The organism is Amycolatopsis sp. TRM77291 (assembly GCF_054166285.1).
The window spans coordinates 3,916,650-3,974,320 of sequence record NZ_JBSZHF010000001.1; the positions used below are offsets into that span (position 1 = coordinate 3,916,650).

General features: G+C 69.0%; 49 protein-coding genes and 1 riboswitch (2 of these 50 cut by a window edge). Of the genes, 18 read left to right on the plus strand and 31 right to left on the minus strand.

The genetic code is table 11. The features are described 5' to 3' along the window. Together ACXIZN_RS17960 and ACXIZN_RS17965 are read right to left on the minus strand one after the other, a co-directional pair. Positions 1-945: the 5' portion of an AAA family ATPase gene (locus tag ACXIZN_RS17960; protein WP_457955781.1), read on the minus strand. 1,749 nt of this gene lie to the left of the window's left edge; the window shows 945 of its 2,694 coding nt (coding positions 1-945); its start codon is at positions 943-945; the stop codon falls past the left edge of the window. A gap of 464 nt (positions 946-1,409) precedes the next feature. Further along, complete coding sequence (locus ACXIZN_RS17965) at positions 1,410-2,075, minus strand: LuxR C-terminal-related transcriptional regulator (RefSeq protein WP_457955782.1); 666 nt, start codon at positions 2,073-2,075, stop codon at positions 1,410-1,412. Between the two features lie 113 nt (positions 2,076-2,188). Here ACXIZN_RS17965 and ACXIZN_RS17970 point away from each other — a divergent pair, with 113 nt between their 5' ends. Further along, positions 2,189-2,326, plus strand: a complete 138-nt coding sequence (locus tag ACXIZN_RS17970) for a hypothetical protein (RefSeq protein WP_457955784.1) — start codon at positions 2,189-2,191, stop codon at positions 2,324-2,326. 250 nt (positions 2,327-2,576) lie between these two features. On the opposite strand, the gene ACXIZN_RS17975 is transcribed toward ACXIZN_RS17970, so the two are convergent. The 3 genes from ACXIZN_RS17975 to ACXIZN_RS17985 all read right to left on the minus strand — a co-directional run bounded on the left by ACXIZN_RS17975 (position 2,577) and on the right by ACXIZN_RS17985 (position 4,902). After that, positions 2,577-2,912, minus strand: coding sequence for a hypothetical protein (locus ACXIZN_RS17975; RefSeq protein ID WP_126731890.1), 336 nt, complete (start codon positions 2,910-2,912; stop codon positions 2,577-2,579). Between the two features lie 455 nt (positions 2,913-3,367). Continuing rightward, the gene (locus tag ACXIZN_RS17980; protein WP_457955785.1) at positions 3,368-4,153 is read right to left on the minus strand and encodes an SDR family oxidoreductase; all 786 of its coding nucleotides are present in this window, start codon (positions 4,151-4,153) and stop codon (positions 3,368-3,370) included. After that, on the minus strand, positions 4,150-4,902 hold the full coding sequence (locus ACXIZN_RS17985; RefSeq protein ID WP_126731887.1) for an SDR family oxidoreductase: 753 nt from the start codon (positions 4,900-4,902) through the stop codon (positions 4,150-4,152). Before ACXIZN_RS17985 ends, ACXIZN_RS17980 begins: the two co-directional genes overlap by 4 nt. Before the next feature lie 122 nt (positions 4,903-5,024). On the opposite strand from ACXIZN_RS17985, the gene ACXIZN_RS17990 reads away from it, so the two are divergent. Further along, positions 5,025-5,639 carry a TetR/AcrR family transcriptional regulator gene (locus ACXIZN_RS17990; protein ID WP_126731886.1) on the plus strand — a complete coding sequence of 205 codons (615 nt, stop codon included), beginning with the start codon at positions 5,025-5,027 and terminating at the stop codon, positions 5,637-5,639. A 158-nt stretch (positions 5,640-5,797) separates the two neighbouring features. Further along, a complete protein-coding gene (locus tag ACXIZN_RS17995; protein ID WP_457955787.1) occupies positions 5,798-7,171 on the plus strand; it encodes an MFS transporter in 1,374 nt (457 codons plus the stop codon). Here the strand turns inward: ACXIZN_RS17995 and ACXIZN_RS18000 are convergent. Then, positions 7,130-8,089: a helix-turn-helix transcriptional regulator gene (locus tag ACXIZN_RS18000; protein ID WP_457955788.1), complete on the minus strand. Its 960-nt coding sequence runs from the start codon at positions 8,087-8,089 to the stop codon at positions 7,130-7,132. The two genes, ACXIZN_RS17995 and ACXIZN_RS18000, sit on opposite strands and share 42 nt — an antisense overlap. Positions 8,090-8,298: 209 nt before the next feature. Between ACXIZN_RS18000 and ACXIZN_RS18005 the strand changes: the two genes are divergently transcribed. Further along, positions 8,299-8,754: a nucleoside deaminase gene (locus tag ACXIZN_RS18005; protein ID WP_457955790.1), complete on the plus strand. Its 456-nt coding sequence runs from the start codon at positions 8,299-8,301 to the stop codon at positions 8,752-8,754. Here the strand turns inward: ACXIZN_RS18005 and ACXIZN_RS18010 are convergent. Then, positions 8,751-10,010, minus strand: a complete 1,260-nt coding sequence (locus ACXIZN_RS18010; RefSeq protein WP_457955791.1) for a GGDEF domain-containing protein — start codon at positions 10,008-10,010, stop codon at positions 8,751-8,753. The two genes, ACXIZN_RS18005 and ACXIZN_RS18010, sit on opposite strands and share 4 nt — an antisense overlap. Before the next feature lie 223 nt (positions 10,011-10,233). Between ACXIZN_RS18010 and ACXIZN_RS18015 the strand changes: the two genes are divergently transcribed. After that, positions 10,234-11,184, plus strand: coding sequence for a chitinase (locus ACXIZN_RS18015; protein WP_457955792.1), 951 nt, complete (start codon positions 10,234-10,236; stop codon positions 11,182-11,184). Positions 11,185-11,587: 403 nt separating this feature from the next. Here the strand turns inward: ACXIZN_RS18015 and ACXIZN_RS18020 are convergent, their stop codons facing one another. The 15 genes from ACXIZN_RS18020 to ACXIZN_RS18090 all read right to left on the minus strand — a co-directional run bounded on the left by ACXIZN_RS18020 (position 11,588) and on the right by ACXIZN_RS18090 (position 29,809). Then, complete coding sequence (locus ACXIZN_RS18020) at positions 11,588-13,156, minus strand: amino acid ABC transporter substrate-binding protein (RefSeq protein WP_457955794.1); 1,569 nt, start codon at positions 13,154-13,156, stop codon at positions 11,588-11,590. 19 nt (positions 13,157-13,175) lie between these two features. Then, positions 13,176-15,200 carry a hypothetical protein gene (locus ACXIZN_RS18025; protein ID WP_257487667.1) on the minus strand — a complete coding sequence of 675 codons (2,025 nt, stop codon included), beginning with the start codon at positions 15,198-15,200 and terminating at the stop codon, positions 13,176-13,178. A 180-nt stretch (positions 15,201-15,380) separates the two neighbouring features. Next, a complete protein-coding gene (locus tag ACXIZN_RS18030; protein WP_457955795.1) occupies positions 15,381-15,905 on the minus strand; it encodes a hypothetical protein in 525 nt (174 codons plus the stop codon). 123 nt (positions 15,906-16,028) lie between these two features. Further along, the gene (locus tag ACXIZN_RS18035) at positions 16,029-16,298 is read right to left on the minus strand and encodes a hypothetical protein (protein ID WP_457955796.1); all 270 of its coding nucleotides are present in this window, start codon (positions 16,296-16,298) and stop codon (positions 16,029-16,031) included. 87 nt (positions 16,299-16,385) lie between these two features. Next, positions 16,386-17,018: a TetR/AcrR family transcriptional regulator gene (locus ACXIZN_RS18040; RefSeq protein ID WP_457955798.1), complete on the minus strand. Its 633-nt coding sequence runs from the start codon at positions 17,016-17,018 to the stop codon at positions 16,386-16,388. Further along, on the minus strand, positions 17,015-17,854 hold the full coding sequence (locus ACXIZN_RS18045) for an SDR family oxidoreductase (protein ID WP_457955799.1): 840 nt from the start codon (positions 17,852-17,854) through the stop codon (positions 17,015-17,017). The genes ACXIZN_RS18040 and ACXIZN_RS18045 overlap by 4 nt, the downstream gene beginning before the upstream one ends. A 209-nt stretch (positions 17,855-18,063) precedes the next feature. Then, on the minus strand, positions 18,064-19,230 hold the full coding sequence (locus tag ACXIZN_RS18050) for an acyl-CoA dehydrogenase family protein (protein ID WP_457955801.1): 1,167 nt from the start codon (positions 19,228-19,230) through the stop codon (positions 18,064-18,066). Beyond that, positions 19,227-21,179 carry an ATP-binding protein gene (locus ACXIZN_RS18055; protein ID WP_457955803.1) on the minus strand — a complete coding sequence of 651 codons (1,953 nt, stop codon included), beginning with the start codon at positions 21,177-21,179 and terminating at the stop codon, positions 19,227-19,229. The genes ACXIZN_RS18050 and ACXIZN_RS18055 overlap by 4 nt, the downstream gene beginning before the upstream one ends. A 5-nt stretch (positions 21,180-21,184) precedes the next feature. Further along, the gene (locus ACXIZN_RS18060; protein WP_457955804.1) at positions 21,185-22,783 is read right to left on the minus strand and encodes an acyl-CoA carboxylase subunit beta; all 1,599 of its coding nucleotides are present in this window, start codon (positions 22,781-22,783) and stop codon (positions 21,185-21,187) included. Next, positions 22,780-23,928, minus strand: a complete 1,149-nt coding sequence (locus tag ACXIZN_RS18065) for an acyl-CoA dehydrogenase family protein (protein WP_457955806.1) — start codon at positions 23,926-23,928, stop codon at positions 22,780-22,782. Before ACXIZN_RS18065 ends, ACXIZN_RS18060 begins: the two co-directional genes overlap by 4 nt. Next, the gene (locus ACXIZN_RS18070; protein WP_457955808.1) at positions 23,925-25,622 is read right to left on the minus strand and encodes an acyclic terpene utilization AtuA family protein; all 1,698 of its coding nucleotides are present in this window, start codon (positions 25,620-25,622) and stop codon (positions 23,925-23,927) included. Before ACXIZN_RS18070 ends, ACXIZN_RS18065 begins: the two co-directional genes overlap by 4 nt. Beyond that, a complete protein-coding gene (locus ACXIZN_RS18075; RefSeq protein ID WP_457955810.1) occupies positions 25,619-26,413 on the minus strand; it encodes a TIGR03084 family metal-binding protein in 795 nt (264 codons plus the stop codon). The genes ACXIZN_RS18070 and ACXIZN_RS18075 overlap by 4 nt, the downstream gene beginning before the upstream one ends. A gap of 81 nt (positions 26,414-26,494) precedes the next feature. Next, the gene (locus ACXIZN_RS18080) at positions 26,495-27,190 is read right to left on the minus strand and encodes a TetR/AcrR family transcriptional regulator (RefSeq protein WP_457955811.1); all 696 of its coding nucleotides are present in this window, start codon (positions 27,188-27,190) and stop codon (positions 26,495-26,497) included. Then, positions 27,174-28,421: an FAD-dependent monooxygenase gene (locus ACXIZN_RS18085; protein ID WP_457955812.1), complete on the minus strand. Its 1,248-nt coding sequence runs from the start codon at positions 28,419-28,421 to the stop codon at positions 27,174-27,176. The genes ACXIZN_RS18080 and ACXIZN_RS18085 overlap by 17 nt, the downstream gene beginning before the upstream one ends. A gap of 527 nt (positions 28,422-28,948) precedes the next feature. After that, the gene (locus tag ACXIZN_RS18090; RefSeq protein ID WP_457955814.1) at positions 28,949-29,809 is read right to left on the minus strand and encodes an NAD(P)-dependent oxidoreductase; all 861 of its coding nucleotides are present in this window, start codon (positions 29,807-29,809) and stop codon (positions 28,949-28,951) included. A gap of 50 nt (positions 29,810-29,859) precedes the next feature. On the opposite strand from ACXIZN_RS18090, the gene ACXIZN_RS18095 reads away from it, so the two are divergent. The 10 genes from ACXIZN_RS18095 to ACXIZN_RS18140 all read left to right on the plus strand — a co-directional run bounded on the left by ACXIZN_RS18095 (position 29,860) and on the right by ACXIZN_RS18140 (position 43,656). Continuing rightward, positions 29,860-30,252, plus strand: a complete 393-nt coding sequence (locus tag ACXIZN_RS18095) for a MerR family transcriptional regulator (RefSeq protein WP_457955815.1) — start codon at positions 29,860-29,862, stop codon at positions 30,250-30,252. Beyond that, entirely contained in the window at positions 30,249-30,719 is a 471-nt protein-coding gene (locus ACXIZN_RS18100) for a tetratricopeptide repeat protein (protein WP_457955816.1), read from the plus strand. The genes ACXIZN_RS18095 and ACXIZN_RS18100 overlap by 4 nt, the downstream gene beginning before the upstream one ends. Before the next feature lie 41 nt (positions 30,720-30,760). Further along, complete coding sequence (locus ACXIZN_RS18105) at positions 30,761-31,600, plus strand: enoyl-CoA hydratase-related protein (RefSeq protein ID WP_126731858.1); 840 nt, start codon at positions 30,761-30,763, stop codon at positions 31,598-31,600. After that, positions 31,597-32,205, plus strand: a complete 609-nt coding sequence (locus tag ACXIZN_RS18110) for an acetoacetate decarboxylase family protein (protein WP_457960545.1) — start codon at positions 31,597-31,599, stop codon at positions 32,203-32,205. The genes ACXIZN_RS18105 and ACXIZN_RS18110 overlap by 4 nt, the downstream gene beginning before the upstream one ends. A 223-nt stretch (positions 32,206-32,428) precedes the next feature. Then, positions 32,429-35,422 carry a ribonucleoside-diphosphate reductase subunit alpha gene (locus ACXIZN_RS18115; RefSeq protein WP_457955817.1) on the plus strand — a complete coding sequence of 998 codons (2,994 nt, stop codon included), beginning with the start codon at positions 32,429-32,431 and terminating at the stop codon, positions 35,420-35,422. Between the two features lie 69 nt (positions 35,423-35,491). Continuing rightward, positions 35,492-36,568, plus strand: a complete 1,077-nt coding sequence (locus ACXIZN_RS18120) for a ribonucleotide-diphosphate reductase subunit beta (RefSeq protein WP_126731854.1) — start codon at positions 35,492-35,494, stop codon at positions 36,566-36,568. Between the two features lie 296 nt (positions 36,569-36,864). Further along, positions 36,865-37,086: riboswitch (cobalamin riboswitch) on the plus strand. Positions 37,087-37,187: 101 nt separating this feature from the next. Next, positions 37,188-39,461: a 5-methyltetrahydropteroyltriglutamate--homocysteine S-methyltransferase gene (gene metE, locus ACXIZN_RS18125; protein WP_457955818.1), complete on the plus strand. Its 2,274-nt coding sequence runs from the start codon at positions 37,188-37,190 to the stop codon at positions 39,459-39,461. Between the two features lie 139 nt (positions 39,462-39,600). Further along, a complete protein-coding gene (locus tag ACXIZN_RS18130; protein WP_457955819.1) occupies positions 39,601-41,046 on the plus strand; it encodes a cytochrome P450 in 1,446 nt (481 codons plus the stop codon). 209 nt (positions 41,047-41,255) lie between these two features. Then, positions 41,256-43,103, plus strand: coding sequence for a diguanylate cyclase domain-containing protein (locus ACXIZN_RS18135; protein WP_457955820.1), 1,848 nt, complete (start codon positions 41,256-41,258; stop codon positions 43,101-43,103). Between the two features lie 88 nt (positions 43,104-43,191). Beyond that, positions 43,192-43,656 (plus strand): peroxiredoxin, encoded by a 465-nt coding sequence (locus tag ACXIZN_RS18140; RefSeq protein WP_457955822.1) that lies wholly within the window; start codon positions 43,192-43,194, stop codon positions 43,654-43,656. Here ACXIZN_RS18140 and ACXIZN_RS18145 read toward each other — a convergent pair. The 4 genes from ACXIZN_RS18145 to ACXIZN_RS18160 form a co-directional block, all read right to left on the minus strand. After that, the gene (locus ACXIZN_RS18145) at positions 43,643-44,173 is read right to left on the minus strand and encodes a GNAT family N-acetyltransferase (RefSeq protein WP_457955824.1); all 531 of its coding nucleotides are present in this window, start codon (positions 44,171-44,173) and stop codon (positions 43,643-43,645) included. The genes ACXIZN_RS18140 and ACXIZN_RS18145 overlap by 14 nt on opposite strands. 61 nt (positions 44,174-44,234) lie before the next feature. Continuing rightward, positions 44,235-45,446, minus strand: coding sequence for an LCP family protein (locus tag ACXIZN_RS18150; protein WP_192745184.1), 1,212 nt, complete (start codon positions 45,444-45,446; stop codon positions 44,235-44,237). Between the two features lie 94 nt (positions 45,447-45,540). After that, a complete protein-coding gene (locus ACXIZN_RS18155; protein ID WP_457955826.1) occupies positions 45,541-46,794 on the minus strand; it encodes a class I SAM-dependent methyltransferase in 1,254 nt (417 codons plus the stop codon). A 21-nt stretch (positions 46,795-46,815) separates the two neighbouring features. Beyond that, a complete protein-coding gene (locus ACXIZN_RS18160) occupies positions 46,816-47,511 on the minus strand; it encodes an alpha/beta hydrolase (protein ID WP_457955827.1) in 696 nt (231 codons plus the stop codon). Between the two features lie 131 nt (positions 47,512-47,642). Between ACXIZN_RS18160 and ACXIZN_RS18165 the strand changes: the two genes are divergently transcribed. Continuing rightward, entirely contained in the window at positions 47,643-48,371 is a 729-nt protein-coding gene (locus ACXIZN_RS18165) for a sugar isomerase domain-containing protein (protein WP_457955828.1), read from the plus strand. A 182-nt stretch (positions 48,372-48,553) separates the two neighbouring features. Continuing rightward, complete coding sequence (locus tag ACXIZN_RS18170) at positions 48,554-49,699, plus strand: serine hydrolase domain-containing protein (protein ID WP_457955829.1); 1,146 nt, start codon at positions 48,554-48,556, stop codon at positions 49,697-49,699. Between the two features lie 234 nt (positions 49,700-49,933). On the opposite strand, the gene ACXIZN_RS18175 is transcribed toward ACXIZN_RS18170, so the two are convergent. Beyond that, complete coding sequence (locus ACXIZN_RS18175; protein WP_457955830.1) at positions 49,934-51,799, minus strand: ABC transporter ATP-binding protein; 1,866 nt, start codon at positions 51,797-51,799, stop codon at positions 49,934-49,936. A 146-nt stretch (positions 51,800-51,945) separates the two neighbouring features. Here ACXIZN_RS18175 and ACXIZN_RS18180 point away from each other — a divergent pair, with 146 nt between their 5' ends. After that, positions 51,946-53,247, plus strand: coding sequence for a glycosyltransferase family 87 protein (locus tag ACXIZN_RS18180; protein ID WP_457955832.1), 1,302 nt, complete (start codon positions 51,946-51,948; stop codon positions 53,245-53,247). Here the strand turns inward: ACXIZN_RS18180 and ACXIZN_RS18185 are convergent, their stop codons facing one another. From ACXIZN_RS18185 to ACXIZN_RS18200, 4 genes are all read right to left on the minus strand, one after another. Next, positions 53,248-53,457, minus strand: coding sequence for a helix-turn-helix domain-containing protein (locus tag ACXIZN_RS18185; RefSeq protein WP_003071237.1), 210 nt, complete (start codon positions 53,455-53,457; stop codon positions 53,248-53,250). 178 nt (positions 53,458-53,635) lie between these two features. Continuing rightward, a complete protein-coding gene (locus tag ACXIZN_RS18190) occupies positions 53,636-55,264 on the minus strand; it encodes an ABC-F family ATP-binding cassette domain-containing protein (RefSeq protein WP_034311834.1) in 1,629 nt (542 codons plus the stop codon). Between the two features lie 142 nt (positions 55,265-55,406). Beyond that, positions 55,407-56,075, minus strand: coding sequence for an acVLRF1 family peptidyl-tRNA hydrolase (locus ACXIZN_RS18195; RefSeq protein ID WP_457955836.1), 669 nt, complete (start codon positions 56,073-56,075; stop codon positions 55,407-55,409). Positions 56,076-56,562: 487 nt separating this feature from the next. Next, positions 56,563-57,671 carry the final stretch of a S8 family serine peptidase gene (locus ACXIZN_RS18200; RefSeq protein ID WP_457960546.1) on the minus strand. 1,768 nt of this gene lie beyond the right edge of the window, so only the last 1,109 of its 2,877 coding nucleotides appear in the window; its start codon lies off the right edge, out of view; it ends in the stop codon at positions 56,563-56,565.

Below are 57,671 nucleotides of genomic sequence, written 5' to 3' on the forward strand. Positions count from 1 at the left end.
TTCGAGCGCGTCGAGCAGCCCTTCCCGAACCGGGTCGTGCCGGAAGGAAAGCCCTTCCGCCGCAAGGATGTGCCGGCTCCGGAGAAGCTCGACGGCGGTTCCGGCGGTGCGGGCGGGCACCTTGGCCAGCCGGGCGACCAGCGACAGGTCCTGCCCGCCGAGTACCGCGATGGCGGTGGCGACGGCCCTGGCGTAGTCGGGGACGCCGGCGAACAGGGAGCGGATCAGCGCCGCCCCCGCCGCGGATCCGGCCACCGGGGCGATCCCGGACGCGACCTTGCCCAGTTCGTCGAGCATCTCCCGCAGCAGCAACGGATTCCCGCCGGACTGCTCGACACAGTGCCGCACGAACGGCTCGCCCGGCTCCGACCCGACGGCCTCGCGCGCGAGCGAGGCGACCGCCTCGGCAGGCAGCGGACCGAGGTCGAGCACTTCGGTGCCGTACCAGGATTCGAGATCCGCCAGGTGTTCCGCCGCGCCGTCCGGTCCGTCGGCGGCCGACCGGACCAGGATCATCCGCACCGGCAGCCGGGTGGAGTGCCGGGCGAGCAGGCTCAGCCAGCGCACGGCCGGTTCGTCGCACCAGTGCACGTCGTCGACGGCGAACACGATCCCGGGCCGTCCGGCCGCCCATCCGGCGAAAGCCTCGTACCAGGCGGCGAAGTCGTCCGGATCCGGGACGCGCGCGCCCGCACGGCGCAGATCCCCGAGCAGTTGCCGCGAGACGGCGGCCCCGTCACCCGGATCGCCGGTACCCCGGCAGACGACGGTGTCCGTGAGAGCCGCCAGCGCGGTGTCCAGCAGGCTGGACTTGCCGATGCCCGCTTGCCCGCGCACGACGATGACGGAGCCTTCACCGGGCGCACCTGGGCTCAGCCGGGCGGCGAGCCAACGAAGCTCGTCGTCACGTCCCGCCAGCGCGCGTCCGGGTCTGTTGGCGTCCATCATCTCCCGCCTCCCTGTCGTCCCATCGGAGCCATTGCCGTCACACAGAGCGAACAATCGCTTACCTGGTTCCATCTCATCGTGTGATCGTCTTACCGAATAGAGCGTGCAACCTCGATAAGGGTTATCCCTCACTACGGGGACAGCGCGCGCTCATATGAGCACAGAACGCATCGAGGGCGGGATTTCGGGCACGAAGCAGCGCGCAGGCCCAGGTTGCCTGGCCTGACAGAAGGCACGGCAGAAGAAAACAAGGCGTGAACCACCGACGCCTTCGGGGTGACCACGCGGCGGCCAAGCAGTTCACTCGGAGGCTCACCGGCTGCTCAAACGAGCGAAAACGCCGCGAAAGTCATTACGAATTCTGCCGAAATACGTGCAACCGAAGTGGCCGCTCACCGGGACCGCACCGTGATCGCACGAGCACGTCACGCGATGGCCACCCGCGCGTCAGGTCCCGGTGATCAGCTCGCGCGCCGGGACTCCGGCACCCGCGGCGGCCAGGCCGTCGAGTCGAGCAGGCCGGTGGCGAAAGCCCGCGAAACCAGTTCGACCCGGTTGCGCGCCTTGAACTTCCGCTGCAGGCGGGCGACGTGGTAATCGATGCCCTGACGGCTCAGGTAGTACTTGTCGGCCATCTCCAGACTGGACAGGCCGCTGGCGATCCCCTGGAGGATCTTCGCCTCGATGTCGGTGACCGAGCCCAGATGCTCGGCGCGGGCGGCGGCGGGCGCCGCCTCCGGGAGCATGGTCAGCAGAATCGCCGCACCCGGCGCCCGCATCCGGCCCGCCACGATGGTCAGCCGGTCGGAGCCACCCGAACCGAGCCCGGTGACGCTGCCGCGGAACCGCTGTTCCCATCCTTCGGCGACCCGGTTCAGCCGGTCGCGTAAGTGGTCCGGACCACTGGTGACGAGCTCGGGGAACGATTCGCCGAGCACATCGGCGGGACGGCGGCCGAGCAGGCGGAAGAAAGCGGCGTTGCCGCTGCCGAGCCGCAACCCGGCACTGAGCGCCGCGAGCGGCATGTCGGCGACTTCCACGAATTCGCTGATGGTTCCGGGTCGTACGGTGCGACCCGCGTCGAAAGCGCGCGTGCCGATCGGGGAAATCGTTCGGATGCCGGCCATGGAAAGCCCCCTTCTACCTGAGCTGAATGTGTCCACCAAAGCCGTCCCTGCCCAAGACTCGGCAAACACTACGAAGGGGTGATCGACGGGGTCAACGAATTCCGGAGCAGTTCGTGGCCACCGAACCCACCGTGCGGACGGGCCGCACCGAAGGTTCGGTATCGGGGCCCCAGCAGGAGAACCCTCAGCTCAGCGGCCGGTTCGGTGACCGAACCCCGCGCCGCGAGGAAGGCGAAGCGAATTCCAAGTGAAGAAACTCTCGCGTTTTCGCTCCGCCACGATAGCACCGAATCCGCCGATCCTTAACATTGATTTAAGGTGGGCATCGATCGGATTCCCGAAGCGGATGGCCCGATGATCGGCACACGGCCGACTCCCCCTGTCGATCGACCGAATGGTCTTTAGCGATGGAAACGATCGATCGACCGGAACGAGCGTTGTCCATTGTAGACACAGAACCGCCCCGGGCGGCCAGGCACCCGGGGCGGCTCCGCCGGCGGATCAGACGGTTTCGCGCGTGGTCACCGCGTCCTTCTCCGCGGCCAGCGCGGTGCACGTGCGCACCCACAGCTCCCAGCCGCGCAGCGCCTGGTTGCAGTTCCAGCCGGTCCAGCGGCCAGCCTGCGCGCCCTCGTTGCCGGCGCGGTTGCAGGCGGTTTTGCTGCTCCAGCCCTCACTCACCTTGCGGTACGGCGTGCAGGAAGCCGCCGCGACGTCACCCGACGCCCCGGCCGCGCACGGTTCCGCGGTGCTCGCCATCGCCGATCCCGCGGTCAGCACCGACCCGGCGAGGGTGGCGGCGAGCACGGCACCACGGAGCACGAAGCGTTTGTTCATCGAGTTTTCCTTACCGCGAGCAAGACCCCTGCCCACAGTGGCCGATCCGCCGACGAAGATCAACCGCCCCGCGCCGAGTTACGCCTCCGATCACGCGAGTCACGCCCCTGAGCACGCGAGTCACGTCTCCGATCACACGAGTAACGGCCCCGGTCACGGCGGTCCTGCCCCACCGGTCACGCGAAGCCCCGCGTGCCGCCATCCGAACCTGCGCGAACCCCGGCCACCGTGTCGCGAAAGCCACTTTCGGGACATCACACGTCGCGAAAGTGGCTTTCGCGACACGCCTCGATGATGAGCACGCGGCCCGGCGGACCATGGCGCTGTGAAGTTTCTCCGCTGAACGCCATGAACGGGCCGTTCCTGGCAAAGCTTCGCAANTTCGGGACATCACACGTCGCGAAAGTGGCTTTCGCGACACGCCACGACCAGGCACCAAGGCGAACCGGCGCCGGTCAGTCCCCGGCGACCTGCTCCACCTTGCGCTGCAGCTTGTTCATCCCGCCGAGCCAGCGGTCGGTCTGCGTGGCCCGCGCGGCGTAGTAGTCGGCGACCTCGGGGTGCGGCAGCACCAGGAACCGCTCCTCGGCGATGGCCTCGAACAGCGCGTCCGCGACCTGCTCCGGCTGGATCGCCGACGCGCCCATCAGCAGTTCGCCCGCCGGGCCGGTGTTCTCCAGCATCGCCGTCCGCACGCCCTGCGGGCAGATGGCCTGCACGGTGAGCCCGCGGTGCCGATAGGTCGCCGAAAGCCATTCGGCGAAGGCGAGCGCGCCGTGTTTGGTCACCGAGTAGGACGCCGAACCGAGGCTGGTCAGCAAGCCCGCCGCCGACACCGTGGAGATGAAATGCCCGCGGCCGCGCTCCAGCCACGGCGGCAGGAGCAGCCGCGCCGCGCGCACGTGCGCCATGACGTTGACGTCCCAGATCCGCGCCCAGTCCTCCTCTGGCGCGTCCACGCCGCCCATCGGCGCGATCCCGGCGTTGGCGCAGAAGACGTCGATCTCGCCGAGGGTTTCGCGCGCCGCCTCGATCAGGGACGCGACACCCGCTTCGCTCGCGGCGTCCCCGGCGACGGCGGTCCCGCCGATCTCCTCGGCGACCTCGGCCGCGGCGTCCCCGTTCAGGTCGCCGACGACGACCCGGGCGCCCTCCGCGGCGAACCGGCGGGCGAGGACGGCCCCGATCCCGCCGCCCCCACCGGTGACGACGACCCCGGAACCGGTGAACGACGCGGTCACAGGCCACCCGCCAGCGTGACGCCGCCGTCGAGGACCACCGTCTGCCCGGTGATCCAGCCCGCTTCTTCCGAGAGCAGGAACGCCACGGCGCCCGCGATGTCCGCCGGAACGCCGAGGCGCTTCATCGGGTACGACTCGGAGACCTCTTCTTCGCGGCCTTCGTACAGCGCGGTCGCGAACTTGGTCTTGACCACGGCCGGCGCGACGGCGTTCACGCGGATCTTCGGCCCCAGTTCGAAGCCGAGCTCCTTGGTGAGCCGGATCAGCGCGGCCTTGCTGACGCCGTACATGCCGATCCCGGGCGACGCGCCGAGCCCGGCGATGGAGGCGACGTTCACCACCGCGCCGCCGTGCTCACCCATCCACGCGTCCCGCGCCCGGCGCGTCCACGAAAGCGGCGCGAGCACGTTGACGGCGAAGATCTTCGCGGCGGCCCCGGGGTCGATGTCCAGGGTCGGCCCGAACACCGGGTTGATACCGGTGTTGTTGACCAGCATGTCGAGGCGGCCGAAGGTCTCGATGGTCTTGGCGACGGCCTCGTCCTGGTGCGCCTCGTCGTCGGCCTTGCCGGGGACGGCGATGGCGACGGCCTCGCCGCCCAGTTCGGCCACTGCCTCGGCGAGCGGCTCCGGCTTGCGCGCGGTGATGCACACCTTCGCGCCGCGCTCGACCAGGTCCTTGGCGATCCCGAGGCCGATACCCCGGCTGGCGCCGGTGACGATCGCGACGCGATCCTTGAACGAGTTCACTCTTCGATCTCCTCTGTGTTCACTGGCGACGCAATCACTAAGCGAGCGCTCACTTACAATGGAAAGGTCCGGAGACGGTGTCAAGCCCGCCATCCGGAACGAGCGTCTGGGAGGATCTGCGGATGACCATGTCGCTGTCGGCCGAACTGTGGCCCGACGTCCAGCCGGAGACGGCACGGCGGCTGATGCTGGCCGGGGTCGAATCCTTCGCGCGGCGTGGCTATCACGCGACCACCACCCGGGACATCGCCTCGGCGGCGGGTATGAGCCCCGCGGCGCTGTACGTGCACTTCCCGTCCAAGGCCGCGCTGCTGTTCGCGATCTCGAAGTACGGCCACGAGCAGACGCTCTCGCTGGTCGAGAGCGTCGTGGCGCGGGAGACCGATCCGGTCGAGCGGATCCGGCTACTGGTCGAGGATTTCGTGGCGTGGCACGCGCGGAGGCACACCGTGGCCCGCGTGGTGCAGTACGAATTGCACGCGCTGCCCGACGAGGAGTTCGAGATCGTCGCGAAACTGCGCCGCCGCATCGAGCAGGTCGTGCGCGAGGTCATCACCGAAGGCGTCGGAACGGGCGTGTTCACCGTCGGCGACCCGCACACCGCCGCCCGCGCCGTGCTCTCCCTCGGTGTCGACGTCTCGCGCTGGTACAGCGAGCGGACGCGCCAGACCCCCAAGAAGCTCGGCCAGGAGTACAGCGAGCTGGTGCTGCGCATGCTCGGCACGAAACTCTCCTGACCAGTACAGATCGGCCTGCGTCGGCGATACCGCCACCAGAGTGACATACCAACCGGTCGGTATCTAGAATTACCCGTTGAGACGTTGACCACATACTAAGCGGTTGTTAACTTGCCCGGACTGCATCGCCGCAGCAGCGCCGAGCGAAGGGCATCCAGATGGCCGACACCGCACCGAACGCCCCGGAAACCGCCGCCGAACCGACGATCACCGTCTCCCAGCGCAGGAGGGCCGCGACCGCGGCGGCACTCGCCTCCTCGGTCGAGTGGTACGACTACTTCGTCTTCGGGATCGCCGCCGCCCTGGTCTTCGGGAAGACCTTCTTCCCCACCAGCAACGCGGCGGCCGGCGTCCTCGCCTCGTTCGCGACCTTCGCGGTCGGCTTCCTCGCCCGGCCGCTCGGCGGGATCATCGCGGGCAGCCTCGGTGACAAACGCGGCCGGAAACCCGTGCTGGTGCTGGCGATCGCGCTGATGGGCGCGGCGACCACGCTGATCGGCCTGCTGCCGACCTACGACTCGATCGGCATCGCCGCGCCGATCCTCCTGGTGCTGCTCCGGCTCGTGCAGGGGGTCGCCGTCGGCGCCCAGTGGGGTGGCGCGATGCTGCTCGCCACCGAATACGCGCCGCCCGGCAAACGCGGTCTCTACGGCAGCCTCGTCCAGCTCGGCGTCCCGATCGGGGTGGTGCTGGCGAACACGGTGTTCCTGATCGCCGCCCAGCTCGCACCGCCGTCGGACTTCCTCGTGTGGGCGTGGCGGATCCCGTTCCTGGTGGGGGTCCTCGTGCTCGGGCTGGCCTGGTACATGCACGTCAAGATCGACGAGACGCCCGAATACCGCCGCGCGGAAGCGAAACTCGCCGCCGAGGAACGCGGCCGGGCCAAGTCTCCGCTGCGTGACGTCCTGCGTGACCACAAGGGCACGGTGCTGCTGGCGGGCGGCTCGTTCATGGTCAACACCGCCACCTTCTACATCCTGCTGAACGGCGTCCTCGACTACGCCACCCGCCATCTCGGGATGTCACGGACCACGGTGCTCGTCGCGACCCTGCTGATCAGCACGCTGCAGCTCGCGATCATCCCGCTGTCGGCGAAACTGTCCGACCGGATCGGCAGGCTCAAGATCTACACCTTCGGCGCGGCGGGCGTCGCGCTCTGGGCGATCCCGATGTTCCTGCTCATCGACACGGCCTCGCTGCCGCTGTTCGTGGTCGCCTCGTTCGTCGGGTCGCTGTTCCTCGGCATCATGTACGGCCCGCAGGCGGCGTTGTTCGCCGAGCTCTTCACCGCCGAGATGCGCTACACCGGCGCCTCGCTCGGCTACCAGATCAGCGCGGTGGTCGGCGGCGGGCTCGCGCCGTTCATCATGGTGCTGCTGCTGGAATCCACCGGGACGTCGATGTCGGTCTCGCTCTACATCATCGTGCTGGCCCTGATCTCGCTCGGCTCGATCGGCCTGCTGGCCAAACGCGCACGGTCCACTTCGGACTCAGACGACCGCGCGCGCGAAGCGGTCGGCGACCAGCCGTAGCCGCTCCTTGACCTCGTCCGGCGCCTCCTCCACGACGAAGTCGACGTCCCAATGGGCGAGGTAGTACGGCATCACGGAAAGGTCGTTGGAACCGACCCGGACCCGGCAGGTGTGCTCGTCGATGGCCTCGATCGTGCCGGCGGTCGGGGACACGTACTCGGCGAGCGCCTCCGCCGAGGCGCTGACCCGCAGCACCATCTGGTGCGGATACGGCGAAGACGTGATCCCGCGGGAGACGTACGCCGCGAGGTCCTCGGCGGGCGGTTCCCTCGGCGTGAACCGGAAACTCGTGTCCGGGACGCCGTCGATGCGGTCGACGCGGAAGGTCCGCCAGTCGTCACGGTCGAGGTCGAACGCGACCAGGTACCAGCGGCGTCCGGTGTGCACCAGGCGCAACGGCTCGATGTAGCGCTCGCTGACGTCACCGTTGTGGCTGCGGTAGCCGAACCGGAGCCGCTGATGGTCGCGGCACGCGGACGCGATGACCGTCAGCGCGGCGGCGTCGATGACCGGGACGACGCCGCCGAGCGGGATCATCGCGGTGTTCAGCGCGGTGATCCGGTGCCGCAGCCGCGCGGGCAGCACTTGCTCCAGTTTGGTGAGCGCGCGCACCGAGGTCTCCTCGATCCCCGACACCGTCCCGTTCGCGGCCGTGCGGAGCCCGACGGCGACCGCGACGGCCTCGTCGTCGTCCAGCAGCAGCGGCGGCAACGCGGCCCCCGCGCCGAGCCGGTAGCCGCCCGCGACTCCGGGGGTGGCGTGCACCGGGTAGCCCAGTTCGCGCAGCCGCTCGACGTCGCGCCGGACCGTGCGGACGTCCACCTGCAGCCGGTCGGCGAGGTCGGCGCCCGGCCAGTCGCGCCGCGCTTGCAGCAGGGAGAGGAGCCTCAGCAGCCGTGCCGACGTGCCCGTGGTCATCGGTTCGCTCGCTTCATGGGAGGAGTGTCGCAGATATTCAGGACAGGTCCGGTCCGCATTGACGCGCGCCGGCTGGGCGGTCCCGGGGCCGGATGCGGCGCGCATGTCGCGAAAGCCACTTTCAGGACGTCAGACGTCGCGAAAGTGGCTTTCGCGACGCGTCGCCTTCGCCTGATCGCTCACCACTCACGAGCCCTAAGCTGAACCTCGTGATCGATCTCGCGCAGCTGCTGTCCGTCGCCCGTGAAGAGGCCGAACTCGGCAAGGCCGAGGGCGGGGTCCCGATCGGCGCCGCCCTCTTCGACACCACCGGCGTCCTGCTCGGCCGCGGCCACAACCGGCGCGTCCAGGACGGCGACCCGTCGATGCACGCCGAGACCTCCGCCTTCCGGAACGCGGGCAGGCGTCCGCACTACCGGGACACGATCATGGTCACCACACTGTCCCCCTGCTGGTACTGCAGCGGGCTGGTGCGCCAGTTCGGCATCGGCCGGGTCGTCATCGGCGAGGCCACCACGTTCGAAGGCGGGCACGGCTGGCTCGAGGAGCATGGCGTCGAGATCACTCTGCTCGACGACCCGTCGTGCACCGCGCTGATGACCGGGTTCATCCGGGATCACCCGGACCTGTGGTTCGAGGACATCGGCGTCCCGGCCGAAGGCTAGGTTTCGTTCTCGAAGGCGACGGTCCGGTTGCGCCCGGCCCCCTTCGCCGCGCGCAACGCCTGATCCGCCGCGCCGACGAGCCGGTCGAGCGTCTCACCGCAGTCCGGATGCGACGACACTCCGATCGAGACGGTCGTCCCCGCGAACGTCCCACCCAGTGAGACGAACGTCGAGGAGATCCGCAGCCGGATGCGTTCGGCGATCGCGTGCGCGTCGAACCGGCTCGTGCCGGGCAGCAGGACCACGAACTCCTCACCGCCGAACCGGCCGACCAGGTCCGCGGCACGGACCTCGGCGCGCAAGGTGTCCGCCACGGCCCGCAGCACGTCGTCCCCGACGTGCCTGCCGTGCCGGTCGTTGAGCCGGGCGAAATGGTCGAGGTCGAGCATCAGCAGCGAAAGCTCGGCGCCACGGCCGCGCAGCAGCTCGAACTGGGTGCGGGCACCGTCCAACCAGGACGACGCGGTGAGCAGCCCCGTGCCGGAGTCCGTGCCCGCGTGACCACGCAGGGCACGCATCGTCCCGGCCCGGTGAAGTACCACGAGCGCGCCCGCGAGTACCACGGTGACGAACGGCCAGTCCGCCGCCGACCAGGCGAGCAACAGTCCGAACGCGACCATCGCCGCGTCGAAGGCGAATCCCGACGGCTCCGCCCCGAATTCGGCCGCCGGGGCGGCCAAGGCCGCGTCGACGGACAGGAAGACCAGCCCGGTCGCGAAAACCAGGGCGAAACTTTCGAAATCCCTTGGCGCGCCGAGGAACGGCGGCGCACCCAGCAGTACCGGGATGATCGAGGCGCCGAGCGCCGAAAGCATCGTCGCGGACGCCGCGAACACCTGCCGGTGCGGGATACCGCGCCGGATCCGGAACCAGCGGTATGCCGCCGAGACGACGACGAGCACCGCGGCCAGTGCGGGCGGCAGGAGGAGCGCACCCGCGAAAATCCACGCCGCGTCCAGTCCGGCGCCGAGCCGGGTGTCGGCGCGGGACCGCTCGACGGGGCGCGAAAGCTCCGAACTGAGGATCATTCCGGTCACCAGCGCGGAAAACGGAAGAAACGACGACGGCGCGGGCGGTCGCAGGACGAAAAGGTAGGCGGTGGCGGCGATGGCGGCGAAGTCGACGAGGAGCAGATACCCGATCAGGCCTCGCCTGGGTAGTTCCCACAGGCTCCAGGACCCCAGTATCCGCCGCGGCGCGGCGAGCCGGTCTCTCCGGTCGCGGCTTCCGGTCGCCATCAGGGAGTCCCCCACCATTTCGGCAAACTAGCCGGTAATCGTGGTGGTGTCGATCCGCTTTCCGGGTCATGACCCCCTACTAAGGTCGGTCGTTTCCGGTGGGTGTTCCGGTGAATTCTTGACAGTCCTCATTGGTCTAGTCCACCGTGGGATAGCGCACACTCCAGGTTGATACGCCGCGTCAAGACGGAGGTGCTCCACACCTGCGCGCCTCGCCGCGCGCGTACCAGTTGGAGGACCGATGAAATCCTTACGACGCTGGGCGACACTGGCCACCACCGTCGGCGCCGCTCTCGCCACGGCCGCCGGCCTCGCCCCCGTCGCCTCGGCGGCCCCGGACCCGGTGCTCGCCTCGCCCTATCTGTACCAGTGGTCGGGACAGACGGATCCGATCGCCGCGATGAACGCCACCGGCGTCAAGGCCTTCACCCTCGCGTTCATCCTCTCCGACGGGGGCTGCAACCCGAAATGGGACGGCAGCCGTTCCCTCACCGGCTCGGACGCCACGATGATCGACAACATCCGCGCCAAGGGCGGCGACGTCATCCCGTCGTTCGGCGGCTGGTCGGGCACGAAGCTCGGCCCGAAATGCTCCACTCCCGCGGCACTCGCCGGCGCGTACCAGAAGGTCATCGACGCCTACAAACTCAAGGCGATCGACCTCGACGTCGAGAACACCGACGAGTTCGAGAACTACACCGTCCAGGACCGGATCCTGAACGCCGTCAAGATCACGAAACAGAAGAATCCCGGCCTCCGCGTGGTCATCACCATCCCGACCGAGGTCGGCGGCCCCAACGCGCACGGCAAGCGGCTGATCAACCGGTCGAAGGAGCTCGGCGCGGGGGTCGACGCGTGGTCGGTCATGCCGTTCGACTTCTCCAGCGGCGGTGACATGGCGGGCAAGACCCGCAGCGCCGTGGACGGGCTGAAGAACGTCGTGAAGTCCGCTTTCGGCCTGAGCGACGACGCGGCCTACCGGCGCAGCGGGCTTTCGTCGATGAACGGGAAGACCGACGTGGCGGGCGAAACCGTCAGCGTCGCCGACTTCCGCGCGATCCGCGACTACGCGGCGAGCAAACATCTCGCGCGGCTGTCGTTCTGGGCGGTGAACCGCGATTGCAACAACTGCGCGGGGATCGCCCAAGGCAAGTACGACTACACCAAGATCGTGGCGGGTTACACCGGCTGACTTCCGTTCCCCACCGGTGTCAGTCCGTGAAGGCCTCCTTCCCTACCTTGAGCGTAGGGAAGGAGGCCTTCACGGCTTCGGCGCCTCGGGCCCGGTTGCTCAGGTCGCGAAAGCCACTTTCGAGACATCAGACGTCGCGAAAGTGGCTTTCGCGACATGCCTCGACGACGCCCAGGCCCCAGTCACGACCGGCCGGCCCGCACACCCGCGCCGACGTCGCGAAAGCCACTTTCGCAACCTCCCGGGCCCGGGCCACCCCTCAGCCCCCGCAGTCCGGCGCCGTGTTCAGCGGCNCGCGACATGCCTCGACGACGCCCAGGCCCCAGTCACGACCGGCCGGCCCGCACACCCGCGCCGACGTCGCGAAAGCCACTTTCGCAACCTCCCGGGCCCGGGCCACCCCTCAGCCCCCGCAGTCCGGCGCCGTGTTCAGCGGCCGCCCGCGCGACCACACCAGGTCGACCGGATGCACCGAACCGTCCGGATCGATCGACAGGATCGGCAACGCCTTGTCGAGCTGGTTCCCCGTCGCCTGGTCGAACGCGATGAAGCCGGTCGCGCCGGGCACCGGGGAGTTGCAGTCGATGCTGCGCAACACGTTCGACACCGAGACCGGGTCCGCCGACACGTTCTGCACGGCCGCTTCGACGGCCGCGGCGACCGCGTCGTGTTCGATCATCGCGGCGCCGTCCCACAGTTCCGCCTTGGGAAAACCGTGGGTACCGGTGAATTCCGCGACGAAGTTGTCGTAGTTCTTCTTGTACGTGGGATACGCCGGATCGGCGGTGAACATGTCCCACTGGTCGGGATACGCCAGTGCCGTGTAGCGGAGCCGGACACTGATGTCCTTGTTCAGCTCCAAGGGTTTCCCGGCGAGTGTGCTCGCGTCGTCCCCGGTCATCACGGTCACCGTGTCGAGACCCTCGCAGGCACCGTCGCCCGCCAGCGCCGCCACGAGGGCGCCGAGGTCGAGCCCGCGGCCGGCGAAGTAGATCAGATCGGGTTTCGCGCCGCAGATGTCGTTGTGCCACCTGCTGAACAGCCCGCGCAAGTACGCCTCGCGCGAAGTGTCGGCGAGCGGTTTGACGTCGTAGGTCTTCGTGAAGACGACCGGGACCTTCGACGAGTTCTGGAACGCCTCGGCCAGGGTGGTCGCGTAGGTGTCCTCCTTGCTGACCCCCTGGATCATCATCACGCGCCGGAAACCGTGCGCGGCGATGTATCCGGCCGCGGCGCGGGCCTCGTCGGTGTTGGTCGGGCCCACGCGGAAGAAGTTGTCGATCCGCGCGCCCTGCGGGTCGGTGTTCATGTTGTCCGCGGTGACGGTCGCGCCGATCGTGGCGATCCCGTGCCGGGACAGTTCGGCCACCAGCGCCCGGCTGTTCTCCGAGCTGATGCCGACGTCGGTGACCGCCACGATGCGCTGGGCGGCGGCCGCGGCGACGATCTCCTCGGCGACGACACGCCAGTGATCGGCGTTGCTCCCGTAATTGGCCAGCAGGAGCCTGATCCCCGGCGGCCCGTTCTTCGGCCACGCGGCGGCGATCGCGCCCTGTACCTCCCGCCGCACGAACGGGAACGGCTGGCTGTCGACCTTCGGATCGGGCGCGAGGTTCTCCAGCACCACGATGGTCTTGAAGTTGTCCCCCGCCAGGTCGTTGCGGCTCTTGATGAGCTTCTCCAGCGGATCGAGCGGGTCGTCTTCCCGCATCGGGCCGGAGTCGAGGTTCAGCCCCACGCAGACGTGCGACGAGCCGACCGACTCCTCGTCCGCGTCCACCGCCCGAAGTCCGGCGCCGCAGACCTCCCACGGCCTGGTGAGCGCCGGCACGGCGGCCAGCAGCACGACCACGGCCACGATCAGCAACACCCGATGACGGCGTGCCCAGCCTCGGGGCCGTACCGGCGGCCCCGTCGCCGCGCCGTCACGGGCCGCGGACATGCGTGTTCTCAGCGAATCGAGCCAGGACATCACAGGGTTCCGTTCCGGGTCAGGGGAATTCGCCGCGACGGGCGGCTTCCTTGGCCGACACGAGCGCGCCGACGTCGGGCTGATGCGAGGTGGTGGCCAGCGCGGCGAAGGCGTTCGCGATCACCTGGTGCTGGTCCTGCCCGCGGACGGCGAAGGGGTTGGCGGTCAGCCAGCCCGCCGCGATGAGCCGGGCGACGTTGTTCCGGATCTCGGACCGGTCGTTCGGGCGGCGCGCGTTGTCCAGGTTGACGAGTTCTTCGTACAGCTCCGCGTGATCCCGTTCGGGCGGCAGATCGTCCGGCGCGTTCAGGACCAGCTCGAGTTTGGCGATCCACTCGGCGTGCGGGATCCGGTTGAACTCGCGTTCGAAGAAGGTGACCACCTCGCCGATGTCGCCCAGCGCGAGGTTGCAGTAGGCCAGGCGCACCGGATCCTGCGCGGTGTCGGGATCGTCGCGCAGGGCCTTGAACTGGTCGGTGTAGGTCGGCCCGTCGCCGTCACCCCGCCGGGCCAGCGCCGACACCAGGTTCGCGGCGATCCACGGATGCAGGGCCGCCTGGTCGGTCGTCGAACCGGGTGAGTTCTTCGCCGTCACCCACAACGAGGTGCGCAGTTCGGTCAGGATCCGCCCGACGTGCGGCTGGTCGATCCGGCTCTGCGCGGCGTCCGGGATCAGCCAGGGCGCGGTCGCGAATGGGGCCGCGGTGACGAAGTCGTCGACGTGGACGTCGTCGAGGTGCTCGGTCAAGGCGAGCTCGGTCAGCCTGCGGTAGCAGGGATCCTGTTCGCCACGGGGATCGGTGGTGAGCAGGTCACGGCCGCCTTCGCGCGCGTCGGTGGCCCGCAACCGCCCCGCGAGCTGCTCGACCGCCGACGGCAGTCCACCGGTCGCCCGGTGCGCGAGCGTGACCTTCGGCGTCCGCGCGCCGGAATCGAGGATCCGCGCGATCCGCCCGATCGACTGCGGTGAGATCCGGACCGGGTAGTAGGGCGAGTCGAGCGCGCCGTTGCCCGGGTTCGCCCAGTCGTCGTACGAAGCCTCCTCGCAGTCCACGATCGGCCGGACGGCGGGCGGCGCGCCGGACGCGGGTTTCCACGGCGCCAGCCAGGCGGTCCCCCAGTCGTCGTGCCACCGCCCGCTGGTGGCGATGACCAGCAGCGCGTCGTGGGCCTCGCGGTCGTTCGGATGCTGAACGGCGTACCGTTCCCGCGCGGCGATCAGGTCGGCGAGGAACTCGGTCCCGCCCGCGTGGTCGACGTCGTCGAGCACCACCACCCAGTTGTGCCAATGCCTGCGCTGCGGCGAGATGTCACAGGTGCACGGGCTCTTCTCCTCCGGTTTGGCCATCCGCGGATGGTTCTCCCGGACGTCGCCGAGGAACGCCGCCATCAGCCATTCGGTGACCGCCTTGGCGTCACGGGCGCTGCCGTGCGCGAGGCGGTTGAGTTCGAGCAGCGCGTCGAACGGGGATCTCCCCTCGGCGTGGGGGAAGTCCGCCAGCGACCGCAGCGCCTTCCCGAGCCTCGGCCGGATGTTCCGGACCAGATGCGGAAAAGTCTGGCGGAACAAGTCCGCGTACGGGGGCTCGACGAGACCGGTCGCCTTCGCCGTCTCGGTCAGCGTGTCGAGCGTGCTGTCCATCGCCGACGTCCAGATAACCCGGTCGAGACTGCCGAGCAGCGACTTCAGTTGCGCGAGGTCTTCGTCGCGATTTCGACCGGAAAGCTCGGCCTGGACTGCGATCAACGCGATCGTGAAACGAACGAACTGCGGTTTCGGCCGATTCCGCCATTTCCCCGACAACGTATAGGCCAGTTTCGTGAGCACGTCGATCGTGCCGGCCCGGCCGCCTTGCCCGAAATCGAATCCGGCGTGCACGACACCCCAGCCGAGGTCACGGCGGATCGCTTCCAGCGCCGTGGTCTTCCCCGAACCGACGGGCCCGAGCAGCAGCGTCACCGGCTGCGGGCGGGACGGATTCCCCGTCTCGCGGTTGAGCAGCATTCTCCGGGCGAGCTGCACCGCGGGAGAATGTCCGTCCACATTCATTTTTCCTGTTCAGCCCCTAGCCTGCCCCGGATGGAATGGAAGTGCGGACCATCGTAGGTACGCCGCCGAGGGCGGGACACGGGAAAAAGGACACCAGACACGAACGGACGAGATCAGGGGTGAATCGTGATTCTTGTTCGACGATGCGCGACGCCGTCGATCACCCGATCGGCGCTATCGGCCCCACTGCGGCCACCGGCCACCACCGGGATATCCGCCGTGATTCCAGTCGTAGTACCACTCGTGGTGACCGGCGCGCGGATCCGGCCGTTCCTCCGGCGGCGGCGCGGGCGGCGTGGGTGTCGGGGACGGCGTCTCCGAGCCGTGCATCGACGCGGTCATCGGCGGCGGAGGGGCGACGCTGCCGCCCGAAGGTCCCGACGGGACGGGTGAAGACGCCGCGGCGTCCGGGACCTCGACGGCCTGCGGTGCGATGGTCAGCGACGGCGGCGGGAGCGGGATCCCCGGGACGACCTCGGCCTGTTCGCCGGGAGTGAGCAGCACGGCCAGCAGTCCGCCGACGAAGACACCGCCCGCCGAAAGCGCCGAGATCCGCCGGATCCTCCCGCTCCCGGAAGCCGCGTCCGTGGCCCGGTGCTTCGGCCCGCGCGGCCCACGGCGGCGGGGTGCCGCGCCGGCTTTGCGCATCAACTCGCTCAGGGCGTCCCCGCCGCCGTCATGGCGAGCCGTGCGTGCCATCGGCACCTCCCTACCCGGTCCGCCGCTCGACGGCGACGGCCTCATCCCGGGGAGGATCCTAGGAAGGCGGGAGGTGGTTGTAAACGGTCGTCGTCCACTGCGGACAGACGATGCGGTGAAGGGTCAGGCGGCCGCGGTGACCGCGATGGCGGCTTCGCCCGCCTCGGTCAGCTCGGCGGGCACCCGGCCGGTGACCGCGGCGGGACCGGTGGACTCGGCGGGGCGGATGTAACCGCCGCGGGCCAGCGCGTGCGCGGTCATCTGATCGCAGCAGGCGAACCCGTCGATGAAGAGATCCGGCTCGCAGCTGCACGACATCTGGGCACGGCGCGCCGCGACCGCTCGCAGCATCGCCATCGCGCGATGGGACAGTTCGACCTCTGAACCGGACACCGGACTGGACCTCTCTCGATCAGCCACCTGAATCAGCAGCACTCACACCGTGTTATCGATCGCTGCTCCATCAGTGTTAACAAGATCTCAGACGTTGTCGGTGACTTCTTGGTTCCGTGAGATCTTCGCCGACGCCAGGGGCGGCTCCAGGACCCGTGCCCACTGGGCGACGATCTGCTTGCGCCGCTTCGTGTCGTCGGTCAGCAGGTTCGCCAGCCCCAGCCCGCGGGCAAGGTCCAGAGTGGCCTGGACCAGCTCACGAACGCCCTGGTGGGACTCGTCGACGCCGAGCAGTTCGACGGTCACCCGGTGCGCTTCCCGTCCGACCCGCGCCTCCAGCGGCACCAGGGTCGCGCGCAGCGACTCGTCGGTCGACGCCGCGACCCAGAGGTGGAGCGCGGCGCGGAACAGCGGCCCGCTGTAGAGGTTGAGCACCATGTCGACGGCCCGCTCGATCCGCGACCGCCCCGACGGCAGTTCCGCCGCGCGGGCGCGCAGTTCCACGATCTGGATCTCGCCGACGTGCTCGACCGCGGCCGCGACCAGATCCTCCCTGGTCGGGAAGTGGTGCTGGGCTGCGCCGCGCGAGACCCCGGCGCGTTCGGCGATGATCGCGACGGTGGTCCCGTTCCAGCCCAGCTCCCCGATCGTCTCGACGGCGGCCTCGACCAGCCGCCGCCGGGTCGTGCGGCTGCGCTCCTGCTGTGGTTCGCGAATCACGGGGTACGGCTCTCGACCCAGAAATCGAGCTGCAGGTCTTCCTCCCGCTCGCCGATGCGGTACTTCGAGAAGTCCGTGACCCCTTCGGCCGCGAGCACCTCGTCGTCGATGTAGAAATGCCCGGACGCCTCACGGCTCGGTTTGGTGAGGATCGCGTGCGCCGCGTCCGCCATGATCTCCGGCGTCCGCGACTTGGCCGCCAGTTCCGCGCCGACGACGTTGCGGATCGCCGCGGTGTCGATCGTCGTCCGCGGCCACAGCGAGTTCGCCGCGATCCCGTACTGCCGCAGTTCCGCGGCGAGCCCGACGGTCACCAGGCTCATCGAGTACTTCGCGATGCTGTACGCGAGATGCCCCGCCTGGAACCATTTCTCGTCGAGGCTGATCGGCGGCGACAGCGTGAGGATGTGCGGGTTCTCCGCGAGCTTCAGGTACGGGATGGCGAGTTTCGACAGCAGGAACGACCCGCGCGCGTTGACGTCCTGCATCAGGTCGTAGCGCTTCATGCTGACCGCTTCGGTCGGGGTCAGGTCGATCGCGCTCGCGTTGTTGAGCACGATGTCGATCCCGCCGAACTGCTCCGCGGTCCGCGCGATCGCGGCCTCGACCGACGTGTCGTCCCGGACGTCGCCGACGATCGGCAACGCCTGCCCGCCGGCGTCCTCGATCGCCTTGGCGGCGGTGTAGAGCGTGCCGGGCAGCTTCGGATGCGGCTCGGCGGTCTTCGCGAGCAGGGCGATGTTCGCTCCGTCGCGGGCGGCGCGGACCGCGATCGCCTCGCCGATCCCGCGGCTGCCGCCGGAGATGATGATCGTCTTGCCGTGGAGCGTGCTCATGGGGTGTCGCCTTCCATAGTGGGCTCGTGAGCGGCTAGGACGGTCAGTGAGAGGGGGAAGGCCAAGGTGGCGTGTCGCGAAAGCCACTTTCGAGACGTGTGATGTCCCGAAAGTGGCTTTCGCGACACGAACGCCGACGAGACCACGAGCGGAACACCCACCCCGCCGGACACGTTCGCCTTACCCCTCGTTAGAACCGTCCTGGCCTCTCAGTAGGACCGGGGCAGGCCGAGGCTGTGCTGGCCGACGAAGTTGAGCACCATCTCGCGGCTCACCGGCGCGATCCGGCCCAGCCGGACGGCCGTGACCAGCGTGCCCAGCCCGTATTCGCTGGCGAGCCCGTTGCCGCCGTGGGTCTGCACGGCCTGATCGACCGCGCGGATGGCGACCTCGGCGGCGGCGTACTTCGCCATGTTCGCCGACTCGCCCGCGCCGAAGTCGTCGCCGGAGTCGTAGAGCGACGCGGCCTTCTGCGTCATGAGCTTCGCCAGCTCCAGTTCGATCTTGATCTCCGCGAGCGGATGCGCGAGACCCTGGTGGGTGCCGATCGGCGCGCCCCACACCTTGCGCTCGTTGGCGTAGGAGACGGCCTTGCCCAGCGCGTAGCGCGCGATGCCGAGCGAGAATGACGCGCCCATGATGCGTTCGGGGTTGAGCCCGGCGAACAGCTGCGCGATCGCCGCGTCCTCCTCGCCGACCAGCGCGTCGGCGGGCAGGTGGACGTCGTCGAGGAACAGGCCGAACTGCTTCTCCGGCGAGACGATGTCCATGTCGATCTGCTTGTACTCGAAGCCGGGCGTGTCGGTCGGGACGGTGAACAGCGCGGGCTTGAGCTTGCCGGTCTTGGCGTCCTCGGTGCGCCCGACGACCAGGACGGCGTCCGCCTCGTCGACACCGGAGATGTAGACCTTCCGTCCACTGAGGACCCAGCCGTCGCCGTCGCGTTTCGCGGTGGTGGTGATCTTGTGCGAGTTCGACCCGGCGTCCGGTTCGGTGATCGCGAAGACCATCCGGCCGCTGCCGTCGGCGATCCCGGGCAGCCAGCGCTTCTTCTGCTCCTCGGTGCCGAACCGCGAGATGACCGTGCCGCAGATCGCCGGCGAGACGACCATGAGCAGCAGCGGGCAGCCCGCCGCGGCGAGTTCTTCGAGCACCGCGGCGAGATCCGCGATGCCCGCTCCCCCGCCGCCGTACTCCTCGGGCAGGTTCACGCCGAGGTAGCCGAGCCGTCCGGCCTCGGCCCACAGCTCGTCGGTCTTGAGCCCGGCACGGGCCTGTTTCGCGTAGTACTCGTGCCCGTACTTCTTGCCGAGTTCGGCGACCGCGGCCCGCAGCGCGACGCGCTCCTCGGGCTCGGTGAAGTTCATCGCGTTCATTCGTTCTCTCCTACCACCGCGAGGATCGTGCCCACTTCGACCTGTTGTCCGACCACCACCGGGAGTTCCGTCACGACGCCGTCGGCCGGTGCCGCGATCCGGTGTTCCATCTTCATCGCTTCGAGCCACAGCAACGGATCGCCGGTCTTGACGGTGTCGCCCGCCTCTACCGCGAGCCGGACGACCGTGCCCGGCATCGGCGCCACCAGCGATCCGGCGGCGAGCGCCGCGTCGGGATCGGTATACCTCGGCACCACGCCCAGTTCGACGGCGCCGTCCGGCGAATCGACATACACCGTGTCGCCGTATCGGGCGACGGTGAACTTGCGCCGCACCCCGGAGACTTCCAGGACGACGGCGCCGCTTTCGGCGGAAACCGGTTCGACACCCTCGAAACCGTCCGCGCGCAGACCGTCCCGGCCGAGGTTGTAGCCGACCTCGATCTCGTCGTCGCCATGACGAAAACGTTTGCGCTGCCCTTGCGAGCGCACGTTCCGCCAGCCGCTCGGCAGCCGCCCCTGCACCTGCGCCGCGTCACGGTTCGCCGCAGCACCTGCCAGAGCGGCGGCCAGCGCGGAAATCCGTACAGTGTCCACAGTGGCCAGTGGACGGGCCAGGGTGTCGAGTCCGTGCCGGTCGAAGAACGCCGTGTCGGTCTCGCCGGCGAGGAAAGCCTCATGGCGCAACACGTTCACCAGCAGGTCGCGGTTGGTCACCACGCCGTGGATCTCCGCACCGGCCAGCGCACCGGCCAGTGCCCGTGCCGCGCTCCGGCGATCCGGGGCGTAGGCGATGACCTTGGCGAGCATCGGGTCGTAGTGCACGCCGACGGTCTGTCCGCTGACGAATCCGGAGTCCAGCCGGACGCCCGGACCGACCTCGAATTCCCGTTGTGCCGCGGGAAGCTCGAACCGGTGCAAGGTCCCGCTCTGCGGCTGCCAGCCCGCGGCCGGGTCCTCGGCGTAGAGCCGGACCTCGATCGCGTGACCGCGCGTCTCCGGCTCGTCGATCGGGAGGTGCTCGCCCTCCGCGATCCGCAACTGCAGCGAAACGAGGTCGAGCCCGGTCGTGGCCTCGGTGACCGGGTGTTCCACCTGGAGCCGGGTGTTCATCTCCAGGAAGTAGAACCGCCCGTCCGGTCCGGCGAGGAATTCGACCGTTCCGGCGCCGACGTAGTCGATCGCCTGCGCGGCCTTGCGCGCGGCGTCGAACAGCGCCTCCCGCATGGCTTCGTCGACGAACGGCGACGGCGCTTCCTCGACGACCTTCTGGTGACGGCGCTGGATCGAACATTCGCGCTCCCCCACCGCCCATACCGTGCCGTGGGTGTCGGCGAGCACCTGGACCTCGATGTGACGGCCGGTCTCCAGGTACCGCTCGCAGAACACGGTCGGGTCGCCGAACGCCGACGCGGCCTCAGCGCTCGCGCCTTCGACGGCTTCCGCGAGTTCGCCGAGCGTGCGCACGACACGCATCCCGCGTCCGCCACCCCCGGCGGAAGCCTTGACCAGCAAGGGAAGGTCGGTCTCGGTGACCTCGGCCGGGTCCAATTCGGACAGGATGGGGACACCGGCTTCGGCCATCATCCGCTTGGACTCGACCTTGGAGCCCATGCTCTCGATGGCTTCCGGCGGCGGGCCGACCCAGGTCAGCCCGGCGTCGATCACGGCACGGGCGAACGCGGCGTTCTCGGACAGGAAACCGTAGCCGGGGTGGATCGCGTCGGCGCCGGTCTCGACGGCCGCCTTGATCAGCAGTTCCGCACGCAGGTACGTGTCGGCCGGCGCGTTGCCCGGCAAACGGACGGCGACGTCCGCCTCGGCGGTGTGCGGCGCGTCGGCGTCCGCGTCGGAGAACACCGCGACCGTGCCGATCCGGGCGTCGCGGCAGGTGCGGAACACGCGGCGGGCGATCTCACCGCGGTTGGCGACCAGAAGTTTCTCGATCATGCCGCTCACATCCTGAAGACGCCGAAGCCCTCGGCGCCCTTCACTGGTCCATTGTGGATCACGGACAGGCTGAGCCCGAGCACCGTGCGGGTGTCGCGGGGATCGATGATCCCGTCGTCGTAGAGCATCCCGGAGAGGAACATCGGCATCGACTCCGCTTCGATCTGGCCCTCCACCATGGCGCGCATGGCGGCGTCGTGCTCCTCGTTGTACTCCTGCCCGCGCGACGCGGCGGCGGCACGGGCCACGATGGACAGCACACCAGCCAGCTGCTGTGGTCCCATGACCGCGGATTTCGCACTGGGCCAGGCGAAGAGGAACCGGGGATCGTAAGCCCGGCCGCACATGCCGTAGTGCCCGGCACCGTACGACGCGCCCATGAGCACCGACAGATGCGGCACCTTCGAGTTCGACACGGCGTTGATCATCATCGCGCCGTGTTTGATGATGCCGCTCTGCTCGTACTCCTTGCCGACCATGTAGCCGGTGGTGTTGTGCAGGAAGACCAGCGGCGTGTCGATCTGGTTGGCCAGCTGGATGAACTGCGCGGCCTTCTGGGATTCCTCGCCGAACAGCACGCCCTGCGCGTTGGCGAGGATGCCGACCGGGTAGCCGTGGATACTCGCCCAGCCGGTGGCGAGGCTGCTGCCGTACAAGGGTTTGAACTCGTCGAAGTCCGAACCGTCGGCGACCCTGGCGATCACCTCGCGCGGATCGAACGGCACCTTGAGATCGGTGGGCACGATGCCGAGCAGGTCTTCGGCGGAGTACAACGGTTCCGCGTAATCCGGCTTGGGTGTCGGGCCCTGTTTGGTCCAGTTGAGCCGTTTGACGATGCTGCGGCCGAGCCGGATCGCGTCCTCTTCGTCGGCCGCGAGGTAGTCGGCGAGTCCCGAGGTACGGGCGTGCATCTCGGCGCCGCCGAGCGATTCGTCGTCGGACTCCTCGCCGGTCGCCATCTTGACCAGCGGCGGTCCGCCGAGGAACACCTTCGCCCGCTCCTTGACCATCACGACGTAGTCCGACATGCCGGGCAGGTACGCGCCGCCCGCGGTCGAGTTGCCGAACACGAGCGCGATCGTGGGCACCTTCGCCGCCGACGACCGCGTGATGTCGCGGAAGATCCGGCCGCCGGGGATGAAGATCTCCTTCTGCGTCGGCAGATCCGCCCCGCCGGACTCGACGAGGTTGATCACCGGCAGGCGGTTCTGCGCGGCGATGTCCGCGGCGCGGTAGCTCTTCTTGGCCGTCCACGGGTTGCTCGCCCCGCCTTTGACCGTCGGGTCGCTCGCCGAGATCATGCACTCGACGCCTTCGACGACACCGATGCCGGTGATCACGCTGGCGCCGACCTGGTAGTCCGAACCCCAGGCCGCCAGCGGCGACAGCTCCAGGAACGGCGAATCCTCGTCGAGGAGGAGCTCGATGCGCTCGCGGGCCAGCAGCTTGCCGCGTTTGCGATGCCGGGCGACGTACTTCTCGCCGCCGCCCGCGATCGCCTTGGCGTGCTCGCCGTCGATCTCGGCGAGTTTGCCGAGCATGGACTCGCGGTTGGCGGCGAACTCCTCGCTCCGCGTGTCCACAGTGGACCTGATCGTGCTCATGCGGTGTATCCCAATCGCTTCGCGGCCAAGCCGGTGAGGATCTCGTTGGTCCCGCCGCCGATGCCGAGGATGCGCACGTCACGGTAGTGACGCTCCACTTCGGACTCCCGCATGTAGCCGAGTCCGCCGTGCAGCTGCACGGCCTCGTTGACCACCCATTCGGCGGTCTCGACGGCGGTGTTCTTCGCGAAACAGGCTTCGGCGATGACCTCTTCGCCCGCGACGTGCCGCTGGGCGACCTGCCGGGTGTAGGTACGGGCCACGTCGACCTTGCGGGCCATCTCGGTGAGTTTGTGCTGCACCAGCTGGCGGGAGATCAGCGGACGGCCGAAGGTCTCGCGCAGGCGGCACCAGTCCAGCGTCAGGTCCAGCGCTCGCTGGGCGTGCGCGTAGCCCTGCACCGCCAGCGAGACCCGCTCGGTGACGAACTGCGTGGCGACCTGCGCGAACCCGCTGTTCTCGGCGCCGATCAGGTTCTCTGCGGGAACGCGGACGTCCACATAGGACAGTTCGGCGGTGTCCGAGCAGAGCCAGCCCATTTTCTCCAGCTTGCGGGAGACGGTGAAGCCCGGCGTGCCGCGTTCGACCACGATGAGCGAGATCCCGTGGGCGCCCGCCTCACCGGTGCGGACCACGGTGGTCACGAAGTCGGCGCGGCAGCCCGAGGTGATGAAGGTCTTGGCGCCGTTGATGACGTACTCGTCGCCCTCGCGCACCGCCGTGGTCCGGATTCCGGCGACGTCGGAGCCGCCGTCGGGTTCGGTGACCGCGAGCGAGCCGATCTTGTGGCCTTCCAGCGTCGGCCGGACCCAGCGTTCGATCTGCACCGGATCACCTGCCGCCGCGATATGCGGGACGGCGATACCGCAGGTGAACAGCGAGGCGAACAGGCCGCCGGAACCGCCCGCGTAGTGCAGTTCCTCGGCGATGACCACCGCGTCGAGGTAGTCGCCGCCTCCGCCACCGACCTCTTCGGGGAAGCCGACACCGAGCAGCCCGAGCTCTCCGGCCTTGCGGTGCAGGTCTCGGGGTAGTTCGCCCTCGCGTTCCCAGTCTTCGAGGTGGGGAAGGATCTCGGTTTCGGCGAACCGCCGCACGGTCTTGCGCAGTTCGGCGCGTTCCGGCGTGGAGAAGGGGTCGGTCACAGGAGGGCCTCCGGGATGTCGATCTCGCGGGAGCGCAGCCATTCCCCGAGCGCCTTCGCCTGCGGGTCGAACCGCGCCTGCGACGCGACACCCTCGCCGAGGATGCCTTCGACGACGAAGTTGATCGCCCGCAGGTTCGGCAGGAGATGCCGCCGGACCTCGAGGTCCGCGGTCTCCGGGAGCAGCAGTTTGAACTCGGTGACGGTGAGCCGGTGCGCGAGCCAGCGCCACGCCTCGTCGGAGCGCGCCCAGACACCGACGTTCGCGTTGCCGCCCTTGTCGCCGCTGCGGGCGCCGGCCACCCTGCCGAGCGGCGCGCGGCGGACCTTCGCCTGGGTGAACGGCGCGGGTAGCCGACCTTCGTCCACATCGGACAGTGGCAGCGTTTCGGCGGCGGGCGCGATGTCGCGACGGGTTCCGTCCGGCAGGACCGCGACGTGCGGCACCTCGTGCGCGTCGACGAAAGCGGGCCGGTACACGCCGTAGGGCGAGGCGGCCGCGGGCGGCGCGGTGACGTGGAATCCCGGGTAGCTCGCCAGCGCGAGTTCGATCGCCGCGCCGCTGAACGCGCGCCCCGCCACCTCCGCATCGGCGTCCTTCACCGCGACGTGCAGCAGTGCGCTCGCCTGCTGCTCGGTCTCGGCGTCGGGATGATCGGTGCGGGCCAAGGTCCACTGGACGTCCGCCGGCGGCTTGGCCTTGAGCGCGCCTTCGAGTTGTTCCTTGACCAGCGCGGCTTTCGCCTCGATGTCCAGTCCGGTGAGGACGAACGTCGTCTCGTTGCGGAAACCGCCGAGCCCGTTCAGGCAGACCTTCAGGGTCGGAGGCGGCGGTTCTCCGGTGACGCCGCTGATCCGGACGCGGTCCGGGCCGTCCTCGGTGAGCGTCAGCGTGTCGAACCGCGCCGTGACGTCCGGCCCGGCGTACCGGGCGCCGGTGATCTCGTAGAGCAGTTGCGCCGTAACGGTTCCGGTGTTCACCACACCGCCGGTGCCGGGGTGTTTGGTGATCACGCTGGAGCCGTCGGCGGAGATCTCGGCGATCGGGAACCCCGGGACGCCGATCTCGTGTTCGGTGAAGAAGGCGTAGTTTCCGCCGGTGGCCTGCGTGCCGCATTCGATCACGTGCCCTGCCGCGACCGCGCCCGCCAGCGCGTCGTAGTCGTCGCGCGCCCAGCCGAAGTGCGCGGCGGCCGGGCCGACGATCACCGACGCGTCGGTGACGCGTCCGGTCACCACGATGTCGGCGCCCGCGTCCAGGCATTCCGCGATCCCCCACGCGCCGAGGTAGGCGTTCGCGGTCAAGGTCTTGCCGAAGCCGAGTTCTTCCGCGCGCTGGATGAGGTCGTCGCCCTCGACGTGCGCGATAGCTATGTCGACGCCGAGTTTCGCGGCCAGTTCGCGAAGCGCGTCCGCGAGCCCGGCGGGGTTGAGACCGCCGGCGTTGGCGACGATCTTGACACCCTTTTCCTTCGCCAGCGCGAGATTCTGTTCCATCTGACGCAGGAAGGTCTTGGCGTAGCCGCGGTTCGGGTCCTTCATCCGGTCCCGGCCGAGGATGAGCATGGTCAGCTCGGCCAGGTAGTCGCCGGTCAGCACGTCGAGCGGGCCGCCGGTGAGCATCTCGTGGACCGCGGAGAACCGGTCGCCGTAGAACCCGGACGCGTTGCCGATCCTGATCGGGGCCGGGGTCACGCGAACTGCCCCGGCTTCCGTCCGGCACCGGGAGGCCCGGCGAAGGCCTGCGCGATCCCGAGCCATTCCTCGACGTCCTTGCCGGTGGCGACCAGGTCGGTGTCGGCGGGGTGACGGCGCTGGGTGATCACGAGACAGAAGTCGACCGCGCTGCCGGTGAGCCGCTGCGGGGCGTCCTCGGGTCCGAACGCCCAGGTGGTGCCGTCGGGCGCGGTCAGCTCGACACGGAACCCTTCGGTGGGCGGCGCGAGCGAGTTGAGCTTGTAGGCGAAGTCGCGGGTGCGGGTCCCGAACCGGGCGATATGCCAGATCCTGGCCGTGTTCTCGCGTGCGACGCCGAGCGCGTCATAGATGTCCTGACCGTGTGCCCAGGTCTCCATGAGGCGCGCCGTCACCATCGACGCGGCGCTCATCGGCGGGCCGTACCAAGGGATCTTCTGCCCGTCGGGCACCGCGGCCAGGGCTTCGGCCAGCTCCGCACGACCGGCGCGCCACTCCGCCAGCAGCTCGCGGGGCGGCGTCTTCGCGCCCTCTGCCGCGCCGTCGTCGACGTAGGACTCGCCCGTCGCGAGCAGCCCTTCGATCTCGGTCTGCCACTCGGCCTCGGATCCGCGCGCCGCGATCAGCGCCTTCTTGTCCGTCCAGGCCAGATGAGCGATCTGATGGGCGATCGTCCAGCCTTCGGCCGGGGTCTTCCTCGCCCAGTCCGACGCGGGCAGCTCCGCCACCACGTCGTCGATGGCCTGCGATTCCGCCGCGAGATCCCCAAGGATCACGCCAAGGTCAGCCATGCCCGCCTCCTCGCGTCCGCCTCAGGCTGGCACCCGGCGACGGAAAAATCAAGCATGCCTGATTGTTTTGTGGAGACGAGATCAGCCGGAGATGATGTCCAGCGCGACGGACCGGCCACCCTCCAGCGACCGGATGCCCTCTTCCGCTGCCAACTTCACCTGTTCCGGCGTGGCCCGCTCGGGGCCGAGAAGCGCGGTGATGGACGCGGCGAACACCCTGGCGGGATCGTCGACCGGCAGCCTGCTCTTGAGCGAAGGGGCCGCCGTCAGGAAACCCGCGAGGAGGGCCTGTAACGCGAAGGCCTGATCGGCCACCTCCCAATCGGTCCTGGCGAGGTCGTGCCGCCGCCAGATTGGCAGGATGTGATGCAGGAACGCGCCCGCACCCAGCGTTTCGAGCAGGGTCGCCGACCGGGGGTCGTCGGCGAGGACACCGAGCAGGACGTCGTCGCCGGTCTGCAGCGCGTTGACGTACGGATGCCGGGCCGCGACCTCCAGCATGTTCGGGCCGAGCCGCGACGGCCGGGCCAGCTCGGGGTCCGCGGTGACCGCCGCGACGACCTCGTCGGCCAGCGCGATGAAGTCGCGGCTGATCAGGCCGAGCAGCAGGTCTTCCTTGGTCTTCCAGTAGAGGTAGACGGTGCCCTTGCCGACGTGGGCCTTGGTGGCGACCTCCGCGATGGTGACACCCTTGCTGCCCCGGCTCAGGAGCAGTTCGCCCGCCGCCGCCAGGATACGTGCCGCCTTGGGCGAGCCGTGTTCAGGCAGTTCCGCCAACTGTGGTCCTCTCCGGTATCGCGCCGACGATATCCGCATTCTTGTACAGCGCGATCTCGTCGAGCCGCATGATGCGGTCGGTCAGGCGTTTGCCGAGCTTGAAACGGCTCAGCACCGGCACCGCGCGCCGGAGCAGAAGCTGCAGCCGGTTGTCCACGACGAAGATCTTCCGGTCGGCGAACGCGCCGTCCTGATAGTGGTCGACGTACGGCCGCAGTGCCCGTTCCCATGCGGAGAGGGCGGTGCCGAGGTCACCGGGGTGCCGTTCCAGCATGCCGCCGAGCAGGTCGGCTCCGGTGAGCCCGGACGAGACACCCATGCCGGCGTAGAGCGTGACGCACCAGGCGGCGTCACCCATCAGGACGACACGTCCCTGGTGCCACCGGTCCAGGCGCACCTGCTCGACGGAGTCGAACAGGACGTCTTCGGCGGACTCCAGCGCGCCGACGACGTCACCGAGCACCTTTCCCAGCGGCCGCGGGCCGAACGCCGCGCGCACGCGTTCCGCGGATGGGCGGGTGAACTCGGCGTCGACGTCGTCGGTGCGGTAGGTCAGCATGATCGTCGGGTCGTGGTCGGAGAACGCGAAGACCCACATCGAGCGGTCCGGTTCGAGCAGCGTGGCGCCCTGGCCGGGGGCGAGACCGGCGGGCGTGCCGGTGTACTGGAAGGCCGCGACCATGTACCCCATCCGCCGCAAGTACTTCTCGTGCGGCCCGAACACCAGCGACCGCACCGTGGATCGCAGCCCGTCCGCGCCGACGACGAGGTCGAAGCGTTCGGTCGTCGCGGTGTTCGAAGCGGTGTCGAGCAAGGTGACGTCGACACCATCGGCGTCCTGCTCGATGGCGGTGGGGACGGTCGAGTACCGAATCTCCACATCGTCGGGGAGAACGGCGAAAGCGGCCTTCTCGACGTCACTCCGCAGCATCATCCAGGGCTTGCCGGGCAGGTCGGCGTACGACATCCCAGGACGGCTCGAACCGTCACGGGCGAGGTCGAGGCCCTGCGCCAGCGAGGCCCGGTCGTGGATGGCGCCGACCATGCCCAGCCTGGTCGCGGCGGCCTGGCCCGCCCCGAACAGCGCGACGAAGTACCCGCCGGACCGCCGTTCCGGCGCCTTCTCGATCAGTACCGGCCGCCACCCGGCCTTGCGCAATCGCGCCGCCGTAGCGATCCCGCTGACACCCATTCCGACGACGAGTACCCGTCCCGCTTCGCTCCCGGTCATACCTCCGAACATACTGACCAAAATGTTCAGTTGGTCAGTATGTTGCCCGCGTCACAGCCGTGACGTCCGTCCAATCACGCGTGTCGTCCGCCTGATCACACCCGCCGTCCGCCCAATCACGTGAAGCTCCCGATTCGTTCCCCGAGGGGTGAGGCGAACGTGCCTGACGGGCAGGCAGTCCGGTCGTGGTCTCGTCGGCGCTCATGTCGCGAAAGCCACTTTCGGGACATCACACGTCTCGAAAGTGGCTTTCGCGACACGCCTCGATGATGAGCACGCGGCCCGGCGGACCATGGCGCTGTGAAGTTTCTCCGCTGAACGCCATGAACGGGCCGTTCCTGGCAAAGCTTCGCAAGGAACGNGTGGTCTCGTCGGCGCTCATGTCGCGAAAGCCACTTTCGGGACATCACACGTCTCGAAAGTGGCTTTCGCGACACGCCAACTTCGCCTCACCCACGGAACCGAACCGGACGGCACGCGTGATCAGACAGCCGGCACGCGTCACCCGGAAGCACTCAAGACACGCTCTACTCCCCCGCCCGCTCGAATTCCCGGATCAGCACCGGGTACTGCTCCCCGCCGTGCCCGGCGGCGATCGCACGGTCGGCCATCGCCTTGATCAGCTTCGGCAGTTCGGCGTTGACGCCCAGCGCCTCGCTCTCCTCGACCATGTGCGCCATCGCCCGCGCGTCGGTCTCCAGCGCCGACACCTCGGCGGGGAAGGAATCCTTGTCGATCTGTTCGGCATACCCGGGCAGCCAGCCCGCCACCCCGACGGCGATCTGCTGCGCGAAAGGCGCGTACGTCGCGGCGTCGATACCGGCCGTCTTGAGCATCGCGGTGCCGTGGAGCCACGCGTTCAGGACGCTCCACATCATCGTCAGACCGGCGACGTCGTACAGGGAAGCCAGCCCGGCGTCCTCGCCCAGGTAGCTGACCGTGCCGAGCGCGCCGATCTCGAAGTCCGGCCGCGGCCCGCTCAGCAGGATCACCGCCTCGGCGGTCCCGATCGCCGACGGGATGGCCATGATCGCGCCGTCGACGTACCGGGCGCCCTGTTTTTCCGCCCAGGCGGCGGTTTCCCGCGCTTGCCCGGAGTCACCCGAGGTCAGGTTGACCAGTGTCGTACCCGACAGCCCGGCGTCGCCGAGCAGTTCGCGCACGGCGGAATAGTCGGTGAGGCACAGGATCGTCACGGCGCCCGGGCCGAGCGCGTCGCCGATCGTCGGCGCGAGCCGCGCGCCTTCGGCCACCAGGGAGTCCGCTTTGGCGGCGGTGCGGTTCCACACGGTCGTGGGATGCCCGGCCTTCAGGAACGCGCGGGCGAGCGCGGTGCCCATGAGACCGAGCCCGACGACGGAAATCGGGGTGTTCTCGTTGTCTGTCATGGCACGATCGTCAACGTTGATACCGGTATGAAGGTCAAGTGGGGAAAGCGATGAAGATCGGTGAACTGAGTCACCGGACGGGCGTCAACGCCCACCAGCTGCGCTACTACGAAGCCCAAGGCCTCCTGGAGGCGAGCCGCGGTCCGAACGGATATCGCGAGTACGACGAGACGGCTTTGCTGCGGGTGAAGCAGATCCGCCATCTGCTCGCCGCCGGCCTGTCGTCCGAGGACATCGCGTACCTGCTCCCCTGCGCGATCGGCGAGGAACCCGAGCTGATCGGCTGTCCCGAGCTGCTGGCCGCGATGCGCGATCGGCTCGGCCGCCTGGACGAGCAGCTGGCCAAGCTGACCCGGTCGCGCGACGCGCTGGCCGACTACATCGCCGTGGCCGAGCGTGTCGGCGGCGACGCCTACCCGCCCTTCGACGGCGCCGCCGCGTGAACGAGGCGATCCGGCTGCGGGATCAGGGCACCGACGAGGCACGCCGGCGGTTGATCGAATTGGCCGAGGGGAATCCACGGGACGCCGTGATCGCCTACCAAACCGCGTGGGCGCACGATTCTGCCGGACTGGAAGCCGAAGCGGCCCCATTCTACGAACAGGCGCTCGCCGGCGAAGGTTTGTCCACAGAGGACAGACACGGGGTGTTCGTCGGGCTCGGCAGCACCTATCGCGTCCTCGGCCGGTACGACGAGTCGCTCGCGACGCTGCGGCGAGGCCTCGGCGAGTTCCCGGATGACGCGGCGCTCAGGACGTTCCTCGCGATGGCGCTCTACAACGTCGGCGAGCCGCGCGAGGCGGCGGGAACCCTGCTGAAGGTGCTCGCGGCGACCAGCGCCGACGACGGCGTCCAGCGGTACCGGCGAGCGGTCGAGTACTACGCGGACCATCTGGACGACGTCGAATGAGCCTTATTGACACCTTGTCAACGTAGCCTTACTTTCACGTCATGAGCGCGTACGCCGAAATCACCTACGAGGTCGCCGACCGCATCGCGACCGTCACGCTCAACCGGCCCGAGGCCCGCAACGGCTACACCATCCGCATGGCCGACGAACTCGGCGACGCGATGGACCGGGCCGACCGCGACGAGGACGTCCGCGTGGTGATCCTGACCGGCAACGGCAAGGATTTCTCGGTGGGCGCCGACCTCTCGCAGGGCGGTTTCGACTTCGACCCCGAGTCCGGCCCGGACGCGGCGTGGCAGGAGCCCGCGGGACGCTGCTCGAAACGGATCTTCACGATGAACAAGCCGGTGATCGCGGCCCTGCGGGGCGCGGCCGTCGGCGGCGGCATCACGATCACGCTGTCCTGCGACTACCGGCTCGCGTCCACGGACTCGCGGTTCGGCTTCGTGTTCGTCCGCCGCGGGATCTACCCCGAGGGCGCGTCCGCGTGGTTCCTGCCGCGGCTCGTCGGGATGGGCACGGCACTCGACTGGATGATCAGCGGACGCGTCTTCGGCGCCGAGGAAGCGAAAGCCGCCGGACTGGTGCACAGTGTCCACGAGCCCGAAGAAGTGCTCGGCAAGGCCCGCGAACTCGCCACCGAGATCGCCACGACCACGTCGCCGGTGTCGGTCGCCGTGACCCGGCAGCTGCTGTACCGGATGGCGAGCGCGGAGTCGCCGTTCCCCGTGCACGAACTGGACTCCCGGCTGATCGGCGGCCTGGGCTCCAGCCCGGACGCGGTCGAAGGGGTCATGTCCTTCCTGCAGAAACGACCACCGGAGTTCTCCATGCGCGTCGACACCGACCAGCCCGCCTACCTGCCGTGGCGGAACTCGTGACCGCCTATCCCCCGGAGCCCTGGAACCTCGCGGGTCAGGCGTACCTGTCGGTCTGGCGTGTCCCGGTGAGCGAACTCCCGGAACTGCCCGGCGGTGTCGAGCCGATCACACTGGGCGGCCGAGCCCAGGTGTTCACCGCGTGGATCGACTACCAGGAGCCCGGACAGCTTCGGTATCACGAGCTGCTGGCGACCGTCGCGGTCCGCGGCGAACGCCTCTCCAGCTCCATCACCGACATCTGGGTCGACAGCGAGGTCTCCCTCGCCGGCGGACGGGCGCTGTGGGGCATCCCCAAGGATCTCGCCGCGCTCGATTTCACGCACGGACGGACCTTCACGGCCTCGGCGGCCACCCACGAAGACTGGATCGCGACGGCGGCCTTCACGCCCCGCCCGAGTCTCCCGGTGCGGATGCCCGCGGCCTTCGACGTCGTCCAGATGCTGGACGGCCGTCTCAAAAGGAGCCCCGTACGGGCGACGGCGCGTCCGCACCCGGCGGCCGCGGACTGGCGGATCAACGAGTCCGGCCCGTTCGGCTTCCTCGCCGGTCAGCGGCCCGCGCTGAGCGCGTGCCTGCACGATTTCAAGATCGTCTTCGGCGGCTGACCAGCCGCTCAGCGTGATCGTCTAACCCGCCAGGGTGAGCCGACGACACGCCACCCATTGGGGCACGTGCAGCCTCTGACCCCTACATGTAGTCTCTGAGGACCGGCACCGCCCAGCGACGGGGAGACCGCTCGGGAGCGGTGGTCGGACAGCTTTGTGAACGTGCAGCGCACGGCCTTGTGAGGCCTTGTGGTGCTTCAACGCGCCCTTTTTGGAGTGACGCATGTCAGTCGATACCGGTCAGCGGCCACCTTCGTCTTCGGACACCACGCCCGCGACCGTGCGGGTCATCCGGCGGGACGGCAGCGTGTCCCCCTTCGACGCGAACAAGATCTCGGTCGCCGTGACCAAGGCCTTCCTCGCCGTCGAGGGCGGTGACGCGGCCGCCTCGTCGCGGATCCACCACCTGGTCAAGGAATTGACCGAGCAGATCGAGACCACCCTGCTCCGCCACGCCGGTCCCGAGACCGCGCTGCACATCGAGCAGATCCAGGACATCGTCGAGCTGGCGCTGATGCGCGGCGAGCACCACAAGGTCGCCCGCGCGTACGTCCTGTACCGCGACGAGCGCGCGAAGGCCCGTGAGGCCGAGAAGCCCGCTTCGTCCGACGTCGCCATCAGCGTCAAGGCCGCCGACGGCTCGCTCCGCCCGCTCGACTGGGCCCGCGTCTCGCACGTCGTCGGCGAGGCCGTCGCCGGTCTCGAAGACGTTTCGGCCGAGCCGGTGCTTGCCGAGACCAAGCGCAACGTCTACGACGGCATCAGCGCCGACGAACTCGCCCTCGCCCAGATCATGGCCGCGCGCGTGCTCGTCGAGCAGGAGCCGAACTACTCCTACGTCAGCGCCCGGCTGCTCGCGGACAAGCTCCGCGGCGAGGCGCTCAGCTACCTCGCCGGCGTGCCGCAGCAGGCCAGCCAGGACGAGATGACCGCGCGGTACCCGCAGTACTTCCGCGACTACCTCAAGCGCGCCATCGAGCTGGAGCTGGTCAACCCCGAGCTGCAGACCTTCGACCTGGACAAGATCACCGCGGCCATCCGCGCCGAGCGTGACCTCGACTTCGGCTTCCTCGGCCTGCAGACCCTGTACGACCGGTACTTCCAGCACCACGACGGCGTCCGTTTCGAGCTGCCGCAGGCGTTCTTCATGCGCGTCGCGATGGGCCTGGCGATCCGCGAGGATGACAGGGAATCTCGTGCGATCGAATTTTATGAGCTGCTCTCGACGTTCCACTTCATGGCGTCCACCCCGACGCTGTTCAACTCGGGCACCACGCGCCCGCAGCTGTCGTCCTGCTTCCTGACCACCGTCGACGACGACCTGGACTCGATCTTCCAGGCGTACAAGAACAACGCGCTGCTGGCGAAGTACTCGGGCGGCCTCGGCAACGACTGGACCCCGGTCCGCGGCCTCGGCGCGCACATCAAGGGCACCAACGGCCAGTCGCAGGGTGTCGTGCCGTTCCTCAAGATCGCCAACGACACCGCGGTCGCGGTGAACCAGGGCGGCAAGCGCAAGGGCGCCGCCTGCGCGTACCTCGAGACCTGGCACGTGGACATCGAGGAATTCCTCGACCTGCGCAAGAACACCGGTGACGACCGTCGTCGCACGCACGACATGAACACCGCGAACTGGGTGCCGGACGAGTTCCTGCGCCGCGTCGAGGCCGACGCGCAGTGGACGCTGTTCTCGCCGAACGAGACCCCGGACCTGCACGACCTCTACGGCAACGCGTTCGCCGAGCGCTACCGCGAGTACGAGGCCGCCGCCGAACGTGGCGAGCTGAAGGTGTTCCGCAAGGTCCGCGCGGTCGACCTGTGGCGCCGCATGCTGACCATGCTGTTCGAGACCGGCCACCCGTGGATCACCTTCAAGGACCCGTGCAACCTGCGTTCGCCGCAGCAGCACGTGGGTGTCGTGCACTCGTCCAACCTGTGCACCGAGATCACGCTGAACACCACCACCGACGAGGTCGCGGTCTGCAACCTCGGCTCGGTGAACCTGCTCAAGCACGTCACCCCCGAGGGCCTCGACACCAAGCGCCTCGAGAAGACCGTGCGCACGGCCGTCCGCATGCTCGACAACGTGATCGACATCAACTTCTACACGATCCCGGAGGCGCGCCGCTCCAACCTGCGCCACCGCCCGATCGGGCTGGGCCTGATGGGCTTCCAGGACGCGCTGTTCGAGATCGGTGTCCCGCTGTCCTCGGACGAAGCCGTCCAGTTCGCGGACACCAGCATGGAGCACATCAGCTACTACGCGATCTCGGCCTCGACCGACCTCGCCGAGGAGCGCGGCCAGTACCAGACGTTCGAGGGTTCCTTGTGGAGCAAGGGAATCCTGCCGATCGACTCGATGCAGCTCCTGATCGACGCGCGCCAGGGCGACGCGCTCGACGTCGACACCTCGTCCACTTTGGACTGGGCGCCGCTGCGCGAGCGGGTCAAGACCGTCGGTATGCGCAACTCCAACGTGATGGCGATCGCGCCGACCGCGACGATCTCCAACATCTGCGGGGTCGGGCAGTCGATCGAGCCGCTGTTCCAGAACCTGTTCGTCAAGTCGAACATGTCCGGTGACTTCACCGTGGTGAACCCGCACCTGGTCCGCTCGCTCAAGGAGCGCGGGCTGTGGGACGAGGTCATGGTGTCGGACCTGAAGTACTTCGACGGCAGCCTCGGCCAGATCGACCGCGTGCCGGACGACCTGAAGGCGCTGTACGCGACCGCGTTCGAGATCGAGTCCAAGTGGCTGGTGGACGCCGGTTCGCGGCGCCAGAAGTGGATCGACCAGGCGCAGTCGCTGAACCTGTACATCGCGGCGCCCAGCGGCCGCAAGCTCGACGAGCTGTACCGCTACGCCTGGCACAAGGGCCTCAAGACCACGTACTACTTGCGGGCTCGGTCCGCGACGCACGTGGAGAAGAGCACCCTGCGCGGCACCGACGGCAAGCTGAACGCGGTCTCGGCCACCCCGGCCCCGGCCACGCCCAAGCCTGCCGCCCCGGCTCCGGCTCCCGCCGCTTCGCCCGCCCCCTCGGCTTCCGCCTCGGTCTCGCCGTCGCCCGCCGCCGCGGTCCCGGCCGTCCCGGTGACCGCCCCGGCAGCCAAGCCGGAGCCGAAGGAGATGCCGCAGGTCTCGGACGTCGACTTCGTCGCCACCGACGGCGCCGCCTGCCGGATCGACGACCCCGACTGCGAAGCCTGCCAGTAAAACATCCTCGTGAGTGGTAAGGGCGGTTCCAACCGTCCTTACCACTCACGACGCCCTCTTGGAGCTTTGATGACCACCTTTGACGCTTCCGCCGACGCCACCGGCCTCGGTGAGATCGAAGTCGGCGCCGCCCGTATCAACGTCGACGACAAGCGGATGATCAACGCCCGCGCCGACGTCAACCAGCTGCTGCCGATGAAGTACACCTGGGCGTGGGAGAAGTACCTCGCCGGCTGCAACAACCACTGGATGCCGACCGAGGTCGCCATGCAGGCCGACATCGCGCTGTGGAAGTCGCCCGACGGCCTCACCGAGGACGAGCGCACCATGCTCAAGCGCAACCTCGGCTTCTTCGCCACCGCGGAATCGCTGGTGGCCAACAACATCGTGCTCGCGGTGTACCGGCAGATCACCAACCCCGAATGCCGCCAGTACCTGCTGCGCCAGGCGTTCGAGGAGGCCGTGCACACGCACACCTTCCAGTACATCTGCGAGAGCCTCGGCCTGGTCGAGGGCGAACTGTTCAACATGTACCGCGAGGTCCCGTCCATCTCGGACAAGGACGCGTGGGCGCTGAAGTACACGCAGAACCTGGAGAACCCGGACTTCGAGACCGGCACGCCGGAGGCCGATCAGGCGTTCCTGCGCGACCTCGTCGCGTTCTACGTGATCTTCGAGGGCATGTGGTTCTACACCGGCTTCGCGCAGATCCTCTCGCTCGGCCGCCGGAACAAGATGGTCGGCATCGCCGAGCAGTACCAGTACATCCTGCGCGACGAGTCGATCCACCTGAACTTCGGCATCGACTGCATCAACCAGATCAAGATCGAGAACCCGCACCTGTGGACCGAGGAGTTCCAGGCCGAGGTCCGCACCATGCTGACCGAGGCGTGCGAACTCGAGGTCGCCTACGCCCGCGACACCATGCCGCGCGGCATGCTCGGGCTCTCGGCCGAGCTGATCGAGCAGTACATGCACTTCATCACCGACCGGCGGGCCCAGCAGATCGGTCTCGCGCCGATCTTCGGCGAGACCGAGAACCCGTTCCCGTGGATGTCGGAGGCGATGGACCTCAAGAAGGAGAAGAACTTCTTCGAGACCCGCGTCATCGAGTACCAGTCGGGCGGCGCCCTCGACTGGGACTGACCCCCGCACGCAACTCGCGTGCCCGAACACGTAACTCGCGTGATCAAACGCGTAACTCGCGTGATTGGGCGGCGAACTCGCGTGATCAGACGGACGACACGCCGGGCGGCCTCCGCCCGGCGTGTTCCGTTTCCAGACACGCGAGTTACGCCCCCGATCACGAGAGTTACGCCCTCAATCACGAGAGTTGCGCCCTCAATCACGAGAGTTACGCCCTCAATCACGCGTGTCGTCCATCTGGTCACGCGTGGCGTCCGGTTCGTCACATGTCCAGCGGGCCACTAGCGCGTCTCGGTACGCTCCGGAGTGCTACTGGTTCGCCCGGCCTCCCCGGCCGGTCGAGGTAACAGGGAACCCGGTGCGAATCCGGGACTGCCCCGCAGCGGTATGTGGGAACGAAAGCCGTCACCGTGCGAGACACGGTAAAGCACTGGGCATGGCGTCCCGGGAAGCGACGGCCGGTAGGCGCGAGCGAGTCGCCCACGAGTCCGAAGACCTGCCCGTGGTACGCGCGCCGACGGCGTGCGTGAGTCCGGGCCTCGTGGGATGGGCGCGACCGAACGGCGGTCACTCCTGCGCGCGCTCCGGGCTCTCACGACAAGCTCGCGAGGAGAGAGCTGTGACCGAAATCGGCACGACAGTGCTGGGCTACCCCCGGATCGGACCGGACCGGGAACTCAAGCGTTCACTCGAACGCTACTGGGCGGGCAGGATCGACGAGGCCGAACTGCTGGTCACCGGTCGCGCGCTGCGCACCCGGGCCTGGCGGGAACTGAAGGCCGCGGGGCTGGATTCCGTCCCCTGCAACACCTTCTCCCATTACGACCAGGTGCTCGACACCGCCGAGCTGTTCGGCGCGCTGCCGGAGCGCTTCACCACGCTCGGCCTCTCGCCGCTCGACACCTACTTCGCCGCCGCACGCGGGGTGCAGGACGCGCCCGCGATGGAGATGACGAAGTGGTTCGACACGAACTACCACTACATCGTCCCCGAACTCGGCCCGGACACGACGTTCTCGCTCACCGGCACCAAACCGCTCGACGAATACCGCGAAGCCCGCGCGGTCGGCGTCGAGACCCGGCCGGTGCTGGTGGGCCCGGTGACGTTCCTGCTGCTCGCGAAGCCGTCGGAGACCGCTCCGGAGGGCTTCCGTCCGCTGGACCTGCTCGACGACCTCCTCGACGGCTACGTCGAGCTGCTGCGCCGTCTGCGCGACGAAGGCGTCGAGTGGGTCCAGTTCGACGAACCCGCCTTCGCCGCCGACCGCACCGAGCGGGAGCTCAACGCGCTCATCCGCGCCTATCACCGGCTCGCGAAGGAGACCGCGCGGCCCAAGATCCTGGTCGCCGGGTACTTCGGCGGTCTCGGTCGCGGCTTGGGCGTGCTCGCCCGTTCCCCGATCGACGCCATCGCCGTCGACCTCGTCACCGACGAGTCCTTTGTGGACGCCGTCGCCGCCGAGCCCGCCCTGCGGGACAAGGAGGTTCTCGCCGGGGTCGTGGACGGGCGCAACGTCTGGCGCACGGATCCGGCCCGCGCGCTCAGCCGGGCGGCGACCCTGTTGGGCACCGCGCGGTCGGTCAGCGTGTCGACGTCCTGCTCGCTGCTGCACGTGCCCTACGACGTCGAGCGGGAGGACGGACTTCACCCGCGTCTGAAGGGCTGGCTCGCCTTCGCCAAGCAGAAGGTCGACGAGGTCGTGCTGCTCGGACGAGCGCTGAAAGAAGAGGGAGTCGATCTCTCCGCCGCCCGTGCCGCGGCCGCGGATCGCGCGGCGGCGGCCGATCTCGCCGACTCCGGAGTGCGCGCCCGGCTGGAGGCACTACGGCCGGAGGACACCGTCCGCTCCCCCTACGCCCGGCGCGCGGAGGCACAGCAGGCCGCGCTGGAACTGCCGCCATTGCCGAGCACCACGATCGGCTCGTTCCCGCAGACCACCGAGGTCCGCAAAGCGCGGGCGGCGCACAAGGCGGGTTCGCTGGACGACGCGGGCTACGAGGCCGCGATGAAGGCCGAGATCGAGCGCGTCATCCGGCTGCAGGAAGACCTCGGCCTGGACGTGCTGGTGCACGGCGAGCCCGAGCGCAACGACATGGTGCAGTACTTCGCCGAGCGGCTGGCCGGGTTCGCGGCCACCGACTTCGGCTGGGTGCAGTCCTACGGTTCGCGCTGTGTCCGGCCGCCGATCCTGTACGGCGACGTCTCACGTCCGGAACCCATGACCGTCGGGTGGGCGCGCTACGCGCAGAGCCTGACCGGCAAACCCGTCAAGGGCATGCTGACCGGTCCGGTGACGATCCTGGCGTGGTCGTTCGTCCGCGACGACCAGCCGCTGGGCGAGACCGCCCGCCAGGTGGCGCTGGCCATCCGCGACGAGGTGCACGACCTCCAGGAGGCGGGCATCCGCGTCATCCAGGTGGATGAGCCGGCCCTGCGGGAACTGCTCCCCCTGCGCGCCGCGGCGCATGAGGCGTACTTCGCGTGGGCCGTTTCGTCGTTCCGCCTCGCGACGTCCGGGATCGACGACGCGACGCAGATCCACACGCATATGTGCTACTCGGAATTCGGCGACGTGGTCAAGGCGATCGACGCGCTCGACGCCGACGTCACCAGCATCGAGGCCGCGCGGTCGAAGATGGAGGTCGTCACCGACCTCGGCGCGGCGGGCTTCGGCCGCGGCGTCGGGCCGGGCGTCTACGACATCCACTCGCCGCGCGTCCCCGGCGTCGACGAGGTCAGCGGGCTGTTGCGGACCGCGGTCGGGGCCGTGCCCGCCGAGCGGATCTGGGTCAACCCGGACTGCGGCCTGAAGACCCGCGGCTACGCGGAGGTCGAGCCGGCCCTGCGGAACCTGGTCGCGGCTGCCCGCACGGTCCGCGCCGAGCTGGCCTGACCGGTCCGTGAAGGCCTCCTTCCCTACCCTCAAGGTAGTGAAGGAGGCCTTCACGGAACTTCCATCGAGGTATTGTCAGGACGTCAACAAGGGTGCGATGGTGGAGCGGTAACCGATCTCAGCGGGGAGATGGTCACCCATGGCGAACGCCGTCGAAAAGGTCACCGGGGCGCTGCGCGAGCGGGTCCCGCCTCTCACCTCGATCCCCCTGCCACGTTCGGTCGATCAGCGCTGGCTCGGCGCGACGTGGCCGGTCCGCGAACTCGCGCCCGCCCCTCCCGGCCTCAAACCCGTCCTCGGCGACGAGGGCCCGCCGGTCGTCGGCCACGCGCTGGACTTCATGCGCTTCGGCATCGAGTTCGGCCTGAAACGCTACGAGACCTACGGCCCGGTGTCGTGGATGGGCGCGTTCGGCCGCCGCATCGTCGCGCTCACGGGCCCGGAGGCCACGCAGATCGCGTTGGTCAACAAGGACAAGGCCTTCTCACAGGAGGGCTGGAAGTTCTTCATCGAGCAGTTCTTCGACCGCGGCCTGATGCTGCTCGACTTCGGCGAACACCACCTGCACCGCCGGATCATGCAGGCGGCGTTCACCCGTCAGCGGCTCACCGGCTACGTCGACCAGATGGGACCGGCCCTGCGTGAGGGCGTCGCCGCGTGGGCGGACCGGCCGAACCCGCGGATCTACTGGTCCCTCAAGCAACTCACGCTCGACGTCGCGACGCGTGTGTTCATGGGCATGCGGTCCGGCGACGACGCGGCCTCGATCAACCGCGCGTTCGTGAACTCCGTGCGCGCCGGCACGGCCATCGTGCGCTTTCCCGTTCCCGGCGGCCGCTGGGCGGCGGGCCTGCACGGCCGCAAGGTCCTCGAACGCTACTTCTCGGCGAACCTGCCCGCGAAACGGGCGGGCGACGGCGACGACCTCTTCACCGCGCTGTGCCACGCCACCACCGAAGACGGTGACCGCTTCACCGACTCCGACGTCGTCAACCACATGATCTTCCTGATGATGGCCGCGCACGACACGTCGACGATCACCAGCGCCGCCGCCGTCTACCACCTCGCCAAGAACCCCGAGTGGCAGGAACGCGCGCGTCAGGAGTCCCTCTCGCTCGGCGACGACGTGCCGGACATCGAGGCGCTGGAGACCCTGACGACGCTGGACCTGGTGATCAAGGAGTCCCTGCGCCTGGTGGCCCCGGTTCCTTCCCTGACCAGGAAGACCGTGAAGGACACCGAGGTCCTCGGGCATTTCATTCCCGAAGGTACACTCGTCGGGGTTTCCCCCACCGTCAACCATTTCTCGCCCGAGCACTGGACCGACCCGATGCGTTTCGACCCGGACCGCTTCGGCGAGGCACGCCGCGAGGACAAGTCACACCGCTACGCGTGGATGCCGTTCGGCGGCGGCGCGCACAAGTGCATCGGCCTGCATTTCGGGACGTTCGAGGTGAAGGCGCTGCTGCACGAGATGCTGCGGGCGTATCGGTGGTCGGTGCCGGAGGACTACACCGCGCGCTGGGACTACGTCTCGCTGCCCGTTCCCGCCGACGGCCTGCCGATCCGGCTGACGGCCCGCTGAAGCCGGGCCAATCGGACAACCACTATCGAGTACTCTTGGTAACGTCCGGTCACCACTCGTGTAGCAGCGATCACCCTTTCAGCCGGTAGACACCCCGGATCGCGCATGATGCCGTGGCACTACACCCGGCCGGCTCATACCTAGTGTGGGTCCATGGGCTCGGACACCCGGTCTGAGCTGGCCATCGACCGCGCATTAAGAGGTGAAGTGTGCCCGAACCTGGTTCCGCGCCAGGGTTGGTGGACGTCGCTCGGAGATGGGCCGAGACGCTCGCTGACACTAAAGGAGTATCGCTTCCCAAGGAGCAACTCGAACAGCTGCTGCTCGGTGTCGCCCAGGACGCCGTCCTGGCCGAGCCCGACCATCAGCCCGCCGTGCTGCGCTTCTCCAAGCTCTATTCCGCCTCGCCCATCGGGATCGCCCTCGCCGACGCCAACGGCGTGATCGTGGAGGCGAACGCCGCGCTCGGCCGTCTCCTCGGCTGCCGTCCCGCCGCGTTGCGCGGGCGGGAGATCCCCGATCTCGGCGCCGCCGAACACGACGTCGCCCGGCTGCGGAACGGGCTCGCGCAGCTCATGACGCACGGCCAGCCGACGCAACAGGAACGCCTGCTGCTGGACCACTGCGAAGAAGGCACGCTCTGGGTCGACGTGACGCTGACCGACCTCCCGGGTGACCGGCCCGATTCGGCCTATCCGGTGCTGATGGTCGCCGACGCCAACGAGATCCACCTGCTGCAGGAACGGCTGCTGCACCAGAACGTGCACGACCCGCTGACCGGCCTGCCCAACGCCACCGCGTTCGGCAACGCCCTCGAAACCGCGCTGGCCGGGTCCGGCACCGAGCAGGTCGCGCTCGTCTATCTCGACGTCGACGGCTTCAAGGTGATCAACGACGGTCTCGGAGCCGGTGTCGGCGATCAGGTGCTGCGTGGGGTCGCGAAGAAGCTCACGTCGGTCTTCACCGGGAGGTACGAGGGTTCCGTCGCCCGGCTGTCCGGCGACGGGTTCGCCGTCCTGCTGCGCGGCGACTTCACCTCGCCGCAGGTGATCGCCTTGGTCGAGCAGGCCTTGGAGGAACTGGTCGAGCCGATCTACCTCGGCGGGCACGGGATCGGGGTCAGCGCGAGCGCGGGCATCGTCGTCCGCGGCGTCGCCGAAGGTGGTCCCGAAGACCTGCTTCGCGCCGCGGAAATCGCCCTGCACCGCGCCAAGGAGGCGGGCAAGGCGCAGTGGATGCTGTTCGACCCGGAACTCGACGCGCGTGACCGGAGCCGCTACCAGCTCGGCGCGGTCATCGCCGGCGCGCTGGAGAACGGCGAGTTCTCGCTGATCTACCAGCCCACGGTGAAACTCGCGAATCCCGACCAGCTGGCCGCGGTCAACGCCGGATTGCGCTGGAGCCACCCGGAGAAGGGCGAACTGGACTCGGACGAGTTCTATCCGCTCGCGCAGATCACCGGGATGACCATCCCGCTCGGCCGGTGGCTGCTGGCCGAATCGCTCGCCGCCACCGCGCGGTGGCGGAACAGGTTCGGCGAAGCCGCGCCCGACGTCTGTGTTCGGCTGCCGAACCGGCTGGCCATCGAGCCCGATCTGGTGCTGCTGGTCAAGGAACAGCTCGACCGGCACAACCTGCCCGCCCAGGCGCTGCGGCTGTGCACGGACCGCGAATCCATCCTCGACGGAGGCGGCGAGGTGCTCGACTCGTTCGCCGTACTGGCCGACCTGGGCGCTCAGCTGGTGCTGACCATCTCCGGTTCGGACGATCTGGAGCTGATCCCGCGGCACGGGCTGCCGGTCCGTCACGTGATCCTGTCCGGCGCGGTCGTCGACGCGCTGGCCGACGGCGAGGACGAGGCCGACGTCCGCCACCTGTGCCAGCTGGTCGCCAGGGCCAAGGAGCTGAAGCTGCGTATCGGCGCGGAAGGCGTCCTCAGTCACGAACAGGCCGAACGGCTGCGGCGGTACGGCGTGCTCGCGGCGCGTGGTTCGTTCGTGGCGGATTCCGCGACCGGGGACGAGGTCGACGAGCTCATCGAACGGCACGCCCACTGACGTGACAGGGCGCCGCTCAGCCTTCGGCAGGGCGGGTTCGCGCCCGGGCAGACCTCAGCTCCGCCCACTGACGTGACAGGATCGGTCCATGGACCAAGGTGACATCGCCCCGGACTTCACCCTGCCCGACGACAAGGGCGAGCAGCGCACGCTGTCGGACTTCCTCTCGTCCGGCCCGGTCGTGCTGTTCTTCTACCCTGCCGCGATGACGAGCGGCTGCACCGCGGAAAGCTGTCACTTCCGCGACCTGGCCGCGGAATTCGCCGAGGTGGGCGCGCACCGCGTCGGTATCAGCCCGGACGCCGTCGCCAAACAGCAGGAGTTCTCGGCCAAACACGGTTTCGACTATCCCCTGTTGTCCGATGTGGACGGTGTGGTGGCGAAACAGTTCGGTGTCTGGCGCAAGTTCAGCCCGCTGCACGCCAAACGGCACACCTTCGTCATCGACACCGACCGCAAGGTGCTCGAAGTGATCAAGAGCGAGCTGAAGTTCACCGTGCACGCCGACAAAGCCCTCGCCGCCCTGCGGGAGCGCAAGACTAAGGGCGCTTGAGCCGCCAGATCCGGTTGACGCCCGCGCAGGCCGGAGCGAGCGGCGGTTCGGCGGCCTCGTCGCCGATCGTCGTGAACCCCAGCCGCGCGGGCACGGCACCGCTCGCGAGGTTCTTCTCGTCGTGCCGGATCTCGACCTCCGGCGCGCCGAGCCGGAATGCCTCGGCGGTCAGGAGCCGCGCGGCCCTGGTCGCGTAGCCGCGGCCGGTGTGGTGCCTGCCGAGCCAGTAGCCGATCTCGATCCGGTCCGGATGCGTGATCATGCCGGCGCCGCCGACGAGGTCTTCCCCGGCGAGGATCGCGAAGTCGTAGGTCTTGCCCTCGGCCCAGTTCTTCGCGGTGTTCTCCAGGAAGTCGGCGGCTTCGCGACGGCCGTAACCGTAGGCGGCCCAGATCATCCACGCGCCGAGGTGCGCGGCCGAATCCCCCGCGACGGCGGCGAGGGTTTCGAGCTGCTCCGGCTGCCAGCGGCGCAGGGTGACGGCTTCGTCGGCGAGGGTCTCGGCGGGCGTTTCCATCCACCCATGGTGACTCGCCTTCGATCCGGGCGCCTCCGGTTTTCGGGGGCCCGCCGTCGGATCAGGTCAGGATCGCGCTGTCCGGAATCTCCGTGTCGTTCTTCAACGCGTCGAACAGCAGCTTCGACTTCGTCTTGTCCCAGTTCTCCGCCGAACCGCTGGTCACCGGCACCGTCGTGGTGACGACGCCGCCCGAGGAGATCCCGCGCATCGCCAGCGCCAGCCCCACCAGGTTGTGCACGTGGTCGCCCGAATCCATCGTCAGCGCGTCCGGTGCCGTCGACAGCAGCGGGAACAGCGAGAACGGGTTGAGCAGGGTGCCGGGGCTGCCGATCTCGCTGACCATCGCGCCGATGAACTTCCGCTGGTTGGCCACGCGGTCGAGGTCCGAACGCGGGGTGGCCTCGCTGTGCCGCATGCGGACGAACCCGAGCGCCTGCGGGCCCTGGAGGTCCTGGCAGCCCGCGGGGATCTTGATCTTGGTGAGGGTGTCCTCCATCGGCTTGTCCACGCACATGTGGACCCCGCCGATCGCGTCGACGATCTTCGCGAAGCCGCCGAAGCCGATCTCGGCGTAGTGGTCGATGCGCAGGCCGGTGGCGCCTTCGACGGTCTGCGCGAGCAGCGTCGGGCCGCCGATCGAGAACGCCGAGTTGATCTTGTTCTTCCCGTGCCCTGGGATGGTCACCTGCGAGTCGCGCGGGAGGCTCAGCAGCGTCGGTTTGACGCTGTTGGACGGGATGTGCGCGATCATGATGGTGTCGGTCCGCTTGCCGCCACCGGCGGCCTTGCTGTCCCCGGTGACGAGCTTCTCCTGCTCTTCGGGGGTCAGCCCGTCGCGGCTGTCGGAGCCCACGATCAGCCAGTTGGTGCCTTCGGCCGCGACGGGGCGGCCGGAGTAGTCGGCCAGCGCGTCGACGCGGTTGATGGAGAACTCCAGGTACACCCACACGCCGGCGAGGAACACCACGAACACGGTCAGCAGGGTGAGCAGCACCTTGCCGAAGCCCCAGCGCTTACGCCGCCGCGGCGGGCGCGCGTCGTCCATCGGGCGCCCCGGAGGGGGCTGCGGCGGGCCTGGACGGCGCGGAGGCGGACCGGCGGGCCGTTCCTGGCCACCGTGCCCCATGGGCCTCGTCCGCTCGTCGTACGGGCTGCTCCCCCGGCCCGGCAGCGGCATCATCTGCGCGGGCTGATGCCGCCGGGGGCGGCCGGACGGCGGCCGCTGCGGCGGCGGCATCCGTCGCCCTCGGTCGTCGCCTCCATACGTCATGCCGAATCACCCGTCCCGATCTCGCGTGTAGGGCCCAGTCAACCGCAGACCCTAGGTGAAGGACGTCCGGCACCCCGCATCGGTTGGGTGGACCTCACCGTCCGTTTTCGGCGAATCCGAACTGGTGGACCTTGAGATACCCCGAACGGAACCCCGCTTCGGAGTACGCCAGGTAGAACTCCCACATCCGCTTGAAGACGTCGTCGAAGCCCAGTTCGGTGATTTCGTCCCACCGCTGGGTGAACTTCTCCCGCCACAGCCGCAACGTGCGGGCGTAGTCCTGACCGAACTCGCGTACGCCCTCGAGTTTCAGCCTGGTGTGCGCCAGCATGCCCTGCTCGACCGACGTCGTGGACGGGATGAGCCCACCGGGGAAGATGTACTTGTGCATCCAGGTGTAGGACCGGGCCGCGGCGAGCATGCGTTCGTGGTCCATGGTGATGGCCTGGAGCCCGAACCTGCCGCCCGGCTTCAGCCGCTTCCCGATGGTCTCGAAGAACGTGGGCCAGTAGGACTCGCCGACGGCCTCGATCATCTCGACGCTGACCACGGCGTCGTACTCGCCGCCTGCGTCGCGGTAGTCGCACAGCCGGACGTCGACCTGGTCGGCGAAGCCCGCCGCCGCGATGCGCTCGGTCGCCAGCTTCGCCTGCTCCTCGGAAATGGTCAGTGACGTGACCTCGGCCCCGCGCGCGGCGGCCCGGATCGAGAGTTCGCCCCAGCCGGTGCCGATCTCGAGCACGGTGCTGCCTTCGCGGACCCCGGCGTAGTCGAGGACGCTGTCGATCTTGCGGTGCTGGGCGGCCGTGAGGTCGTCGTCCGGGCCGAACAACGCCGACGAGTACATCATCGACGGGTCCAGGAACGCGCCGAACAGATCGTTGGACAGGTCGTAGTGGCGATGGATGTTCGCCCGCGCGCCCTCGACGGTGTTCTCCTCGCCCGCGGGGTGGCCGCGGTCGACGAACCGGCGGAACCGTTGCAGCAGCGGCGGGATGAGCGTCGCCATCCGTTCCGCGAACGGGGTCAGCACCTCGGCGAGCGCGTCACTCGTCCAGTCGCCGACCATATAGGCCTCGCCGAAGCCGATCTTCGCGTCCACGCCGAGGCGGTGGAAGAAGGCGGCGGGACGGTTGAGCCGCATCTCGGGCGCGTCCGGCCCGCCCGCGCCGAGCTGCGAGCCGTCGGGCATGCGCACGCGGACGTTCAGCGGGCGCACCGCGTGCCGGAACAACTGCTCGGCGATCCGTGCCCGGAAGGGGGAATGCGGCGGGGTGGCCAGCCCCGGCCAGCGGTTTTCGTCAGGGGTGGACGAACCGGCCGTCCGATCGACGCTCGACGTGGACATGAGAACTCCCTCCCGCCCGGTCTAGACCGGGATCCGCAGCCGTTCCGAGCTCGGCCGCCCCCAGGCGCCGCTCAGCGTTTCGTCGCTTCCCCCGGCTTCGATCAGCTCAAGGGTGAAAGCCCGTACGAGACGGTTCCAGACGCGAGACCTTCGTAGCATCGCGTGCCCTTCGCCGCCTATTTCGAATCGCGCGGACCGCGATGTCACCTTTTCGGCGCGTTCCGCGAAAGCGTGTGATGCCACGGGATCGGTCATCCGGTCCTTGGTCCCGTGCGCGATGAGCACGGCGCGGCCGCCGACGGCGTCGATGGGTTCACCCGGTGGTGTCCACGGTGCCAGCGCGCCGACGCCGATGACGGCCGGATCGTCGGCGACGCGCAGCGCGACCCGTCCGCCCATCGAATGACCGACGAGGATCACCGGAACGCCCGGATGGTCTTCCCGGATGCGTTCCAGCGCCCAGCGCGCGTCGGCCAGCGCGTCGGTGCCGTGGTCGTTCCAGCCGTAGATCCGGTTGCGCAGGAGGCGCACCTCGACCCCGTGCGCCAGGCCCGCCCGATGGACGTCCTTCGCCAGCGGCACCATCCGCTGGTACGCCAGCCGCCACGGCGCCACGCGGGCATGACTGTGCTCCGCGCCGCCGTGCAGGACCAGCACCACACCGTTCACCCGGCCGCGTGCCCGCCAAGTCCGCACCGCGGGATCAGCCTCGCTCACCCTGGACCCTCCAGTCTCCGAAACCCCGGCCGCAGTGATCGGGTCAACCCCGATCATGACCCGATGTATTCCACTTCGGCCATTGGTCCACGCGATACATTCGTCGCTGATCTCCAGACGGAAGGGCGGATGTGGTGAGCACCACCGAACGTTGTGCAGGCGTCGCCGAACGGCTCGCGGAGGCCGAACGGAGTAACGCGGAGCAGATCCGGAAGTCGGCGGAGCTGATCCTGGGGGTCATCCGGGCGGACGCCCTGGTGTTCACCGCCGGGGCCGGGCATTCACTGGCCGCGGTCGCCGAGACCTTCTACCGGGCGGGCGGGCTCGCCTGCGTGTACCCGGTCTACCACCCCGAACTGCTGCCCCTGCACGGCGCGCAGCACAGCACCAAGACCGAACGCCGCTCCGGGCTGGCCGAAGAGGTGCTGGCCGAGCGCGCGCCGGGCCCGGACGACCTGCTGGTGGTGTTCTCGACGTCGGGGGTCAACCCGTATCCGGTCGAACTGGCCGCCGGCGCCCGGAAGCGCGGGGCGTCGGTCATCGCGGTGAGTTCGGCCGCGTCGGTGGCCGCGGCGCCCAAACGCGCGGCCACGACGCTCATCGAAGAGGCGAGCATCGTGCTCGACTCGCACGTCCGTCCCGGGGACGCGAGCTACCCGGCGGACGCGCCGCGGACCGCGCCGCTGTCCACGGTGATCAACGCGTTCCTGTGGAACCTCGTGCTCGCCGAGGTCGTCGACCTCGGTGCGGCGCAGGGCGTCGACATCCCGCTGTGGCGCAGTTCCAACGTGGACGGTGGCGACGAGGCCAACGCCGCGCTGCTTGCCAAGTACAGCGCCCGGGTTCCGGCTCTCCGCTAGGGCGTTTTTCCTAAGCCTGTGCGATGGGCTTCGTGATCCAGGTGCCGTCAGGGACCGCCTGGGCGCGAAGACCGCGAACTTGGCTTATGAAGCTCCACCGCGTGGACGAGTTCCTTGACTCGTCCGCGCGGTGCTTCTACGGTCACATACCGACCGGTCGGTGTCCGCAGGAGGTCCGTGCCATGACCGAGATCCACGGCGAGTGCGCGGCGGGCTTCGAACCCGTCCGCGCCGCCTTCGAGGAGAACTTCGCCCGGCGCGACGAAATCGGCGCCGCGTTCTCGGTGACCCGGCACGGCGAGACCGTGGTCGATCTCTGGGCGGGCTGGGCCGATCCGGACCGCACGACCCCATGGCGGGCCGACACGCTCACCAACGTCTGGTCGACCACCAAGGGCATGACCGCGCTCTGCGCGCACCACCTCGCCGACGCCGGGCTGCTCGACCTCGACGCGCCGGTCGCGAAGTACTGGCCCGAGTTCGCGGCGGCGGGCAAGCGGGAGATCCCGGTGCGGTGGCTGCTCTCGCACCGCTCGGGGGTGACCGGGATCGGACTCGAGCGGCCGGTGACGGTGAAGGAACTGTACGACTGGGACCACATCACCGGACTGCTCGCCGCGCAGGCCCCGCTCTTCGAGCCGGGCACCGCCAGCGGCTACCACGCGCTGTCGTTCGGGTTCCTCGTCGGCGAGGTGATCCGCCGGGTGAGCGGGCAGGACGTCCGCGCGTATTTCGCCCGGCACATCGCCGGCCCCCTGGACGCGGATTTCCGGATCGGCCTGGACTCCGAAGCCGATCTGGCACGCTGCTCCACCCTCGTCGAACCCGTGCTCAGCGACGAGATGACGACCGCGCTGACGCAGGCGTTCGCCAACGCCGGCCCGGTCGCCCTCGCGGCGCTGGCGAACCCGCGCGTGCAAGGCCGCGACGCCAACGAGCCGGAGTGGCGGCGCGCGATCCTGCCCGCCCTGAACGGGCACGGCACCGCCAGGGCCATCGCGACCATCTACGGAGCACTGGCTTCGGGCCGGCTGCTTTCGGCCGGAGCGCTCGCGACCGCCCGCGAAGGACAGGGCCGCGAGGCCGACCTCGTCGGCGGGCTGGGCAACGAATGGGCGCTGGGCTTCTACCTCGGCAGTGAGGAACGCGGTTTCGGACCGAATCCGCGCGCCTTCGGGCACGACGGGTTCGGCGGCTCGTCCGGCGGCGCGGATCCCGAAAGCGGGATCGCCTTCGGCTACACGATGAACCGGATGGGTCCGCTGATGCGGGATGATCCGCGAAAGATGGCGCTGGTGAACGCGACCTTCGCCGCCCTGCGGTCGTAAATGGGCTCGGCACCGGCGCCCGCCTGAAGTACATGAAGGCCCCCTTCCTTGCGCCTAGCGCAAGGAAGGGGGCCTTCATGTACTGGGAGGCAAGGTGTGAAGGTCGAGTTTCCTCGGCTGAGCCAAGGGAAGGGGTCCTTCACGCGCGACCGCTGTACCTGCTGTGGTCGCTGAAGGTGGTGGTGGCCTCCTTCACCACCCGACCCGAATCGCCGCTCACGACCGACCCGAGGGTCACGCGGCCGCGGGCTCCTCCGAGAACTGAGTCAGGTACAGCGCCGCGTAGCGCCCTTCACGCGCGAGAAGGTCTTCGTGCGTCCCCCGCTCGACGATCTCCCCGTGCTCGATCACCAGGATCTGATCGGCCGCCCGGACCGTCGACAACCGGTGCGCGATGACCAGCGCGGTCCGCCCGTCGAGCGCGTCGGTCAGCGCCTCGCCCACGGCCGCTTCGGACTGCGAGTCCAGATGCGCGGTCGCCTCGTCGAGGACGACGACCCTTGGCTGCGCCAGCAGCAGCCGGGCGATGGTCAGCCGCTGCCGCTCCCCGCCGGAGAGCCGGTAACCCCGCTCGCCCACCACGGTCTCCAGCCCGTCCGGCAGTTCCCGGAGCAAGTCGGCCAGCCGTGCCTTCTCCAGCGCCGCCCAGATCTCGGCGTCGGTGACGCCGGGCCGCGCGTACTCGAGGTTCGCGCGGATCGTGTCGTGGAAGAGGTGCCCGTCCTGGGTCACCACACCTACGGTTTCCCGCAGCGACGCGAAACTCAGGTCGCGAACGTCCACATCGGACAGTTTGACCGACCCGGCGTCGACGTCGTAGAGACGCGGCAGCAGCGAGGCGATCGTCGACTTGCCCGCACCGGACGAACCGACCAATGCCACCATCTGCCCGGGTTCGGCACGGAAGCTGATGCCGTGCAGCACCTCCTCGCCACCCCGGTGATCCAAAGTGGACACATCCTCCAGCGACGCCAGCGAGTACCGGTCCGCCGCCGGGTAGCCGAACCGGACGCCGGAGAACTCCACCGAGACCGGGCCTTCGGGAACGCGGCGCGGATCCGGCTTCTCTTCGATCATCGGCTTGAGGTCGAGCACCTCGAAGACCCGCTCGAACGACACCAGCGCGGTCATCACGTCCACCCGGACGTTCGCCAGCGCGGTGAGCGGCGAGTACAGCCTCGTCAGCAGCAACGCGAGCGCCACGACGGTGCCGGGTGCGAGTGCCCCGGTCAGCGCGAGGTAACCGCCGAGCCCGTAGACCAGCGCCTGTGCGAGCGCGGAGACCGTGGTGAGGCTCGTCAGGAACCAGCGCGTCAGCATCGCCGTCCGCACGCCGATGTCGCGCACCCGCCCGGCCCGCGCGCCGAACTCACCGGTCTCGCGCTCCGGGTCGCCGAACAGCTTCACCAGCGTCGCGCCCGGCGCGGAGAACCGTTCGGTCATCTGCGTGGTCATCGACGCGTTGAGCCCGCCGGCCTCCCGCTGCAGCTCGGCCATCCGCCGTCCGAGGCGCCGTGTCGGCAGGATGAACACCGGCAGCAGCACCAGCGCCAGCAGGGTGACCTGCCAGGACAACGTCACCATGACCACCAGCGACAGCGCCAGCTGGATCACGTTGGTGACCAAACCGGACAGTGTCGCGGTGAAGGTCCGCTGCGCGCCGATGACGTCGTTGTTGAGCCTGCTCACCAGCGCGCCGGTGCGGGTGCGCGTGAAGAACGCGACCGGCATCCGCTGCACGTGGCGGTACACCGCGAGCCGCAGGTCGAGGATGATCCCCTCGCCGATCCTCGACGACTGCGCCCGTTCGGCCAGCCCGAGCCCGGCGTCGATCAGCGCCAGCACGGCGATCACGACGGCGAGCCACACCACGAGCGAGACGTCGTGCCCGCCGACGATCGCGTCGACCACCTTCCCGGCCAGCACCGGCGTGCTCACCGCCAGCACCGCCGAGACGACGGTGAGCGCCAGGAATATCAGCAATCTCCGCCAGTGCGGCCTGGCGAACCGCGCGACGCGGCGGAGCGTCCCCTTGTGCAGCCCCTTCGGAACGTCGGCCGACTTCATCGCCGAGTTCATCAGCGACCAGGTGTTGTCCATGAGAACCCTCTCTTCGCCCCCAGAACCTCGATATTAGTCGAGGGTTTTCCCGGATATAAGCATGACCAACACCGCGGCACACCGGATGCTTCCCGGTTTCCGCGTCCTCTTTCCAGCGGGTGTGGCCGCGTCGGTAGCCTGAGCCGGTGACCAAGGACCCAGACCGGCGACGACTGACCATCGACCTGGTCTTCTACACGGGCTGCCTCGTCTACGCCGTCGTGAACACCGCCGTCGCGGAATTCTACGGTTATCGCGTCTGGGCGAACTTCGCTGTAGCGGGTTACGGCCTCGCCGTGGTCCACACCGGCTGGCTGACGATCGCCGCCCGGCGCGGCAAGCCGCTGTCCGGCGCACTCGGTTCGCGGTGGCTCGGTATCGGCGCCATCGGCCTGTTCGCCATGATCCTTCCGTTGGGAATGCTCGTCATTCGCCGTCTGACCGGAGTGGACTGGCTCATCACGCCGAACTCCTGGGCCGCACAGCCCGAGGTCTGGGTGATCGAACGGTCCGCGAAACTCCTTCTGGAGAACGGAACCCCGTACGTCGACGTCACCGCGCTCGGCCGCGCGGTGGAAGTAAACGATTACACGCCATACGGTCCGGTGATGACCGTCTTCGGTCTGCCGCGCGCCCTCTTCGGCGGCGGACCGGTCGCGAACGCCCTCACGGACGCTCGCTGGATGTTCGCGCTCGCGGCCGTCGCCTGTGTCCTGCTGACGCTGCGGCTGCTGAAGTGGCCGAAAATCCCGGTCAGCGCGGCGCAACTCGCGCTCGCCTGTCCGCTGACGGCACTGACCTGGGCGGTCGCCGGGCCGGATCTGGCCATCGTCGGCCTGCTGGTGCTGTCCTTCGCGCTGGCCACGACCGGACGCGCGATCATGTCGGGTCTGGTACTGGCCTTGGTGGTCAGCGCGAAACTCATCGTCGCGCCCGCGATCGTGGTGCTGGGTGTCCTGTTGATCACGCGCCGTGGCCCTCGGGCACTCGGCGGATTCGCCGCGGCACTCGTGGTGACGACCCTCGTCCTGCACGTGCCCGTCTACCTGGTCGGCCCCAAGGCGTTCGCCGAGCACGTCTTCCGTTTCCCGCTGGGAATCGGCGTGATCAAATCACCGGCGGCGAGCCCGTTGCCCGGCCACCTCATCGCCTCGCTCGGCCCGGTGGGCACGGCGGTTTCCTTCGCCCTGCTCGGGATCGCCGCCGTCGCGATCCTGGTCTGGTTGCTGCGCCGTCCGCCCGCGACCGGCTCGGACGCGCTGCTGCGCATGGCTGTCGGACTCGTCGCGCTGATCATGCTCACTCCGGCGACGAGGTACGGCTACCTGGTGTATCCGCTGGTCCTGCTCGGTGCCAGGCTGGTCTTCCTGGCCGCGGAAACCCGTGAAACAGCGGTCCCTGGAAAGGGAACTGCGCCCCCCGCGCAGCAGTCCGCTACTTCCTCGTGACTACTTCTTCTTGACCCTGGTGGCACCGCCACGGCCGCGCAGCTGGACGCCGGACTCCGAGAGGACCCGGTGCACGAACCCGTACGAGCGACCCGTGGACTCCGCGAGAGCGCGGATGCTCGAGCCCTTCTCGTATTTCTTCTTCAGGTCAGCGGCCAGCTTGTCACGCGTGTTGCCGGTGATCCGCGCGCCTTTCTTGAGATCAGCCACGTCGATCGCCTTCCCGCCGAGAGTGTTCTGGGCCACATAACGGCCCCTGTCGCCGCAATGATCGAACACTGAGCGCCGGAATGCCAGACGACGAGCGCAAAACTGCTGAAACCGCGATCACATTGGGCCATTTCAGTGGCCGGATGGCATCGATCAAGCACCCGAACGGACGCAGGCCTCACGCAAGCTGGACAAGTTCCAGATAATCCGCCGACCAATGGTCCTCGGTGCCGTCCGGCAGGAGGATCACGCGTTCCGGCTCCAGCGCCTCGACGGCGCCCGGGTCGTGCGTCACCAGGACGACGGCTCCGGCGAAGCTGCGCAAGGCGTCCAGGACCTGGGCGCGGCTGGCCGGGTCCAGGTTGTTCGTCGGCTCGTCGAGCAGCAAAACGTTGGCAGCGCTGGACACCAGCCCGGCGAGCGCGAGCCGCGTCTTCTCACCGCCGGAGAGCGTGCCGGCGGGCTGATCGAGCTGCTCGCCGGTGAACAGGAACGAGCCGAGAAGGTTCCGCAACTCCTGCGCTCCGGTGTCCGGTGCGAGGTGACGGATATTTTCCCACACGGACGCATCGTGGTCGAGAGTTTCATGTTCCTGTGCGTAATAGCCCAGACGCAATCCGTGACCCGGAATGGTCTCACCGGTATCCGGAGTTTCCATTCCGCCGAGCAGCCGGAGCAATGTCGTCTTTCCTGCACCGTTCAATCCGAGCACGACGACCTTCGACCCGCGGTCGATGGCGAGGTCGACTCCGGTGAAGATCTCGAGCGAGCCGTAGGACTTCGAGAGCCCCTCCGCGGTGAGCGGCGTCCGGCCGCACGGGGCGGGCTCGGGGAACTTGATCCGGGCGACCTTGTCGGCCTGCCGCGTCTCGTCGAGCGCGGAGAGCATCTGCTCGGCACGGCGGGCCATGTTCTTGGCGGCCACGGCCTTCGTCGCCTTGGCTCCCAGTTTGGCGGCCTGCTGCTGCAGCGCGGACGCCTTCTTCTCGGCGTTCGCGCGCTCGCGGCGGCGCCGCTTCTCGTCGGTGGCGCGCGCGTCGAGGTAGCGCTGCCAGCCCATGTTGTAGAGGTCGAGCTCGCCGCGCGTCGCGTCGAGGAACCACACCTTGTTGACGACGTCCGCGAGCAGTTCGACGTCGTGGCTGATGACCACGAGACCGCCATCGTGCTGCTTCAGGAAGCCGCGAAGCCAGTTGATGGAGTCGGCGTCGAGGTGGTTGGTGGGCTCGTCGAGCAGCAGGATCGTCTCGGATTTCCCGCCGGCCCCCGCTTCGGCGGCGGCGAACAGGATCCGGGCGAGCTCCACCCGGCGGCGCTGACCACCCGAAAGCGTCTGCAGCGTCTGCTCGAGCACCCTGTCGGCCAGGCCGAGGTTGGAGCAGATCCGCGCGGCCTCGCTCTCGGCGGCGTATCCACCGAGAGAGGCGAAGCGCTCTTCGAGACGGCTGTAGCGGTTGACCGCCTTGTCGCGTTCCTTCTCGTCCGCCAGCTCCGACATCGCGGTCTGCGCTTTTTCCATGTTGCGTAGCAAGGTGTCGAGGCCACGCGCGGAGAGCACGCGGTCCTTCGCGGTGACGGACAGATCGCCCTCGCGCGGGTCCTGCGGGAGGTAGCCGAGCTCGCCGCTGCGGCGGACCTCGCCCGCGTACGGCTCACCCTCCCCCGCCAGCACCTTGAGCGAGGTGGTCTTGCCGGCGCCGTTGCGGCCGACCAGGCCGATGCGGTCGCCCTGCTGGATGCGGACGTTGGTGTCGTCGAGCAGAATGCGCGAGCCGGCGCGCAGCTGCAGGCCAGAGGCCGTGATCACGGGAACTCCCGGTACAAGGGGTGGATGAGCGGACAGCTTCGACTCGTCTGCCGTCGGGCAGACGAGGAGCTACTCCAAGAGGATGTCCACGCGATCAGTGTACGGGCCGGTGTCGAACGGTTTTATCCGACCGTGCCCGACGTCACGGCCCGGAGAGGGTGATTTCGACCGCGACAGCCCGCTCCGCGGCGTCTTCGAGCACCGTGCGGCGCGGTTCGGCGATGTCGAGGACGCGGGCCTCGGCACGCTGGAACAACGGCGCGAGACGCTTGTCCTCTCGCAGGGATTCCAGGGCGCGGCGGTCACCGCCGAGCACGACCGCGTCCACTTCGGACAGTTGCGGGACGAGCACCTCGAAGGCGTCGTCCGCGGCGGACCGAAGCGCTGAGCGCGCCTGCCCTTCCCGCCGCCGCGCGAACCGTTGCTGAGACCAGCCGCCCGCCGCTGAACGGCCCTGGACGAGATGGCGGTCCGTCCTGGACTGGACGACCGCTCCCCCGCGCGCGATCCCGACGCTGTGCCCGCCGCGGCGCACCAGCAGGAGCGCGATCCTCCGCGAGACCAGCGCGTGGTCGATGAGCGGGCCGACGGCGAGACCCGGCACGGTTCCTTCGGCGTTCAGCGGTCCGAAAGGGACGGTCGCGACGGCCACCACGCCGTTGCCCGCGACGACGGTGACGGCGCCGGGGCTCAGCTCGGTCTCGCGGACGCCATCGTTGCGGACGGCGAACCGGGCGTACCAGCCTTCGAGGCGATCCGGCGCGATTTCGACCGCCCGTCCCCCGCCTGCCACCTGCCGCTCCCTCGCCATGGGTCCAACGTACGGGGCGTGGCGCGGATCAGCAGGGGTCGGACGTTGCCGTTTCGCGGCGACGCTCCGGCTGCGGCCGTGTTGCGAAAGCCACTTTCGCAACGTTGAAGGTTGCGAAAGTGGCTTTCGCAACCTCAGCCACCACGCGAAAGGTCCCCTTCCCCCGGCTGAGCCGAGGGAAGGGGACCTTCACGAACAACAGGACTACACCGGCTTCNCGCCGAGGATGTCGCGAAAGCCACTTTCGGGACACCAGACGTCGCGAAAGTGGCTTTCGCGACACCACCCGACCCGCCTGGCAAGCCAGAAGCCACTGCCCGTGCGGCTGTCGCCGTTTCGCGGCAACGGCGGACGCGTGCGGACGTTGCGAAAGCCACTTTCGCAACGTTGAAGGTTGCGAAAGTGGCTTTCGCGACATCAGCCACCACGCGAAAGGTCCCCTTCCCCCGGCTGAGCCGAGGGAAGGGGACCTTCACGAACAACAGGACTACACCGGCTTCACCGGCCCACGCCCGACCGACTTCCCGACACCCGCGGGCCGCTCCGCCACGCCGGGCTGAACGAAACCGTTGATGTGCAAGGAAATCGCGCGGATCGACCCGGTGTCGCCACCGGCGACGTCCACCGCGGTGAACTTCCAGGTGCCGTCAGCCACACCGGCGGCAAGACCGCCGAGCGCCTGCGCCGGCTTGTAGGTGCCGGTGAACGGAGCGGCCACCGCGTTCACCGAACTGAACGCGGTGGCCGCGTTGTCGGCGAAGACGACCTGGCAAAGGTTGTTGCCCGAGCCGCCGCCGCGCTGGAACACGGTCGCCTTCGCCCCCGCGGGTGACGTCAACGTTCCGACCAGGTCACCGACGAACGAGTGGTTGATGCCCACCGTCGCCGAGGTCTGGTCGGTGCTGCAGGCCGTGCCGTCCACCGAGAACGTCAGCTTCGAGGCTCGCCCGACCCCGCTCACCGTGATCGGCACGGTCACACCGGCCGGGTCGCTGTCCGGGATCGCCACCGCGGCACCGGTGTAGGCGAAGTCCCGCGAAACCGGCGACGGGGTGCCGACCGGCAGCGAGAACGTGGACGTCGTCGGCGAGTACGAACCCGCGAAGGTCACCCGCGCGTTCAGCACCACCGGCACCCCGAGTTCCTGCGTGGCAGGAACGGTGATGGTGAAGTCGTTCACGCCGGTCTGCCCGGGGCTGATCGTGCCGTACGACTTCGACCGCGGCGCCACCGTGACACCGGGGGTCGGGCTGGAGAGCACGACGCTGGTGGACGTCGCGGTGCCGTCGCCGCGGTTGGTCACCGGAAGGGTGACCTTGGCGGTGTCGCCCGGGTCGAGCGCGGAGCCGCCGTCGGCCGGGGTGACCGTCGGCTGGCCGGCGGACGCGAGCGGCTGCGGGCTGGCGCCGGTGTAGGCGAGCACCTTGTCGGCGAGGATGACGCCCGCGCCGCTGGAGTTGTCGCGGCCGGGGGCGAGGATGTCGACGGCGGTGTTGACCAGCGCCTCGCGCACGTCGGCCGGGGGCAGCCCCGGGTTGCCCGAGAGCACCAGGCCCGCGATCGCGGCGGCGTGCGGCGCGGCGGCCGACGTGCCGT

What these genes read in the sequence shown, in the direction of transcription:
- ACXIZN_RS17965 (WP_457955782.1), bottom strand. Translation starts at nt 2,075, where the DNA reads ATGGCCGGCATCCGAACGATTTCCCCGATCGGCACGCGCGCTTTCGAC.
- ACXIZN_RS17975 (WP_126731890.1), bottom strand. Translation starts at nt 2,912, where the DNA reads ATGAACAAACGCTTCGTGCTCCGTGGTGCCGTGCTCGCCGCCACCCTC.
- ACXIZN_RS17990 (WP_126731886.1), top strand. Translation starts at nt 5,025, where the DNA reads ATGACCATGTCGCTGTCGGCCGAACTGTGGCCCGACGTCCAGCCGGAG.
- ACXIZN_RS17995 (WP_457955787.1), top strand. Translation starts at nt 5,798, where the DNA reads ATGGCCGACACCGCACCGAACGCCCCGGAAACCGCCGCCGAACCGACG.
- ACXIZN_RS18000 (WP_457955788.1), bottom strand. Translation starts at nt 8,089, where the DNA reads ATGACCACGGGCACGTCGGCACGGCTGCTGAGGCTCCTCTCCCTGCTG.
- ACXIZN_RS18010 (WP_457955791.1), bottom strand. Translation starts at nt 10,010, where the DNA reads ATGGTGGGGGACTCCCTGATGGCGACCGGAAGCCGCGACCGGAGAGAC.
- ACXIZN_RS18015 (WP_457955792.1), top strand. Translation starts at nt 10,234, where the DNA reads ATGAAATCCTTACGACGCTGGGCGACACTGGCCACCACCGTCGGCGCC.
- ACXIZN_RS18020 (WP_457955794.1), bottom strand. Translation starts at nt 13,156, where the DNA reads ATGTCCTGGCTCGATTCGCTGAGAACACGCATGTCCGCGGCCCGTGAC.
- ACXIZN_RS18030 (WP_457955795.1), bottom strand. Translation starts at nt 15,905, where the DNA reads ATGGCACGCACGGCTCGCCATGACGGCGGCGGGGACGCCCTGAGCGAG.
- ACXIZN_RS18045 (WP_457955799.1), bottom strand. Translation starts at nt 17,854, where the DNA reads ATGAGCACGCTCCACGGCAAGACGATCATCATCTCCGGCGGCAGCCGC.
- ACXIZN_RS18050 (WP_457955801.1), bottom strand. Translation starts at nt 19,230, where the DNA reads ATGAACGCGATGAACTTCACCGAGCCCGAGGAGCGCGTCGCGCTGCGG.
- ACXIZN_RS18055 (WP_457955803.1), bottom strand. Translation starts at nt 21,179, where the DNA reads ATGATCGAGAAACTTCTGGTCGCCAACCGCGGTGAGATCGCCCGCCGC.
- ACXIZN_RS18060 (WP_457955804.1), bottom strand. Translation starts at nt 22,783, where the DNA reads ATGAGCACGATCAGGTCCACTGTGGACACGCGGAGCGAGGAGTTCGCC.
- ACXIZN_RS18075 (WP_457955810.1), bottom strand. Translation starts at nt 26,413, where the DNA reads ATGGCTGACCTTGGCGTGATCCTTGGGGATCTCGCGGCGGAATCGCAG.
- ACXIZN_RS18085 (WP_457955812.1), bottom strand. Translation starts at nt 28,421, where the DNA reads ATGACCGGGAGCGAAGCGGGACGGGTACTCGTCGTCGGAATGGGTGTC.
- ACXIZN_RS18090 (WP_457955814.1), bottom strand. Translation starts at nt 29,809, where the DNA reads ATGACAGACAACGAGAACACCCCGATTTCCGTCGTCGGGCTCGGTCTC.
- ACXIZN_RS18095 (WP_457955815.1), top strand. Translation starts at nt 29,860, where the DNA reads ATGAAGATCGGTGAACTGAGTCACCGGACGGGCGTCAACGCCCACCAG.
- ACXIZN_RS18105 (WP_126731858.1), top strand. Translation starts at nt 30,761, where the DNA reads ATGAGCGCGTACGCCGAAATCACCTACGAGGTCGCCGACCGCATCGCG.
- ACXIZN_RS18115 (WP_457955817.1), top strand. Translation starts at nt 32,429, where the DNA reads ATGTCAGTCGATACCGGTCAGCGGCCACCTTCGTCTTCGGACACCACG.
- ACXIZN_RS18120 (WP_126731854.1), top strand. Translation starts at nt 35,492, where the DNA reads ATGACCACCTTTGACGCTTCCGCCGACGCCACCGGCCTCGGTGAGATC.
- ACXIZN_RS18130 (WP_457955819.1), top strand. Translation starts at nt 39,601, where the DNA reads ATGGCGAACGCCGTCGAAAAGGTCACCGGGGCGCTGCGCGAGCGGGTC.
- ACXIZN_RS18140 (WP_457955822.1), top strand. Translation starts at nt 43,192, where the DNA reads ATGGACCAAGGTGACATCGCCCCGGACTTCACCCTGCCCGACGACAAG.
- ACXIZN_RS18145 (WP_457955824.1), bottom strand. Translation starts at nt 44,173, where the DNA reads ATGGAAACGCCCGCCGAGACCCTCGCCGACGAAGCCGTCACCCTGCGC.
- ACXIZN_RS18150 (WP_192745184.1), bottom strand. Translation starts at nt 45,446, where the DNA reads ATGACGTATGGAGGCGACGACCGAGGGCGACGGATGCCGCCGCCGCAG.
- ACXIZN_RS18155 (WP_457955826.1), bottom strand. Translation starts at nt 46,794, where the DNA reads ATGTCCACGTCGAGCGTCGATCGGACGGCCGGTTCGTCCACCCCTGAC.
- ACXIZN_RS18170 (WP_457955829.1), top strand. Translation starts at nt 48,554, where the DNA reads ATGACCGAGATCCACGGCGAGTGCGCGGCGGGCTTCGAACCCGTCCGC.
- ACXIZN_RS18175 (WP_457955830.1), bottom strand. Translation starts at nt 51,799, where the DNA reads ATGGACAACACCTGGTCGCTGATGAACTCGGCGATGAAGTCGGCCGAC.
- ACXIZN_RS18195 (WP_457955836.1), bottom strand. Translation starts at nt 56,075, where the DNA reads ATGGCGAGGGAGCGGCAGGTGGCAGGCGGGGGACGGGCGGTCGAAATC.